Source organism: Streptomyces sp. NRRL WC-3618 (assembly GCF_001280005.1).
Lineage (GTDB): Bacteria > Actinomycetota > Actinomycetes > Streptomycetales > Streptomycetaceae > Streptomyces.
Window position 1 is genome coordinate 1 of the sequence record NZ_LGDW01000237.1, and the last position, 57671, is coordinate 57671.

The 57671-nt window shown below is 70.8% G+C and carries 47 protein-coding genes (1 of these 47 running past the window's edge); 22 read left to right on the plus strand and 25 right to left on the minus strand.

The window, feature by feature from the left end; translation table 11 throughout:
* Window positions 1–151: 151 nt before the first annotated feature.
* From ADL01_RS21065 to ADL01_RS21095, 7 genes are all read right to left on the minus strand, one after another.
* Complete coding sequence (locus ADL01_RS21065) at window positions 152–1564, minus strand: alkaline phosphatase family protein (protein ID WP_053743638.1); 1413 nt, start codon at window positions 1562–1564, stop codon at window positions 152–154.
* Between the two features lie 20 nt (window positions 1565–1584).
* Window positions 1585–2748 carry a metabolite traffic protein EboE gene (eboE, locus tag ADL01_RS21070; protein ID WP_053743584.1) on the minus strand — a complete coding sequence of 388 codons (1164 nt, stop codon included), beginning with the start codon at window positions 2746–2748 and terminating at the stop codon, window positions 1585–1587.
* A gap of 7 nt (window positions 2749–2755) precedes the next feature.
* Complete coding sequence (locus ADL01_RS21075; protein WP_053743585.1) at window positions 2756–3610, minus strand: TatD family hydrolase; 855 nt, start codon at window positions 3608–3610, stop codon at window positions 2756–2758.
* A gap of 1 nt (window position 3611) precedes the next feature.
* Window positions 3612–4250 carry an EboA domain-containing protein gene (locus ADL01_RS21080; RefSeq protein ID WP_053743586.1) on the minus strand — a complete coding sequence of 213 codons (639 nt, stop codon included), beginning with the start codon at window positions 4248–4250 and terminating at the stop codon, window positions 3612–3614.
* A gap of 118 nt (window positions 4251–4368) precedes the next feature.
* On the minus strand, window positions 4369–5217 hold the full coding sequence (locus ADL01_RS21085; RefSeq protein ID WP_053743587.1) for a sugar phosphate isomerase/epimerase family protein: 849 nt from the start codon (window positions 5215–5217) through the stop codon (window positions 4369–4371).
* Window positions 5218–5266: 49 nt separating this feature from the next.
* The gene (locus tag ADL01_RS21090; RefSeq protein WP_053743588.1) at window positions 5267–6196 is read right to left on the minus strand and encodes an SCO3242 family prenyltransferase; all 930 of its coding nucleotides are present in this window, start codon (window positions 6194–6196) and stop codon (window positions 5267–5269) included.
* 209 nt (window positions 6197–6405) lie between these two features.
* Window positions 6406–6819 carry a gamma-glutamylcyclotransferase family protein gene (locus ADL01_RS21095; RefSeq protein ID WP_053743589.1) on the minus strand — a complete coding sequence of 138 codons (414 nt, stop codon included), beginning with the start codon at window positions 6817–6819 and terminating at the stop codon, window positions 6406–6408.
* Between the two features lie 247 nt (window positions 6820–7066).
* Between ADL01_RS21095 and ADL01_RS21100 the strand changes: the two genes are divergently transcribed.
* Together ADL01_RS21100 and ADL01_RS21105 are read left to right on the plus strand one after the other, a co-directional pair.
* Window positions 7067–8689 (plus strand): M4 family metallopeptidase, encoded by a 1623-nt coding sequence (locus tag ADL01_RS21100; protein WP_053743590.1) that lies wholly within the window; start codon window positions 7067–7069, stop codon window positions 8687–8689.
* Window positions 8690–8932: 243 nt separating this feature from the next.
* Entirely contained in the window at window positions 8933–9730 is a 798-nt protein-coding gene (locus ADL01_RS21105) for an SAM-dependent methyltransferase (RefSeq protein WP_053743591.1), read from the plus strand.
* Window positions 9731–9802: 72 nt separating this feature from the next.
* Here ADL01_RS21105 and ADL01_RS21110 read toward each other — a convergent pair whose 3' ends face one another.
* The 3 genes from ADL01_RS21110 to ADL01_RS21120 form a co-directional block, all read right to left on the minus strand.
* A complete protein-coding gene (locus ADL01_RS21110) occupies window positions 9803–10129 on the minus strand; it encodes an antibiotic biosynthesis monooxygenase family protein (protein ID WP_053743639.1) in 327 nt (108 codons plus the stop codon).
* 128 nt (window positions 10130–10257) lie between these two features.
* Window positions 10258–10773, minus strand: a complete 516-nt coding sequence (locus ADL01_RS21115) for a hypothetical protein (protein ID WP_234354736.1) — start codon at window positions 10771–10773, stop codon at window positions 10258–10260.
* A gap of 253 nt (window positions 10774–11026) precedes the next feature.
* Window positions 11027–11674, minus strand: a complete 648-nt coding sequence (locus tag ADL01_RS21120; protein WP_078960667.1) for an NAD(P)H-dependent oxidoreductase — start codon at window positions 11672–11674, stop codon at window positions 11027–11029.
* Between the two features lie 287 nt (window positions 11675–11961).
* Between ADL01_RS21120 and ADL01_RS21125 the strand changes: the two genes are divergently transcribed.
* Window positions 11962–12528 (plus strand): hypothetical protein, encoded by a 567-nt coding sequence (locus tag ADL01_RS21125; protein ID WP_053743593.1) that lies wholly within the window; start codon window positions 11962–11964, stop codon window positions 12526–12528.
* Between the two features lie 174 nt (window positions 12529–12702).
* Window positions 12703–13392 (plus strand): class F sortase, encoded by a 690-nt coding sequence (locus ADL01_RS21130; RefSeq protein WP_078960668.1) that lies wholly within the window; start codon window positions 12703–12705, stop codon window positions 13390–13392.
* Here ADL01_RS21130 and ADL01_RS21135 read toward each other — a convergent pair.
* Window positions 13349–14134 carry a sulfite exporter TauE/SafE family protein gene (locus ADL01_RS21135; RefSeq protein ID WP_053743594.1) on the minus strand — a complete coding sequence of 262 codons (786 nt, stop codon included), beginning with the start codon at window positions 14132–14134 and terminating at the stop codon, window positions 13349–13351. The genes ADL01_RS21130 and ADL01_RS21135 overlap by 44 nt on opposite strands.
* 221 nt (window positions 14135–14355) lie before the next feature.
* On the opposite strand from ADL01_RS21135, the gene ADL01_RS21140 reads away from it, so the two are divergent.
* From ADL01_RS21140 to nirD, 3 genes are read left to right on the plus strand one after another with little or no spacing between them, the layout of a single operon-like run.
* A complete protein-coding gene (locus ADL01_RS21140) occupies window positions 14356–15642 on the plus strand; it encodes an NAD(P)/FAD-dependent oxidoreductase (RefSeq protein WP_053743595.1) in 1287 nt (428 codons plus the stop codon).
* Window positions 15639–18254 carry a nitrite reductase large subunit NirB gene (gene nirB, locus ADL01_RS21145; protein ID WP_053743596.1) on the plus strand — a complete coding sequence of 872 codons (2616 nt, stop codon included), beginning with the start codon at window positions 15639–15641 and terminating at the stop codon, window positions 18252–18254. Before ADL01_RS21140 ends, nirB begins: the two co-directional genes overlap by 4 nt.
* The gene (nirD, locus tag ADL01_RS21150; RefSeq protein WP_053743597.1) at window positions 18251–18622 is read left to right on the plus strand and encodes a nitrite reductase small subunit NirD; all 372 of its coding nucleotides are present in this window, start codon (window positions 18251–18253) and stop codon (window positions 18620–18622) included. Before nirB ends, nirD begins: the two co-directional genes overlap by 4 nt.
* Window positions 18623–18695: 73 nt before the next feature.
* On the opposite strand, the gene ADL01_RS21155 is transcribed toward nirD, so the two are convergent.
* Both ADL01_RS21155 and ADL01_RS21160 read right to left on the minus strand, forming a co-directional pair.
* Window positions 18696–19622, minus strand: coding sequence for an oxidoreductase (locus tag ADL01_RS21155; protein ID WP_053743598.1), 927 nt, complete (start codon window positions 19620–19622; stop codon window positions 18696–18698).
* Between the two features lie 136 nt (window positions 19623–19758).
* Window positions 19759–20589, minus strand: coding sequence for an SAM-dependent methyltransferase (locus tag ADL01_RS21160; protein ID WP_234354737.1), 831 nt, complete (start codon window positions 20587–20589; stop codon window positions 19759–19761).
* Between the two features lie 236 nt (window positions 20590–20825).
* Here ADL01_RS21160 and ADL01_RS21165 point away from each other — a divergent pair, with 236 nt between their 5' ends.
* Entirely contained in the window at window positions 20826–21413 is a 588-nt protein-coding gene (locus tag ADL01_RS21165; RefSeq protein ID WP_053743641.1) for a hypothetical protein, read from the plus strand.
* Window positions 21414–21449: 36 nt separating this feature from the next.
* On the opposite strand, the gene ADL01_RS21170 is transcribed toward ADL01_RS21165, so the two are convergent.
* The 4 genes from ADL01_RS21170 to ADL01_RS21185 form a co-directional block, all read right to left on the minus strand.
* Window positions 21450–22013 (minus strand): cysteine hydrolase family protein, encoded by a 564-nt coding sequence (locus ADL01_RS21170; RefSeq protein ID WP_053743599.1) that lies wholly within the window; start codon window positions 22011–22013, stop codon window positions 21450–21452.
* Window positions 22014–22042: 29 nt separating this feature from the next.
* Window positions 22043–22930 carry an SCO6745 family protein gene (locus ADL01_RS21175; protein WP_053743600.1) on the minus strand — a complete coding sequence of 296 codons (888 nt, stop codon included), beginning with the start codon at window positions 22928–22930 and terminating at the stop codon, window positions 22043–22045.
* 124 nt (window positions 22931–23054) lie between these two features.
* A complete protein-coding gene (locus tag ADL01_RS21180; protein ID WP_078960670.1) occupies window positions 23055–23510 on the minus strand; it encodes a hypothetical protein in 456 nt (151 codons plus the stop codon).
* Complete coding sequence (locus ADL01_RS21185) at window positions 23504–24097, minus strand: TIGR03086 family metal-binding protein (protein ID WP_053743601.1); 594 nt, start codon at window positions 24095–24097, stop codon at window positions 23504–23506. The genes ADL01_RS21180 and ADL01_RS21185 overlap by 7 nt, the downstream gene beginning before the upstream one ends.
* Before the next feature lie 123 nt (window positions 24098–24220).
* Here ADL01_RS21185 and ADL01_RS21190 point away from each other — a divergent pair, with 123 nt between their 5' ends.
* Complete coding sequence (locus tag ADL01_RS21190; protein WP_053743602.1) at window positions 24221–25675, plus strand: PLP-dependent aminotransferase family protein; 1455 nt, start codon at window positions 24221–24223, stop codon at window positions 25673–25675.
* 101 nt (window positions 25676–25776) lie between these two features.
* Here the strand turns inward: ADL01_RS21190 and ADL01_RS21195 are convergent, their stop codons facing one another.
* The 3 genes from ADL01_RS21195 to ADL01_RS21205 all read right to left on the minus strand — a co-directional run bounded on the left by ADL01_RS21195 (window position 25777) and on the right by ADL01_RS21205 (window position 33116).
* On the minus strand, window positions 25777–28167 hold the full coding sequence (locus tag ADL01_RS21195; protein ID WP_053743603.1) for a glycoside hydrolase family 44 protein: 2391 nt from the start codon (window positions 28165–28167) through the stop codon (window positions 25777–25779).
* Window positions 28168–28714: 547 nt separating this feature from the next.
* Window positions 28715–31462, minus strand: coding sequence for a pyruvate, phosphate dikinase (ppdK, locus tag ADL01_RS21200; RefSeq protein WP_053743604.1), 2748 nt, complete (start codon window positions 31460–31462; stop codon window positions 28715–28717).
* Between the two features lie 430 nt (window positions 31463–31892).
* Window positions 31893–33116, minus strand: a complete 1224-nt coding sequence (locus tag ADL01_RS21205) for an ROK family protein (RefSeq protein ID WP_053743605.1) — start codon at window positions 33114–33116, stop codon at window positions 31893–31895.
* Between the two features lie 119 nt (window positions 33117–33235).
* On the opposite strand from ADL01_RS21205, the gene ADL01_RS21210 reads away from it, so the two are divergent.
* From ADL01_RS21210 to ADL01_RS21220, 3 genes are all read left to right on the plus strand, one after another.
* A complete protein-coding gene (locus tag ADL01_RS21210; RefSeq protein ID WP_053743606.1) occupies window positions 33236–34720 on the plus strand; it encodes an amylo-alpha-1,6-glucosidase in 1485 nt (494 codons plus the stop codon).
* Window positions 34717–36654 carry a glycogen debranching N-terminal domain-containing protein gene (locus ADL01_RS21215; RefSeq protein WP_053743607.1) on the plus strand — a complete coding sequence of 646 codons (1938 nt, stop codon included), beginning with the start codon at window positions 34717–34719 and terminating at the stop codon, window positions 36652–36654. Before ADL01_RS21210 ends, ADL01_RS21215 begins: the two co-directional genes overlap by 4 nt.
* A 182-nt stretch (window positions 36655–36836) precedes the next feature.
* A complete protein-coding gene (locus ADL01_RS21220; RefSeq protein WP_053743608.1) occupies window positions 36837–39080 on the plus strand; it encodes a CDP-alcohol phosphatidyltransferase in 2244 nt (747 codons plus the stop codon).
* Window positions 39081–39202: 122 nt separating this feature from the next.
* On the opposite strand, the gene dusB is transcribed toward ADL01_RS21220, so the two are convergent.
* Window positions 39203–40357 carry a tRNA dihydrouridine synthase DusB gene (gene dusB, locus ADL01_RS21225; protein WP_053743609.1) on the minus strand — a complete coding sequence of 385 codons (1155 nt, stop codon included), beginning with the start codon at window positions 40355–40357 and terminating at the stop codon, window positions 39203–39205.
* A 65-nt stretch (window positions 40358–40422) separates the two neighbouring features.
* On the opposite strand from dusB, the gene ADL01_RS21230 reads away from it, so the two are divergent.
* Both ADL01_RS21230 and ADL01_RS46415 read left to right on the plus strand, forming a co-directional pair.
* Window positions 40423–41919 carry an MFS transporter gene (locus ADL01_RS21230; RefSeq protein ID WP_053743610.1) on the plus strand — a complete coding sequence of 499 codons (1497 nt, stop codon included), beginning with the start codon at window positions 40423–40425 and terminating at the stop codon, window positions 41917–41919.
* Window positions 41920–42034: 115 nt separating this feature from the next.
* A complete protein-coding gene (locus tag ADL01_RS46415; RefSeq protein ID WP_234354738.1) occupies window positions 42035–44515 on the plus strand; it encodes an ATP-binding protein in 2481 nt (826 codons plus the stop codon).
* Here ADL01_RS46415 and ADL01_RS21240 read toward each other — a convergent pair.
* A complete protein-coding gene (locus ADL01_RS21240; RefSeq protein WP_053743611.1) occupies window positions 44496–45356 on the minus strand; it encodes an MEDS domain-containing protein in 861 nt (286 codons plus the stop codon). The two genes, ADL01_RS46415 and ADL01_RS21240, sit on opposite strands and share 20 nt — an antisense overlap.
* 140 nt (window positions 45357–45496) lie before the next feature.
* Complete coding sequence (locus ADL01_RS21245) at window positions 45497–46405, minus strand: helix-turn-helix transcriptional regulator (RefSeq protein WP_053743612.1); 909 nt, start codon at window positions 46403–46405, stop codon at window positions 45497–45499.
* Between the two features lie 101 nt (window positions 46406–46506).
* Between ADL01_RS21245 and ADL01_RS21250 the strand changes: the two genes are divergently transcribed.
* Both ADL01_RS21250 and ADL01_RS21255 read left to right on the plus strand, forming a co-directional pair.
* Window positions 46507–47943 (plus strand): MFS transporter, encoded by a 1437-nt coding sequence (locus tag ADL01_RS21250; RefSeq protein WP_053743613.1) that lies wholly within the window; start codon window positions 46507–46509, stop codon window positions 47941–47943.
* 432 nt (window positions 47944–48375) lie between these two features.
* Entirely contained in the window at window positions 48376–48582 is a 207-nt protein-coding gene (locus ADL01_RS21255) for a hypothetical protein (protein WP_053743614.1), read from the plus strand.
* 129 nt (window positions 48583–48711) lie between these two features.
* Here ADL01_RS21255 and ADL01_RS21260 read toward each other — a convergent pair whose 3' ends face one another.
* Window positions 48712–50094 (minus strand): glycine--tRNA ligase, encoded by a 1383-nt coding sequence (locus tag ADL01_RS21260; RefSeq protein ID WP_053743615.1) that lies wholly within the window; start codon window positions 50092–50094, stop codon window positions 48712–48714.
* A gap of 208 nt (window positions 50095–50302) precedes the next feature.
* Here ADL01_RS21260 and ADL01_RS21265 point away from each other — a divergent pair, with 208 nt between their 5' ends.
* The 6 genes from ADL01_RS21265 to ADL01_RS21290 all read left to right on the plus strand — a co-directional run bounded on the left by ADL01_RS21265 (window position 50303) and on the right by ADL01_RS21290 (window position 57538).
* Entirely contained in the window at window positions 50303–51268 is a 966-nt protein-coding gene (locus ADL01_RS21265; RefSeq protein ID WP_053743616.1) for a metal ABC transporter substrate-binding protein, read from the plus strand.
* Window positions 51269–51339: 71 nt separating this feature from the next.
* On the plus strand, window positions 51340–52107 hold the full coding sequence (locus tag ADL01_RS21270; protein ID WP_053743617.1) for a metal ABC transporter ATP-binding protein: 768 nt from the start codon (window positions 51340–51342) through the stop codon (window positions 52105–52107).
* The gene (locus tag ADL01_RS21275) at window positions 52107–53009 is read left to right on the plus strand and encodes a metal ABC transporter permease (RefSeq protein ID WP_053743618.1); all 903 of its coding nucleotides are present in this window, start codon (window positions 52107–52109) and stop codon (window positions 53007–53009) included. The genes ADL01_RS21270 and ADL01_RS21275 overlap by 1 nt, the downstream gene beginning before the upstream one ends.
* A 58-nt stretch (window positions 53010–53067) precedes the next feature.
* A complete protein-coding gene (locus ADL01_RS21280) occupies window positions 53068–53487 on the plus strand; it encodes a Fur family transcriptional regulator (protein WP_053743619.1) in 420 nt (139 codons plus the stop codon).
* Window positions 53488–53592: 105 nt separating this feature from the next.
* The gene (locus ADL01_RS21285; protein WP_053743620.1) at window positions 53593–54840 is read left to right on the plus strand and encodes an MFS transporter; all 1248 of its coding nucleotides are present in this window, start codon (window positions 53593–53595) and stop codon (window positions 54838–54840) included.
* Between the two features lie 337 nt (window positions 54841–55177).
* A complete protein-coding gene (locus tag ADL01_RS21290; protein ID WP_053743644.1) occupies window positions 55178–57538 on the plus strand; it encodes a M4 family metallopeptidase in 2361 nt (786 codons plus the stop codon).
* 79 nt (window positions 57539–57617) lie between these two features.
* Here ADL01_RS21290 and ADL01_RS21295 read toward each other — a convergent pair whose 3' ends face one another.
* On the minus strand, window positions 57618–57671 hold the final stretch of the coding sequence (locus tag ADL01_RS21295; protein WP_053743621.1) for an isoprenyl transferase. Its footprint extends 795 nt past the window's final position; only the last 54 of its 849 coding nucleotides appear in the window; its start codon lies off the right edge, out of view; the stop codon is at window positions 57618–57620.

Consider the following 57671-nt stretch of genomic DNA (forward strand, 5'->3'; position numbering starts at 1 on the left):
GGGGGAAGCCGGGCGGTCCGTGTGGCCGGTGGGCTGGGGCAGGGGGCCGGGCGGCTGGTGTACGGCCCCGTGGTCACTCACGGGATCAGCGGTGTCCCTGCCGCGCGCGGGGCGTCCCGTGCGCGGCAGGCGGCTGTGGCGTGGTCGCGGGTCAGACGTGGTCCGGGGGTGGGGTCGTGGGGAGGCCGGCGAGTTTCAGGAGCAGGCCCTTGACGTCCGTGGCGGTGATGGCCTCGCTGCTGTGTTCCGGTGCGGAACACAGCAGTACGGGGCCGTGGGCCGGGTCGCTCGGGAGGCGGCCGTGGCTGCCGCGGACGGCCGAGGGGTCCAGCGGGACCGTCTGCAGGCGGTAGCGGAACCCGAGCTTCTTGCGGGCGACTTGACCGGCCGCGCGGAGTTTCACCATCGAGTCGGTGTCGTCCCACAGGAGTTCGGCGGGGTCGTAGCCGGGCTTGCGGTGGATTTCGACCTGGCGGGCGAAGTCGGGGGCCCGGTCGTCGTCGAGCCAGTAGTAGTACGTGAACCAGGCGTCGGCGTCCGCCACCACGACCAGCTCTCCCGAGCGCTCGTGGTCCAGCCCCTGCTCCGCCTTGCCGACGGGGCCCAACACCTGGTCCACACCGTCGAGTTCACCGAGGATCTTGGCGACTTCGCGTACGTCGTCCGGGTTCCGTACGTAGACGTGCGCCACCTGATGGTCGGCGACGGCGAAGGCGCGGGACGTCCACGGGTCGAGGTACTCCATGCCGTCCTGGGTGTACACCTCCAGCAACCCGGCCTGGCGCAGGGTCCGGTTGATGTCCACGGGGCGGGAGACCGGGGTGATGCCGTACTCGCTCAGCGCCACCACCGTGGCGCCGGCGTCGAGGAAGTGGGCGATCAACGGGCGCAAGGTGTCGTCGAGTTCGCGGGCCGCGCGGACGGACGCCTCTGACTCCGGGCCGGAGCGCTGGGGTTCGTAGTCCATCTGCGGGATGTAGACCAAGGTCAGATCGGGGTTGTGTTCGTCGAAGATCTGGCGGGCGGCGCCCAGGATCCACTGGGTGGAGGGCATGCCGGCGTTCGGGCCCCAATAGGTGAACAGGGGGAAAGGGCCCAGCCGTTCGGTGAGTTCGTCGTGCAGGGAGGGCGGCGAGGTGTAGAAGTCGGGTTCCTTGCGGCCGTCGGAGTAGTAGATCGGGCGCGGGGTCACCGTCCAGTCGACGTCGGCCCCCATGGCGTACCACCAGCAGATGTTGGCGACGGTGTAGCCGGGCGCGTGCTTTCGGGCCGTGTCCCAGATCTTCTCGCCGCCGACGAGTGCGTTGTGCTGCCGCCAGAGGAATACCTCACCGAGGTCGCGGAAGTACCAGCCGTTGGCCACCGCGCCGTGTGTGGAGGGGAGTTCGCCGGTGAGGAAGGTGGACTGGGCGGTGCAGGTGACGGCGGGGAGCGTGGTGCCCAGGCGGGCCTTGAACCCTCGGTCGCCGAGGGCGGCCACGGCGGGCATGTGGCGCAGGAGGGTGGGGGTGAGGCCGACGATGTCCAGGACGACGAGTCGGTTGGTGTTCGGTGTTTCGGTCATGAGTGGTTCCTCGATGCCGGTCATGAGTGGTCCTCTTTGAGGCCGAGGCCGGTCAACCGGTCGCGGGCCCAGGCGAGTTCGGCGGCGATACCGTCGGCGAGGTCGGCGGGTGGGCGGGGCAGGACGGACCAGGTGTAGGTCTCGACCTCGATGTGGTCACAGACGGCGCTCGGGCCGCCGAGAAGTCCGGCGAGGACGCTGGTGAGCTGGTCGGCGGTGGTCCGCAGGGGCGGTTCGGGCTGGGCGTGCAGCGGAGCGTGGAAGTGCGTGCGCCAGGGGCTGCCGGAGGCCGCCGGAAGCGCGTCGCCGTCCAGGGCGTCCGGCAGGTCGTCGACGCCGACCACTGTGCCCGCCTCGACCGTTCGGGTCTGGTGCAGGAACCGGCGTTCGGCCAGTTCACGCAGGGCGGCGCGGGCTCGCGGGTCGGTCGGGTCGGGGGCCTCGACCGCGCAGGACGCCTGCAGCTTGACGATGGGCAGCCCGGCGTCGGCGAGCCGCCCGAGGGCCTCTCCGGGTTCCTCGAACTGGACGGCGAGATGGCAGGCGTCCAGGCAGACGCCGAGGCGGTCGCGGTCCACGTCGGCGAACTCCCGTACCGCCTGAGTGGTGGTCTCCACGACGCACCCCGGTTCCGGCTCGAAGCCGACCCGGATGCGTCGGCCGGTGTCCGACTCCAACTCGCCGATTCCCGCCGCCAGTTGATCGAGGGCTCGGCGGGCCGTGTCTGCTCGCTCGGCCGGCCATGGGGTGCGCCAGCCGAGCGGGAGCGTGGAGACGCTGCCGCGTCGGACGTCGTCGGGGAGGAGGGCGGCGAGGACGCGGGCGCAGTCGAGGGTGTAGGCGAGGCGGGCCGGGTCGGCCCAGTCGGGAAGGTAGACGTCCTTCTTGACGACCTCGCGGTGGAAGCCCTCGTAGGGGAAGGCGTTGAGGGTGACGGTCTCCAGGCCCCGCGCCGCGAGTTCGGCCTTGAGGGTCGTCAACGCCCCTTTGTCCGCGGCGAGTTCGGTGACGGCGGTGCGGGCCAGCCAGAGGCCGATGCCGAGCCGGCCGACGCCGAGCCGTTTGCGTACGGGCTCGGCGTGCGCGGCGAGCTGGGCGATGACCCCCGCGAGGTCCTCGGCCTGGTGGACGTTGCTGCAGTACGCGAGGTGGACGGGGGTGCCGTCGGGGTGGCGGAAGCGCACAGGCTGGTCACTCTCCCCCGCGCCGGATGGAGTTGCCCTCGAACGACGAGGTCTCGTCGGACTTCGGCTCATCCAGGTCGAGGCGTCCGCTCTGGCCGTAGAAGGTGACCGGGTTGCGCCACAGGACGCGGTCGACGTCGTCGTCCGTGAAGCCGTCGGCGAGCATCGCGTCACCGGTCTTGCGGGTCTTCAGTGGGTCCGAACTACCCCAGTCCGCCGCCGAGTTGACGAGGACGCGGTCGAGGCCGTGCTCCCGGAGGATGCGGACCATGCGGTCCTCGCTCATCTTCGTCTTCGGGTAGACGGAGAAGCCGGCCCAGCAGCCGCTGTCGAGGACCATGCTGACCGTCAGCTCGTTCAGGTGGTCCAGGACGACGAGTTCGGGGGCGATGCCCGACTCCCGTACGACGTCCAGGGTCCGCCTGGTCCCGACGGCCTTGTCGCGGTGCGGGGTGTGGACGAGGGCGGGCAGGCCGTGTTCCACGGCGAGTTGGAGCTGCCGGGCCAGAACCTCGTCCTCCTCCTTGGTCATCGAGTCGTAGCCGATCTCACCGACGGCGACGACCCGGTCCTTGGCGAGGTAGCGGGACAGTTCCTCGAGGACGGGGAGGCAGCGCGGGTCGTTCGCCTCCTTCGGGTTGAGGGCGATCGTGCAGAAGTGCTGGATGCCGAACTGGGCTGCCCGGTAGGGCTCCCAGCCGAGCAGCGAGTCGAAGTAGTCGTAGAAGGTGTCGGGCGAGGTGCGCGGCTGCCCGAGCCAGAAGGCGGGCTCGACGACTGCCCGTACCCCGGCCGCGTACATCGCCTCGTAGTCGTCGGTGGTGCGGGAGGTCATGTGGATGTGAGGGTCGAAGATGCGCATGTCACTCGGCTCCGGGGGTGGTGGTGAAGGGGCGCACACGGTTCACGAGAGGGGCGATGTCCTCGGGGACGGGGCGTCCGGCGGCCGTCCGCTCGCGGGCGAAGTCGCTGAGCATGCGGACGAGTTCGGCGTCCGCCCGGTCGTCGAGTCCGGCGACGTGGGCGAGCGGGATCTCGCAGAAGACGCATTTCAGAACGGCCTGGCGGTATTCGTCCGCCGGGAGGTGGGCCGCCGCGTACGGGCCGAGGGCGGCCTCGATCAGGGTGATGTCGTTGCCGCGCAGGGTCTGTCGTACGAGGTCCAGGAACCGGCCGGTCCCGCCCAGGTCGATCTGGGGCAACGCCCGCAGCACGGCCCGCTGTTCGGCGGGGTCGCCGTAGCGGTGCAGCGCTGACACCTCGTCGACGAGGGGCTGGTCGCGCAGGGGCAGCGCGGCCAGGAGCAGGGCGCGGGCGGCCTCGTCGACGGTCCGGCCGTCGGGCAGCGGGGCGCGACCGCAGTGGCGGCGCACGGCGGGGAAGAGGGTGCGGATGGTGGCGGGGTCAGCGGCGATCTTTGCCAGCGCGGTGTCGAGCCAGGCGCGGGCTTCGGGGGTGAGGGGAAGGGGAGTGGGAAGGGTGGCACGGTCGGAAGGCGGCATAGGGGTTCCCTGAGGGGAGGTGGGAGAAGAAAAGGGAGCCGGGAGAGCGGGAATTGCCGGCAAAAACGGGTCGCGAAATACTCGCGAGCACATGACGGGATGTGGGGGAAATTACGGGTCAGGAGGAGAGCAGGCTCCGCGCCTCGGCTCTGCGCAGGAATTCCAGGGAGCTGCGGGCGATGTCGGGGGCGTCCAGGGCGCCGCCCTGGATCTCGACGGACACCAGGCCTCGATGTCCGAGGTCGGTCAGTGCCGCGAGCACCGGTGGGAAGTCGATCTCCCCCGCGCCGAACTCCAGATGCCGGTGGACACCGCGGACCATGTCCTCGATCTGGACGTTCAGGAGGTGCGGCGCGGCCAGGGCAACGCAGTCGAGCAGTGACGGCGCCTCCACGCAGTGGGCGTGTCCGATGTCCAGGGTGACACCCAACAGCTCGTGGCCGCCGAGGAGTTCGCGCAGCCTCAGACACTTCGCGACGGTGTCGACGAACATGTGCGGCTCGGGTTCGAAGGCCAGCGCGACCCCGTACGCCTCCGCCGTCTCCAGCGCCGCCCCGATGCCCGCGGCCAGCCGCCGCCAGGCCTCCGCCTCCGGCACGTCGTCCGGAGCCGGTCCGCTGCACCACTGGACGGTGGGAGAACCGAGTTCGGCGGCGACGCGTACGGCGCGCCGCAGCAGGTCGACTCGGTGTTCCGGTTCGCCGCTCATCAGCGTCGGCTGGTGCTTGCGCCAGGGGTCGAGGAAGTAGGGCGCCCCGGTCTCGACCGTGACGGTCAGCCCGAGTCGTGCCAACTGCTCGCTCACGCGGGCGACTTGGCGGGGCAGGTCGTCGGCGAAGGGGTCGAGGTGGTTGTGGTCGAGGGTGAGGGCGACGCCGTCGTAGCCCAGGTCGGCGAGGATGCCGAGGACGTCGGAGAGGCGGTGGTGGGAGAACCCGTTGGTGCCGTAGCCGAACCTCAGGCCCATGGCCCGCCACCCTTCGTCACACAGCTCTTGACCTGATGAGTGGCATGGGTCATGTCGGGGACACCCGCCTCGCGAGGCGCTGGCCCACCGGGTGCAGAGCACCCAGGAGCGCGGCGGCGCCGGGCGCTCCCGCACGCGCCGTGAGCGCCGCCTGGAGGGGGACCATGGCGAGGATGCCCGCCCCCACCGCACGCCGTACGGAACTCGCGCGTGGATCGCGTACGGCACGCATCTGGGCCCGGCCGTACGTCCCCAGGTAGGCGATAACTCCGGCTGAGGCGACGGCAGTTCGGGCGACGGCGTCGCGGGGCAGGGGACGTCTGGACGACAGCCCGGCGGGGAGCAGGGTGGGCAGCACCGTCGACAGCGCCGTGGCCGACGACACGGCCAGCGTCGTGGCGGGCAGCCGCGCGGGCGCGCCGGAGATCTCGTGGCGGCTGAGGGCGGTGAGCGTATAGGTGTGCACCCCGACGAGGAGGGCGGGCGCCGCACCGCGAGAGAGCGCGCCGGCCCCGCCGCCCCCTCCGGGCCCGTGCCACGGGGGGTTGCCGCCGCCCGCGACCGCACCCGCCAGCACGTCGAGCGCACGCGCGCCCGCCATCGCCGCCGGACCGGCCGGAGTCGACTTCAACTTCAGGTCGTACGCCCATATGAGCGCCGTCAGCGGCAGGGCCACACCGAGTCCGCGCCGGCCGCCCGACAGCGCGGCGAGGCCCAGGCCGACGCCGGTCAGACCGGTGGCGACGGCCAGCGCGGTCCGGCGCGGTATCCGGCCGGAGGGCACGGGACGGGCGGGTCTCTCGACCGAGTCGATGGCGGCGTCGGCGTAGTCGTTGAGGGCCATGCCGGCCCAGTAGAGGCAGACTGAGGAAGCCATCGCACCGGCGGTCCGGGGGCCGAGGGGTCGGCCCGCCGCAGTCGCGCCCGCCAGGATGTCACCGGGGACACTGAGCGCGGCGGGGGCTCGGACAAGGCTCACCAGGTCGGAAAACGCGGGTAATTGAACCCTGGTGCCGCATAAAGGCCGTCGGGAACCGGTGGGGGGAGCTGCTTTCCGGTCACTCATGGCCCAATCATCACCAGATTCATTTGAAAGCTAACGCTTTACAGGATGTTGCCTCTGTGAGGAACATGACAACGTCATCGTGTTGACACCGCACAGGAAATTCACAGGATCCACACCGGCAGTCAGCGGCGCGCGCGCCAGTCCCCGCCGTCGATGAGCCCGCCGTGCGCCCGCAGTCGGGCGGCGACGGCAGGCCCGGCGATGTACACCCAGGCGAGTACGGCGGTCCCGTCGGCATCGAGGGTCACCTGACGCGCCACCCGCTCATACCGGCCGCGCGGGTCGCCCGGGACGCACTCCTCCAACTCGTCGAGTGCGGGGAGCAGTTCGTCGTACACCTCCGGCAGCGCGGTGACCAGCTCGCCGTGCACGACCCCGTCGGGTTCCACTACGGCGTACGGGTATCCGGGCCCGTCGTACAGCACTGCGTCCGCGAGCCGCGCCGGCTCCTCGGACCGGATTCGGCCACGCAGATACCGGTCGTGGTTGATCTCGCCGGGGCGGAGGGTGCCGTAGACGAAGAACGGGAGTCTCACTGTGGGTCTCTCATTCATGAGGTGGCCAGTGGGGGCCAGGGCAGGGGCGGGCTGGGGGGCAGGCCGACGGGTCGGGCTTCGCGGGATGACTGGTGTCGATGACTCACGCTGATGACTCGTGTCGATGGGGAAACGATTCTCGCCACAAGTCGAGGTGAACATGCCTGCGCTATGGACACGCCATGTCATGAACCCGTAAACCTGAGCGACCTGAGCGATCCTTGCCGTCTTCACCCCAAGGAGACCGATGACTTCTCGTCTTGCCGCGGCCGGCGTAGCAGCAACCACCGCCGCCCTGCTGGCCGCCGCGCTCTCCCCCACCGCCGACGCGGCCGACCGGCCGACCAGGGCCACGGCGGTCAAGAACGCCGTCACGGCACTCGTGGACCAGGCCGCTCACCTGGGCCTGACCTCGGCACAGGGCACCACAGTTCGGGACGTCGTCATCGACAAGGACGGCAGCCAGCACGTCCGTTACGACCGCACGTACCGCCAACTCCCGGTACTGGGCGGCGACTTCGTCGTTCACCTGGCACCGAACGGCACCTACCGCAGCGCGAGCCGCGCCACGACCCGCTTGATATCCCTGTCCACGATCAGCCCGTCGGTGTCCGCCCCGAAGGCCGCCGACCTGGCGGCGTCGGCGCTGCGCGCAGCGAACGTCGGCGAGGCGCTGAAGAAGGTAACTACCAAGCCCCTGCTGGTGGTTGACGCCCTGCACGGCGCCCCGAAGCTCGCCTGGCAGACGAACACGGCGGCGCTGGACTCGGTCGGCAACCCGGTCGCCCGTACCGTGGTGACCGACGCCCGGACCGGCGCCCAGATCGACGCCTGGGACAGCATCGAGACGGCGACGGGCGACGGCAAGTCCCTTTACGGCGGCACGGTTCCGTTGCAGACGACGGCGTCCGGATCGGCGTACCAGCTGAAGGACCCGACGCGCGGCAACACGTATACGGGCGACGCCGAGAACGGCACCGACCTGTGCGTCTTCGGCATCTGCATCGTCCGCGCCCCCGCCACGCTCTTCACGGACACCGACAACCACTGGGGCACGGGCGCGACGGCGGACCGGGCCTCGGCGGCGGTGGACGCGCAGTACGGCACCGACGAGACCTGGGACTACTACAAGGACACGTTCGGGCGCAACGGGATCAAGGGCAACGGGGTCGGCTCGTACAACCGCGTGCACTACGGCAAGAACTACAACAACGCGTTCTGGGACGACACTTGCTTCTGCATGACGTACGGCGACGGTGACGGGTCGATCTTCGGCCCGCTGGTCTCGCTGGACGTGGCCGGGCACGAGATGACGCACGGTGTGACGTCGTCGACGGCCAAACTGGCGTACACGGGCGAGTCGGGCGGCCTCAACGAGGCGACGTCGGACATCTTCGGGACGCTGGTGGAGTTCAACGCCGCCAACTCCGCCGACCCCGGGGACTACTTGATCGGCGAGAAGGTCGTCAGGTCGGGCTTCGGCAAGACGGCGCTCCGCTACATGGACCAGCCGTCGAAGGACACCAAGTCGGCCAACTGCTGGAGTTCGGCCGTGGGGAACCTCGACGTCCACTACTCCTCGGGCGTCGCGAACCACTTCGCGTACCTGCTGGCGGAGGGCAGCGGCGCCAAGACACTGAACGGCGTCAGCTACAGCTCCCCCACGTGCAACGGCTCCACGGTCACCGGCATCGGCCGGGCCAAGCTCGGCGCGGTCTGGTACAAGGCGCTGACCACGTACATGACGTCGTCGACGAACTACGCGGGCGCGCGCACGGCCACGCTGAACGCGGCGCGTGACCTGTACGGGGCGAGCAGCACGGAGTACGCGGCTGTGGCGGCCGCGTGGAGTGCGGTGTCGGTGGGCTGAGCAAGTGGGCTCAGCGAAGGGCCGAGAGAGCTGAGCCGGAGAGCCGAGCTGGAGGGCCGAGCCGGAGGGCTGAGCCGGGAAGTTGATCAGAAGGTGTGCGGTTGGTGGCCATCCCGGGAAGTTCGCGGGGTGGCCACCGGTTTGTCTGCTGACTGCGCATAGCGGGACACGTATCGTTGGCCTTGGGCGTTAAGTTGAACCTTGCACAAACGCGTCCGCTGCGACCGAGGAGACGATGCCAGCATGTCCGAGCCCGCACAGAGAATCGATACCTCGGTACCGCACTCGGCCCGCATCTGGAACTACTGGCTGGGCGGCAAGGACAACTACCCCGTGGACGAGGCCGCCGGCGACGCCTACACGGCCGTCTTCCCCGGCATCGTCACGATCGCGCGCAGCAGCCGCGCGTTCCTGGGCCGTACGATCCGCCACCTGGCCGGAGAGGCGGGCATCCGCCAGTTCCTGGACGTCGGCACGGGCCTGCCGACGGTGGACAACACCCACGAGGTGGCCCAGTCGGTCGCCCCCGACGCGCGCATCGTGTACGTGGACCACGACCCGCTGGTCCTGACCCACGCCCGAGCGCTCCTGACGTCGACCCCCGAGGGCGCGACGGACTACGTCGACGCCGAGCTGTACGACACGGACCGCATCCTGGCGGCGGCGGCGAAGACGCTGGACCTCACCCGCCCGACGGCCCTGATCCTGAGCGGCATCCTGGGCCATGTGGCGGACCACGACACGGCGCGCGGCATCGTCCGCGACCTGCTGGCGGGCCTCCCGTCGGGCAGCTACCTCTCCCTGAACGAGGGCTCCCGGGGCACGGACCCCGCCTACGAGCAGGCGCAGGACGCCTACAACGAGACGGGCGCGGTGCCGTATTTCCTGCGGCCGGTGGACCAGATCGAGGCGTACTTCGAGGGGCTCGAACTGGTGACGCCCGGGGTGGTCTCGGTACCGCTGTGGAGGCCGGAGCCGAGCGCGTCCGGGGTGGCGGCGCCGGCCATCGGTCAGCACGGGGGGCTGGGGCGGAAGCCCTGACCCGACCGTCCGTCACGGCGCGCCGAGTACGGCAACCGCGGCTCGGCGCGCCGGAGTTTCGGAGGTACGGGCTCAGTCCTGCTTCGGGGCGGTCTGCTGGACCACTTCGAAGGACCAGAGCGTCGACGCGGAGGCAGCGGGCTTGGGCCGCTCCCCGCCGGGGGACGCGGGACGGTGCGCGGACTGCATCGGGCCCGCCATCCAGGCCTGGAAGTCCTCCTCACTGCGCCACCGCGTGTACACCAGGTAGGTGTCGGTGCCCTCGACAGGCCGAAGCAGCTCGAACCACTCGAATCCGTCCGACCCCTCAACAGCACCGGCCCGCGCCGCGAACCGCTTCTCCAACGTCTCGCGCTGCTCTTCGGGGACCGTGAGGACGTTGATCTTTACGATGCTCATGAGGGCCATCTTGCCGCAGGGGGTTGTCCGGGGCGCGTGAAGGAGGGGGCGCGTTCGGTGAGGGCGCGTTCGACGCGGAAGGGACGGTCACGCGAAGACAGAACCGGCGTCATCGGCGACCGCCCGCGTCAATCGTCCTCGCACGCCCTCGCCCTGAACTCCGCCACCGAAACGGTCTCTGCAGATTCGTAGCCCTGATAGCGGACCGTTCCCGGTGCCAGCCGGTCCCGGTCCGTCAGGGTGAAGGAGACGTTGCCCGACGACCACGAGCTGTCCTTCGTCCAGCCGTACAGGTCGTAACTGGTCTTGGCTGTAAGCGGTTTGAGAGGTGTGGTCGCCGTCCAGCCGGCGGTCGGGGCGTCCAGGGTCCAGGTGGTGAGGCCTGCCTTCAGGGGGCGGGCTGCTGTCCATGAACCGACCGTCACCTCCTTGTCGACGTCATCGCTGTCCACGTAGAGAGTCGCGCCGTCGATGTGATGTCCGCAGACCATCATGACGCCGACCAGATGACCGTCGTCGGTCACCGAGATGCCCGCGACGGCGTCAATGGGAACCGTGCACCCAGAGGTTGCGGCCAGGGCCGCGCAGACAGCGAAGGCGGCGGCGGATCGTCTGAGTTTGGGCGACGAAGTGGTTGACGGCACGGTGTCCCCCTGATGTACCCCTGACCTGGGGGCACGCAGCCGTACCCCCTCCACACCGGATGGTAGGGACGATCCGCGTCGAGTCGCGGTGCCGCCGCCCACCCGTTGCGCGCTCGTTGTGGCCCTGTGGCCGGAGTTGGCGCCTGACGTGGGGGCAGGTGCCGTTCGTAGCCTCGGTGATGGTGGACAGCTCGGGGCGGGCCCCGGAATCCCGGGGCCCGCCGATGCGTGCGCTTCGCACGGCGAACGGCCACTACCCCCCGTACGGCCGCGCCGCCCGCCCCTCCCTCAACGTCCGTCCCCACCACACCACTTGGTCCAGCATCGTCTTCGCCGCCGCGTCCGGTCCCGACGGGTCCCTCAGTTGTCCCTCGTCGTCGAAGGACGCGCCCGCGTTGTGGAAGGACACCGTGTCCCGGACCGTCGTCGCGTGGAGTTCCGCGAAGACCTGGCGGAGATGTTCGACCGCGCGAAGACCTCCGGAGAGGCCGCCGTACGAGACGAAGGCGACCGGTTTGGCCTGCCACTCCGTGTAGTGCCAGTCGATGAGGTTCTTGAGGGCGGCCGGGTAGGAGTGGTTGTACTCGGGGGTCAGGACGATGAACGCGTCGGCGGCCGACAGTTTCGGGGTGATCGCCGACAGTTCTGCCCTCGTGGCCGCGTCGGCCGCGAACGTCGTCGGGAGCGCCGTTTCCGCGACGTCCACGACCTCCGCCACGAGGTCGTCGCGGGCCCCCAGCCGGTTCAGGATCCAGGCGGCCACGACCGGGCCGAAGCGGCCTTCCCGGTTACTGCCGACGACGACAGTGACACGTACAGGTTCGAGAGATTTGAACGGTTCGACAGGTTCAACGGGTTCAACGGGTTCAACGGGTTCAACGGGTTCAGTCAGTGTCTGCATGCGCTACAGCCTCGTACCTCAAGTTTTCTTGAGGTCAAGCCGTCTGTCCGCACCCCCTCCGGGTCACCCGTTCACACCCCCCGCCCGCGCCCATCCGGTTCTCTTTCACGACACTTCCCCAGTACGGCGATGACCTGCCGAAACGCCGACGCGCGCACCGTTTCCGGCCGTCCCGGGCCAGCCGAACACCCTATTTCTGACGGCCCTTCAGGAAGCGCGTCCGCGCCACTGCCACTTACCTCGGAAGCAGACCACCCCGTTCGCGAGCTCTCGGAGGAGCCAGGCCGATGCGACGCACCGCCTCCCGTCTGCTGACCGGTACAGCGCTCGCCGTCGCCCTCGTGGGACCGGCGACGGTCGTCGCCGCGCCCGCGTACGGCGCTACCGGCGGCATCGGCAGCGGTGGCGCCCTGGAGGTGTACCCGAAGACCGTCACCCCCGGTACTCAGGTCACCGTCAACACGACGGCCTGCGGAGCGGGCGGTACCGCCGCCGGTGATGCCAGCGCGGTGGGCGCCGGGGCCTTCGTTCTCGCGCCCGGTACGCACAAGGAGGTCGCCGTCGGGCAGTTCCGGGTGCCGCCGGGCGCGCAGCCGGGGACGTACGAGATCGTCGCCCGGTGTGACCGGCAGGGGGGCGGACGGGAGGTCAGTGGGGATCTTGTCGTCACGCTCACCTCCACCCGTATGCCCATGGCCGTTCCCGTACAGCCCAGGGGGAGTGTGAAGACGGGGGTCGGTGGCGCGCTCGGTCCCGACCCCGTGCAGACCGCGGCCGGCGTGGCGGCTCTCGCCGTCGCCGCCGCGGGCGGTACCTGGCTCCTGCATCGCCGGGCGAGAGGCGACAGGATCTGACGGACACCCTCCGCCGTCCGTCTGCGGTACCGCGTGTCCCCCTCCCTCCGGGTCCGAGGCCCCTCGCGGCCCGGAGGGGGGCCAGGGCAGCAGAACATCAGGGAGAAATAGGGGACCAGGGCACAGCCACGGGCGCAGGGATGTGCCCCGGCACGGGCATCCGGGAGGGTCACAGTGCGTCGATTCACCAACCTCGTCATAGCCGTCGTCACCGTCGTCGCCCTCTGCTCAGGCGCCTGGCTGGTGCGCGGCGGCCGTGAGACACACGCCCCGCCGCAGCCGTCCGCCGCTCAGGCCCGTACGCGGCCCGCCGACCCCCGGCCGGCCGTACCGGAGTCCCCCGCGCTCCCGCCCTCCCCGCCCCTCCGGATCCGCATCCCCGCCATCGGTGTGAACGCCCCGCTGATGGGCCTCGGCCTCACCGCCACCGGCAGCCTGGAGGTACCGCCCGCCGAGCGCGAGGACCTCGCCGGCTGGTACGAGGCCGGCACGGTACCCGGGGAGACGGGCACCGCGATCGTCGCCGGGCACGTCGACAACGCCGACGGTCCCTCGGTCTTCTACCGCCTCGGCGCCGTGGAGAAGGGCGGCGCGATCGAGGTCGAGCGCGTCGACGGAAGCACCGCTCGCTTCACCGTCGACGCCGTCGAGGTCTACGCCAAGGACCACTTCCCGGACGAGAAGGTGTACGGCGCCGCGTCCCGCCCCGAGCTGCGGGTCATCACCTGCGGCGGCCCCTACTCACCCCGTACGGGATACACCGGCAACGTCGTCGTCTTCGCCCACCTCACCGGCGGCACCCCGCGCCCGCCGAGCGCCGCTACGCCAGCCACTGCTGGTACGCCAGATTCGCCACCAGCGTGAACACCACCACCAGCAGCACCACCCGCACGAACCCGCTCCCCTTCTTCAGCGCCGTATGCGCCCCCACCATCCCGCCGACCAGGTTGAACGCGGCCAGCAGCGCGCCCAGTTGCCAGTACACCGTGCCCTGCCAGGCGAAGATCGCGAGGGCGCCCGCGTTGGTGCAGCAGTTGACGATCTTGGCGGTGGCCGACGCGGTCACCAGGTCGAGGTGGAGCAGCGCGGTGAGCGCGAGGACGAGGAACGTGCCCGTGCCGGGGCCGATGAGACCGTCGTAGAAGCCGATGCCGAGGCCGGCGAGTCCGATCGCGGCGAGGACGCGGCGCGCGGAGACCGGGGTGGTCGCCGGGGCCGTACCGAAGGCGGGCCGGAAGATCACGAAGGCGCCGACGCCGAGCAGGACGACCATGATGACCGGCTTCAGGGTGTCCGTGCTCATGCCGGCCGCGACGAACGCCCCGGCCGTCGATCCGGCGACCGCCGCCAGTCCGATGCGTACCGCGAGGCGTACGTCCACCGGCGCCTTGCGTGCGTACGTCACGGCCGCGCCCGTGGTGCCGACGATCGCCATGGCCTTGTTGGTGCCGAGCGCGTACTGCGCCGCCGACGACGTGTCCGGCAGCCCCAGCAGCAGTACGGGCATCATCAGCAGGCCGCCGCCGCCCACGACGGCGTCGATCCAGCCGGCCGCGAGCGCGGCGAGACAGAGGGCGGCGACCAGGGGCAGCGATATGTCAGGCATGATCGCGAGCTTAGGTCGCGTCTCTGACGGCCAGGACAGCGGATGGTTTTCGGCCGTAGCGGTGGAGGCCCTGTCTGCCGTATGGTTCCCGCACCTCACAGCCGCCTTTCGCGCGCCCGCCGAACCCTCACACCCCTCCCCCGCCCCCGCTGAGGGAAGCGTGTCCCCCGGGAAACAGACGTGATGCTGCCGGGTAACACCGGCAACGCACGCTGCGGTACATGACCTCGAATGCGCGTGTGGTGGTGATCGGCGCCGGGCTCGCGGGCGTACGGCTCGCCCGGCGGCTCGGCGAGCTCGGCCTGTCCGCCTCGGACGTCGTGCTCGTCGGCGAGGAGGAGCACCGCCCGTACAACAGGGTGCTGCTCGCCGAGGTCCTCGCCGGGCGGTACGCCCCCGAGGTGATCGCCCTGCCGACGCCGGACCGGCTGGTCCGGGCCCGCGCCGAGCACGTCGACCGGGCCGAGCGGATCGTGCACTGCTCCGACGGGTCGTCGATCGCGTACGAAACGCTGGTGCTGGCGACGGGCTCCAACCCCGTACTCCCGCCCCTGCGCGGGCTGTTCACCCCGGACCACGAACTCCCGGAAGGCGTCCACGCGTTCCGCACGATGGACGACTGCCTCGGTCTGTCCGAGGCCGTACGTCCGGGGGTGCGGGCCGTCGTCATCGGCGGCGGGCTCCTCGGTGTCTCCGCCGCCCGCGCCCTCGCCGTACGCGGCGCGCAGGTCGTCCTCGCCCAGCAGGCCGAGCGCCTGATGGAACGTCAGCTCGACCCTGGCGCCTCGGAGTTGGTGCTGCGGCACCTCGAGGAGCTGGACGTCGAGGTGCACACCGAGTGCCGGGTGCGCAACGTGCGCTGTGTGGGCGGCAGGGTCCGCTCGGTCGAACTGGCCGACCACTACGCCCTCGACGCCGACCTCGTCGTCCTGGCCTGCGGTGTCCACCCCCGGGTGGGGCTCGCGCGCGACGCGGGGCTCGCCGTGCACAAGGGCATCCTCGTCGACGACGAACTGCGCACCTCCGACCCGCACATCCGGGCCCTCGGGGACTGCGCCCAGCACCAGGGAACGATCTACGGTCTGGCCACCCCGGCCCTCGAACAGGCCGAAGTACTGGCTGAGTTGATCGCGGGCGAGGCAGGCGCGTCGAGCGTTTCGAGTGAGGCCGGCGCTTCGGGTGGCACCGCCGCCCGGTACACCGGCACCCGTGCCCTCACCCGGCTCACCCTCACCGACTTCACCGCCGACACCGGCAACCCCTTCGATCTCGCCGCGTTCGGCGAGCCGACCCCCCGCCCCGGCGACGACGTCATCCAGCTCGCCGACGCCACCCGGGGCACGTACCGCAAGGTCGTCGTCCGTGACGACCGGCTGGTAGGCGGGGTGCTCGTCGGCGAACTCGGCACCGTCGGCGCCCTCGCGCGCGCCTGGGAGGGAGCAGAGCCGCTCCCCACCGACGGCGGCCCCTTGCTCCACCTGCTCACCAACGATGGAGGCTCCTCATGACCGCCACTGATGGGGCCACCCCCACAATCGTCCTCGTCGGCCACGGCATGGTCGGCCAGCGCTTCCTCGAAGCGCTCGCCGAGCGCGGCCTGACCGCCGCCCACCGGGTGGTCGTACTGTGCGAGGAACCGCGTCCGGCGTACGACCGCGTGGCGCTGACCTCGTACTTCTCGGGCAAGACGCCCGAGGACCTCTCGATGACCGACCTGGCGTTCATCGAGAAGGAGGGCATCGAGCTGCACATCGGTGACCCCGCCGAGACCATCGACCGCGAGGCGAAGCGGGTGACCGCCCGCTCGGGTCTGGTCGTCGACTACGACATCCTGGTCCTGGCCACCGGCTCCTACCCCTTCGTACCGCCGGTCCCGGGCAAGGACGCCAAGGGCTGCTTCGTCTACCGCACCATCGACGACCTCCTCGCCATCGAGGAGTACGCCAGTACCCGTACGACGGGTGCCGTGGTCGGCGGTGGTCTGCTCGGACTCGAGGCGGCCGGCGCGCTGAAGGGCCTCGGACTCACCTCCCACATCGTCGAGTTCGCGCCGCGGCTGATGCCGGTGCAGGTCGACGACGGCGGCGGCGCGGCGCTGCTGCGCACCATCGAGGACATGGGCCTGTCCGTCCACACGGGCGTGGGCACGCAGGAGATCGTCGTCGGCGAGGACGGCGCGGTCACCGGGATGAAGCTGTCCGACGGCAGCGAACTCGCCACCGACCTGGTGGTGTTCAGCGCCGGTGTCCGGCCGAGGGACCAACTCGCCCGGGACTGCGGCCTGTCCGTCGGTGAGCGCGGCGGCATCACGGTCGACGAGCAGTGCCGTACGGTCAGCGACCCGCATGTCTTCGCGATCGGCGAGTGCGCGCTCGCCGCCGACGGCCGGGTGTACGGCCTGGTCGCCCCCGGTTACGAGCAGGCCGAGACGGCCGCCGCGACCATCGCCGCCGACGAGGCGGAGCAGTTGTCGTTCACGGGCGCCGACCTCTCCACCAAGCTGAAGCTGCTCGGTGTCGACGTGGCGTCGTTCGGCGACGCGCACGGCACCGCCGAGGACTGCCTCGACGTCGTCTACTCCGACTCCCGCTCGGGTATCTACAAGAAGCTCGTCATCGGCCGCGACGGCACGCTGCTCGGCGGCATCCTCGTCGGCGACGCGGAGGCCTACGGCACGCTGCGCGCGTTCACCGGTACGGTTCCGCCGGTCTCCCCCGAGTCCCTGGTGCTCCCGGCCGGCGCGGGCGGCCCGGTCCAGCTCGGCCCGACGGCGCTGCCGGACACCGCGATCATCTGCTCCTGCAACAACGTCACCAAGGGCACGATCCGGGGCGCGGTCACCGAGCACAGCTGCACATCCGTGCCCGAGGTGAAGAAGTGCACCAAGGCCGGTACGACGTGCGGGAGTTGCGTCAAGGTCCTCGGCCAGCTCGTCACCGCCGAGCTGGAGGCGAGCGGTGTCGTCGTCGACAAGGGCCTGTGCGGCTGCTTCGCGCAGACCCGCGAGGAGCTGTACGAGATCGTCCTCGCCCTGCGTATCAACACCTACCAGGACCTGCTGGACCGTTACGGCCGCGACCACGCCAGGGGCGGTGACGGCTGCGACGTCTGCAAGCCGGCCGTCGCCTCGATCATCGCCTCCCTCGCCCCGACCATCGGTGCGAGCGGCTACGTCCTCGACGGCGAGCAGGCGGCGCTGCAGGAGACCAACGACCACTTCCTCGCCAACCTCCAGAAGAACGGCTCGTACTCCGTCGTCCCGCGCATCCCCGGCGGTGAGATCACCCCTGAGGGTCTGATCGTCATCGGGGAGATCGCCCGCGACTTCGGCCTCTACACGAAGATCACCGGCGGTCAGCGGATCGACATGTTCGGCGCGCGCGTCGAGCAACTCCCGCTGATCTGGACGCGGTTGGTGGACGCCGGCTTCGAGTCGGGCCACGCCTACGGCAAGTCGCTGCGCACGGTGAAGTCCTGTGTCGGCCAGACCTGGTGCCGTTACGGCGTCCAGGACTCCGTCCGGATGGCGATCGACCTGGAGCTGCGCTACCGGGGGCTCAGGTCGCCGCACAAGCTCAAGTCTGCGGTGTCGGGCTGCGCCCGCGAGTGCGCCGAGGCCCAGTCCAAGGACTTCGGCATCATCGCCACCTCGGGCGGCTGGAACCTGTACGTCGGCGGCAACGGCGGCGCGACCCCGCGCCACGCGGACCTGCTGGCCCAGGATCTGAACGACGCCGAACTGATCAGGCTGATCGACCGGTTCCTGATGTTCTACATCCGCACCGCCGACCGTCTTGAGCGCACGTCGACCTGGCTGGAGCGGCTCCCCGGCGGCCTGGACCACGTACGGGACGTGGTCGTGGAGGACTCCCTCGGCATCTGCGAGGAGCTGGAGTCGCTGATGACCGCGCATGTCGCCCACTACCGCGACGAGTGGGCCGACACCATCAACGACCCCGAGAAGCTCGCCCGGTTCGTGTCCTTCGTGAACGCGCCGGACACCCCGGACCCGGTCGTCGGCTTCGTCCCCGAGCGCGACCAGATCAAGCCCGACCTGCCGCTGCTGTCCATCGGCCTGCGCCCCGCCGACGACGTCCTGGAAGGAAGTGCCCAGCGATGACCCTGGCACCCGAGACGACCGACCTGAAGATCCAACTCCGCCTCGACAACAGCGCCGACGGCGACGACAGCTGGTTCACGGTCTGCGACCTGAGCCTCCTGCTGCCGGGCCGTGGAGTGGCGGCCCTGCTGCCCGACGGCCGGCAGGCCGCCGTCTTCCGCGACCGCGCGGGCGCCCTGTACGCCATCGACAACCGTGACCCGTTCGGCGGCGCGGCGGTCCTCTCCCGCGGCCTGACCGGCACCCACCAGGGCCGCCCGTATGTCGCCTCGCCGCTCCTGAAGCAGCGCTTCGACCTGGAGACGGGCCGCTGCCTGGACGACGAGACGGTGGCGGTGACGGCGTACGAGGTGCGTACCGCCGCCTGACCCACCTGACCACCCGACTGATGCTGCTTGTGAGCGGCGCCCCGGCCTCAACCTGCCGGGGCGCCGCTCACGTTCATGACTTCAGGCCCTCGTACGTCACCCCGGTGAGCTGCTCGGAGGCGGCCCAAAGGCGTTCCCCCGCGCGGTCGTCGAGGGTCCAGGAAGCGCGCCACGACGTGGCGGGCGAGCCGCGCCAGCCCAGGATCCGGGGGCCGATGAACGCGTCGGGCCGTACGTCCGGTGCGGCGGCCGCGTACAGGGTGGGCAGGGCGCCCGCCTCGGCGGACTGGGCGAAGAAGCGGTTGCCGATCTCCATCATCCGCTCGGCGCCCTTGCGGCCCTGCATCTTCGGCGCGGCGGTCTGGAGGTTGGTGGCGGCGTACCCGGGGTGCGCGGCGGCGGCCACGACACCGGAGCCGGTCGCGGCCAGCCTGCGCGCCAGCTCGTGCGTGAAGAGCAGGTTGGCCGTCTTGGAACGTCCGTACGCGGTCCAACGCCGGTAGTTCCGTTGACTGTTGAGGTCGTGAATGTCGATGTTGCCGAGGAGGTGAGCACCGCTGGAGAGGTTCACGATCCGGGCGCCGGGCGTACCGAGCAGCCTCGGGAAGAGCAGCCCGGTGAGCGCGAAGTGCCCGAGGTGGTTGACCCCGAACTGCGTCTCGAACCCGTCCGCCGTCGTCCCGTACGGCATCGCCATCACGCCCGCGTTGTTGACGAGGAGATCGAGGCGCTCGTACGGGAGCTCGTCCACGAACTCCCGTACGGAGCCCAGGTCTCCGAGGTCCAGCGGCCAGAACTCGGCGATGGCGTCCGGCACTTCGGCAAGCAGCCGCCCCACCGCCTCGTTCCCGCGCACCTCGCTCCGGCAGGCGAGCACCACCCGCGCCCCCTTGCGCGCCAACTCCCGTGCGGTGACGTACCCGAGACCGCTGTTGGCGCCGGTGACGACGGCGATCCGGCCGTTCTGGTCGGGGATGTCCTGCGCGTTCCAGCCCGGCATGTTCGGATGACCTCCATGAGCGACGGGTCCGGCGGTTCTGGCGTCCCGGGCATGTGTCCGGATCCGGATCCCGATTCGCGTACAGACTGCGCCGGATCGGCTCCCATGGCCAGTTCTACGCCCTGTGACGCGCGTGTCAGGGCTTGCGGCCCACTCCGCAGTAGGCGTCGACGGCCGAGGCGGGACCTGCCGGGCCCCGGAGGTCGGGGCGCCACAGGGGAACCTGGACGACGCCGGGTTCCACCAGGTCGAGGCCGTCGAAGAACGCGGCGATCTCCTCGACGCTCCGCACGTAGTACGGGACGGCGCCGCTCGCGTTGTACGCGTCCGACGCGGCGATCATGCCCTCACTGGTCGCGGTGCTGTCGCTGATCACCAGATGGCTGCCCGACGGCAGGCCCGCCATGAGCCGGCCGACCAGGTCGCACGCCTGTTTGTGGTCGGCGACATGGCCGAGCGTGTTGAGGATCATCAGGGCGACCGGCCGGGAGAGGTCCAGGGTGTCGGCGGCGGCTTCGAGGATGGCCTCGGGGTCGTACAGGTCTGCGTTCAGATAGACGGTCCGGCCCTCGGGGGTGCTGCCGAGCAGGGCGTCCGCGTGGGCCAGCACGATCGGGTCGTTGTCGACGTACACGATTCTGGCGTCCGGGGCGGCGCGCTGCGCGACCTCGTGGGTGTTGTCGGCGGTCGGCAGGCCGGTGCCGACGTCCAGGAACTGGCGTACGCCCTGCTCGTCGGCGAGGTGGCGGACGGCGCGTCCTAAGAAGTGCCGGCTCGTGACCGCGACGTCGACGAGCCCGGGGAAGATCTCCTTGATCTGGTCCCCGATCTCCCGGTCGACCTCGTAGTTGTCCTTGCCGCCGACGAAGTAGTTCCAGAAGCGGGCCGAGTGGGGCTTGGAGGTGTCGATGTGCGCCCGGGGCCGTGCGCCGGTGCCGACCGAGGGGGTGGGGTCGTCGTTCAACACGACAGAGTCTCCTGTAGTTCTTGTGGTTTCTGCGGTTCCTGTGGTTTCTGCGGTTCCTGTGGTGATCATTGGGCACCAACGTAGGTCAACTCGCCACCTCCGCAGAGGAGTTGGCGAGATCCACCGGCGGACAGCAGAGGATTCCGGCCATCGCGGACGTCACGGGGACACCCCCTGCGCGTACATGACAATTCCATCCCGCCGTCAATGTCAGTGGTGCGCAGTACGTTGTGGGCATGGGCGTGTACCTGGTCGATGTCGATGCGGAGGAGTGGTTCGGTGAGGGCGAGGAGGGGTGGTCGGAGATCGCGGCGGGCCTGAACGCGGAGCTGGTACGACGCGGTCTGCCCCGGTACGAATCGGTACCCGAGGCGGCGGGCTTCGTACGCGGCTCAGGACAGTCCTTCGAGGAGAAACTCGTCCCGCCGATGGACGGCCTCGTGGCGCTGTGCGAGGCACACCTCTCGGCGGCGGAGACGGCGACGCTCCTGGACTGGACGGTACTGGTGCCGGTGTCCCTGGACGAGGAGATCGAGCTGCCGGTCGAGTCCTCGTACTCCGACGAGACCGTGATCGCGGGTGCGCCTGAGGTCCTGGCAATCGCCCAGAAACTGGCGACGGCGGTCGCGCTGCCGCCCGAGGTCCCGGAGATGTGCGACAACCTGGATCTGACGAACTGGTTCCTGGACGGCGCGGCGGAGAAGCTTGCGGCGACGCGGCCGGGGCCGTGGGGCGCGGATCTGGACGCGTCCTTCTATGTCGCCCTGTACCTGCGCGCGGCACAGCACTCGCTGAGACGGGGGTGCCCGGTCACCTATTGCTAGAGGGTTCGTCTCCCGATTCCGGAGGTGGGCCTTCCGCTATTGCGGTGCGACGGCTTTGAGCCAGTCCTCGACGGCGAGGACATCCGCCCACTGCGGGAACAGCTTCTCGGTGAGCATCCGGTGCACCTCGGGGTCGGTGTCCAGGCAGGCATCCGCCAGGACGGTGAGGCCGAAGTCCAGGTCGATGGCGTGCCACAGGGTGGACAGCACCACAGCGCTGGTGGCGATGCCGGTGAGAACGAGGCTGTCGATGTCTCGCGCCCTGAGTACCAGGTCGAGGTCGCTGCCCGAGAACGCGCTCCCCCGCCTCTTGGTCACCACGATCTCCCCCTGGCGGGGCGCGACCTCATGATGGATCTCGGCGCCAGGGGTGCCCTGGATGAGCAGGCCGGCCCGCACGAGGTTCGCCATCGTCCGGTTACGAGGGCTGACTTCCGGATCGCCCGGCCGTAACCCCATCACCACGTAGATCACGGGGATGCCGGCGGCCCGGGCACCGTCGATCGCCCCGCGCAAGCGCGGCAGATATCCGGAACCGTCGTCGGCGATCGCCACGACGTCCCGTTGGACGTCCATCACCAGAAGTGCGGTGTTCGCCATGCCTGCCGTCCCTCGCCCTCTTCTCTCACTCAAGCGCTCTCTGCGCTGAGGCGGTCGACCACCCACGGCACGAGCTCCTTGGCCACCGCAAGGCTGAACGGCCCCGCCAGTGAACGCAGTTCGGCGCAGGCGGCGGGACCGAGTGTGACGTAAGGGAGGGCGGCCAGTTGGTCGGTGGTGCGCTCGAACTCCGCCCTGCGCCGCTTACCGTCCTCGGTCAGGGCCAGGTCGGGCCCCTCGTCGAGCCATCCACGCTCACGCAGGTTCAGCACGGCCTGCTCCCACTGCTCCGGCGTCCATCCCCGCGAGTCGCGCAGCACCTTCGCGTCGACGTCGCCCGTGGCGGCGTGCGTGACGAGAGCCTCGATCCCGCTCAGTCCGGCAGTCAGCAGTGCCGCCACGTGGCCGTCGCCACGGAACTCCCGCAACAGGGTCTGCGCGTGCCAGAGCACGAGGTGGGGTGCGTCCGGCCACGGCAGTGCGGCGTGCGCGGCGAAGAGGGGGCGGCCTTGTGGATGGTGCACGGTCGCTTCGGCGGCGGTACGGGCCAATTCCGCCGCGCGGGCCATGGCCGGTGAGGAGATGTCCGCGCCCAGGATGCGGCGGAGCGAGGCGTCCATCCCGGCGAGCCGGGCGGCGGTGAACTGCTGCGGCGTGGCGGCCTCCCATGCCGCGGGTATGGCTCGGCGCACCAGTTCGGGATTGAAGTTGTAGAACGTGGCGATGACCAGATCCGCCGGCGCGGCGCCGATCGCGGCGGAGCGGGACGCGAAGTATCCCGTCCTGGCGTCCACGCCCAACTCCGCGTACTGGCTTGCGGCTTCGGGCGAGAAGTAGACACCCCCGTGGTAGGGCTCGAGGGTCCTCCAGGTCTGGCGCGCGAAGGCCAGGCTGTCGGGGTCTGTGTTCTGCTTCATGGGGGGTTCGCCGTCTCGTGGGGGGGGGGGAAGTGCTGCTGTTCATCGAGCACACGACGGCGCGTGGGTGGTACACCCAATCGTACCGTCTGGTCGGTACGTTATCGGAGAGCGGCTCCGGCGACTACCGTCTTTCACGGCGATCGTCCGACATCAGCCATGCCTCCGCGTCCCGCCGGATCCGCGCCGCGTCGAAGGTCTCGTATTCCCGGATCACCGACCGGATCGTGCCTCGCTCCCGGTACTCGTCCATGATGGCGACATGCTCCGGCAGGCGTACGAACTCCGCCAGAGCGCGTCGCGCGGTCCACACCGAGACCGATCCGCAGCGGCGGGCCCAGGGCGCGACCCACAACCACATGCCGACCGCTCCCTCGAGACGCGGCCAGTGGCGCCGTAGCGCGAGACCGTGACGCGTGATGCCGGGCAGGTCTCGGTACGCGTCGCTGGTGAAGTCGGTGACGCTGACGATCAGCGGGCCGCTCCGGCGACCGCTCGTGCCGCTGTCGGTACCCTTCGCCGCGACTCGCTCACTGAGGGAGTCCCCGGCCGGGCCCTGGCACCAGCGGCTCCTCAGCATGGCCTCGGCGTCCAGGACGGGTCACGGCCGAGCAGCGCGAGCAACCGTTCGCCTGGCGGGGCGTCGTCGGGGACGGCGATCCGTCGGCGGAACGCGGCGCCGGCCCCGCGGCCCTCGTCCGGGACAAGGGCGGCGACGCGCAGCGCGGCGGTGGTGAGTTCGTCGGTGGGCTCCCACGGGGCGCCGATCGTCACCGCGACGTCCCAGGCGTGCGCCACGTAGTCGAGCAGGTGGAAGCCGATCGCTGTGCGTCCGGGGACGGCGAAGCCCTCGCCGACCTCCGGCAGCGCGAACCGCCGCTCCAGCACGTCGTCCTCCGCGAACGCCGCGGTGACCTCGCTCACTGACGTCTCGTACGCTCCGGCCGGGTCATCGCCCACGTCGCCGTCGCGCCAAACGACCCACGGCTCACCCGCACCGCGGGCGGAGGCGGCGAATCCCTCGTTCTGGCTGACCAGATGGCGAACCAGGCCGTACAGGGTCCAGTCCGCGCAGGGCGTCGCCAACCTCAGGTGATCGGGCTTCACCTGGGAGACCAACTCCCCGGCCAGCAACAGCGCTTGGCGGTCCAGTCGTCGTATGTCCATGGCCCGAGCGTAAAATCGCACGCGGTACAGGTCCAGAGCCAATAAGTTGCCGAACGGTTGGGCCAATTACCGGGCCGAAAGCCGACAACAGCCGGGCGGCCGGGCCGACATCGGAGAGCCGGGATGGACGTACACGTCAGGCTCGACGGGCAGCGCGACCTGTCCGGCCAGATCTACCGCCAGTTGCGCACCGCGATCCACGACGGGCTGCTGCGGCCCGGCGATCCGCTGCCCCCGACCCGGGAGTTGGGCCGCCGCCTCGATGTGGCCCGCAACACCGTCGGCGTCGCCTACGAACGGCTCGTCGCCGAGGGCTACGCGGAAGGCAGGGTCGGTTCCGGCACCTTTGTGTGTACGACGGGCCTGCCCACGCCCGGGGCCACGACCGCCACCGACACCACCGGCTCCGGGCTGCGTCCGCGCGCCCTGTGGGCGGGCTTGTCCCCCTGGGCGGACCCGGAGACCACGGGAGCGACCACGGCGGCCCACGACTTCCGGGTCGGCCTGCCGGACGCCCGGCTCTTCCCGTACAGCGCCTGGCGTCCCCTGATCGCCCGGGAACTGCGCCTCTCGGCGACCGCGGCGGCCGGATACGGCGATCCGGCCGGCCACGCCGGGCTGCGGGCCGCCCTCGCCCGGCACATCGGACTCTCGCGCGGCGTGCGGACCGGGCCGGACGACGTGCTGGTGACCAACGGCACGCAACAGGCCCTGGACCTCATCGGGCGGGTGCTGCTCGAACCGGGCGACCGGGTGGCCGTCGAAGAGCCCGGTTACCCACCGGCCCGGCTGCCGTTCCTGGCGCAGGGCGCCGAGGTCACGGGCGTACCGGTGGACGCCGAGGGCCTGCTGGTGGACGCCATCCCGCCGGACACCCGCGCCGTGTACGTCACCCCCGCCCACCAGTTCCCGCTCGGCATGCCGATGTCCCTGCGGCGCAGAACGGCGCTGCTGCGGTGGGCGCGGCGGCACGGCGCGGCGGTGATCGAGGACGACTACGACAGCGAATTCCGGTTCGGCGGGCGGCCGGTCGAGACGCTGCAGAGTCTGGACCGGGACGGATACGTCATCTACGTGGGGTCGCTCTCCAAGGTGATGCTGCCCTCCCTGCGCGTCGGCTTCCTGGTGGCGCCCGCCCCGCTGCGCGCGGCACTGCGCACCGCCAAGTACACCGCCGACTGGCACACAGCGGTCCCCACCCAGGCGGCGCTCGCCCGCTTCGTCGACGACGGGTTGCTCGCCCGGCACATCCGCCGGATGCAGCACGTGTACGCGACCCGGTACCAGACCGTCACCCGCGCGCTCACGGACCACTTCGGGGGACTGGCCGAGCTGGTGCCGTCCGCGGCGGGCCTGCACGTGACCACCTTCACCCGAGGCCGGCTCGCCGACCCCAAGGCCCTCGCGGACCGGGCCGGCCGGGTCCGGGCATCCGGCGTGGCGGTCCACACCCTGGCGGAGGTCGCCGCGAACCGCTCCGCACGCCCGGGCTTCGTCTTCGGCTTCGGGTCGATCGGCGCCCCGGACATCGAGGGGGGCCTGCACCGCGTACTCGGCGCGCCTGAGGACAAGGACTAGTGAGGGCGGAAGGGAGCGTCACTTCGACCGTCCGCCGTGCCCTGGCAGCGGTGCCGCCGCCAGGGCACGGCGTGAACCGGGCGATGTCCGCCCGGCCCCCGTCAGTGGGGTGCGTTGCGTGGCGGTGCGTGGCCGACGGCCGGGGTGGGGGCCGCTGCTGCCGCGGTGCCCGCGATGGTGCACGTGGTGCCGTTGAGGGTGAAGGTGCCGGGTGTGGTGTTGGCGCCGGAGTAGGCGCCGTTGAAGCCGATCGTGGTCGAATCCCCGGTGGGCAGGGACGCGTTCCAGCCGGCGTCCTTGACGGTGACCGCTGCGCCGGTCTGCGTCCAGGTGCCGTTCCAGCCCTGGGTGACCTTCTGGTTGCCGGCGAAAGTGAATCCGAGGTTCCAGCCGTTGACCGGGGCCGCCTGGTTGGTGATCTGCACGCTCGCGGTGAAGCCGGTGCCCCAGTCGCTGCTGACCTGGTAGGCGACGGTGCAGCCGCTCGTCGTGGCCGGGCCGGTGGTGACCCGTAGCGGAGCCGACGGAGGTGAGCTGCGGCCGACGGTGTCGGTGGCCACGACGCGGAACGTGTAGGCGGTGGCCGGGGTCAGGCCGGTCACGGTGACGGTGGTCGCCGACGCGGGGACGGTGGCCAGCGGCGCCGTGGTGGCCGGGTCGCCGGCGTACACGCGGTAGTCCGCCAGAGGGGAGGTCCCGGGTGTGGCGGCCGGCCAGGTCAGGGTCGTGCGGTCGGGGCCGGTCGCGGAGGCGGTGGGCGTGCCGGGTGCCGAGGGCGGGGTGCCCTGGGCCGAGCCTGCGGGGATGACGTACTCGGTGATGGAGTACGCCGGGAAGGTCGCGGTGAAGGTGCCGCCGCTCAGCGGCTGGTCCGCCGGGTGCTGGATCGCTGCGGGGTCGGCCTGGCCGTAGCGGTAGACCTGCGCGGCCGCCGGGAGCGCGGCGTTGCCGGTCACGGAGACGGGGGCGGTCAGGTCGCCGGTGGTCTTGTTGATCACCATGACCGTGGTGGCGTGGTCGCCGCTGCGCTCGGCGGCGTACACCGACAGCTTGTCCTGGTCGGCGCTCGCGGCCTTGACGGAGGTGTCGCCGAAGGTGCCGCCCCGGCCGTCGTAGTTCAGGAACATGCGGAAGGCGTACGCGCCGGGGTCGGTCGCTTTCGGCGGTGACCACAGGGTGGCCAGGTCCAGGCCCTCACGTCCGAAGATCCCCAGCACGTCGGCCTCGGCCAGGCCGCCGTCGATGTGGTCCAGGGCGCCCCAGTTGTACTCCGTGATGGCCAGTTTCGTACCCGGGTAGTTCTGGTCGACGAGAGAGCGCATGCGGGGGATGAACTGGATCGGCTGGTTGATCCAGCTCTCGTCGACATAGGAGGGATCCCACAACTGCCGGGTGGAGCGCAGCCGCAGGGCCTGTGTCGCCGCGTCGTCCGCGCTGCCGGAGACACCGGACTGCTGCGGGTAGATGTGCTCGTCGAAGTAGTCCAGGATCCGGCGCCCGTGCGCCTGCTCGTACGCCTTCATCTGCTTCAGGTACCACGGGGCGAACTGCGCGCCGCCGTGCGTGGCGGCCTCCGGCGGGTTCGACCAGCAGCTGCCGCCCTGCTCGCCGCACACCTGCTGGTCCCGGCCGGAGTAGATCAGCGAGTTGAAGCCCCAGCCGACCGGGCCGAGGGTCCGCGCGGCCGGGTCGGCGTCCTTGACGGCCGCGGCGGTGGCGTAGGTGCTGTCGCGCAGCTCGTCGTAGCCCGGCCCGGCCGGGTGGACGTCGCGATGCGTGCCGAACCACAGGTCGGGTTCGTTGTCCAGGTTGTAGTAGCGCACCCCGCCGCTGTCCGCGTTGCCGTAGGTGCTCTTCAGGTGCTGCACCCAGCCCTTGACGAAGTCCGGGCCGGCGGGCGTGCTGGTCTCGGCCGGATCGTTGCCCGTGATCTGGGTGCCGTCGGGCTTCTTGCCGTTGCCGCAGTCGGGCCGCCACTGCGCGTCGGTGTCCTGCTGGGGACCGTACTTGGCGACGCTGAACGCGCAGCCGTCGTCGCGGCCGGCCGCCGTCCAGCCGATCATCGGCACCGTCATCAGCGTGTCGGTGCCGGTCCTGCGGTTCTGGTCGACGAACCTGTCGGCCTGCGATCCGGCGGGCAGGGACGCGGTGTCGTTGTTGTAGTGCAGGTTCTCGAAGTACCAGTCGGACCCGGAGTTGTAGGCGTCGAGCTTGTAGTTGTACCGGCTGGTGGCGTTGCCGCCCCAGCGGGCCGTCGGCAGCCGCAGTTCCTTGGCCAGCGCCTCGTCGGGGAAGTTCAGGCCGTAGATGTGGGGGTCGATGGCGTGCCGTCCGCTGGTGGCGTCCACGGTGATCGCCGGGCCGGGGGTGGCGTCGGCCGCCCGCACCGATCTCCCGGGCCCGGTATCTGTACCGGCGGCCTGCGCCGCCCCGGCGCCGGCCAGCAACACCGCGAATGCCGCCAGGGCGGCCGCTCTGCGTGTCGTACGCATGGTCTCCTTCTCAGCGGCCGGCAGCGCGGGCGGTACGGCGGCCCGCAACGCCCCGAAGGCGTGCGACCGGCACGTACCGCGAGCAGCGCCGCGGCCTTGCGTGGGGGACGGAAACGACCGCGCTGCGGGAACCCCGCTCTCACCGGCCGGTGGGCGGGCGAGGCAGGACGCCGGGGCCGGCGATGGCATCGCCCGGCCGACGGCGCGCCCCCTCAACTCACCGCATTGTGGGGTGAGTCGACGAGTGGGAGCGCTCCCACTCGGGAGTGTGGAGCGCCCGGACGGGAGTGTCAACACGCGCGCACGAGGGTCCGTACGGGCGGGCACCGGACCCTGCGGCGGGGGGCGCGAACGAGCCGTCCCCCCGCGTGGCGCGTGACCTCGCCGCCCACCCCGTCTGCCCGAGCGCGGCGAAAAGGCGGCACCCCCCGCACAGGGGTGCCGCCTCTTCTCGTGCACCGGAGTCACCATCAGGTCGCTGAGGGTCGGGGTGACCGACGACGCTTCCGGAGATCAACAGGCCTACGGGCTACCGATGTTCACGCGGTCACCGGTGGTCGCTCCCCGTCGAGGACGAGGCCGCCCGCCCCGCCTCCAGCCGTGCCACCGGGATGCGGAACGGTGAGCAGCTGACGTAGTCCAGGCCCACCTCGTGGAAGAAGTGCACCGACTCCGGGTCGCCGCCGTGTTCGCCGCAGACGCCGAGTTTGAGGTCGGGGCGGGTGGCGCGGCCGGCTTCCACGGCCAGTTTCACCAGGGAGCCGACGCCGTCCCTGTCGATCGTCTCGAACGGGGAGACGCCGAAGATGCCCTTCTCCAGGTACGCCGTGAAGAACGAGGCCTCCACGTCGTCGCGGCTGAAGCCCCACACCGTCTGGGTGAGGTCGTTCGTGCCGAAGCTGAAGAACTCCGCCGCCTCCGCGATCTGACCGGCCGTGAGGGCGGCGCGCGGCAGTTCGATCATCGTGCCGATCGACAGCTTGAGGGACACGCCGGTCGCCGCCTCGACCTCCGCGATGACCTGGTCGGCCTCCTCGCGGACGATCTCCAGCTCCTGGACCGTGCCGACGAGCGGGATCATGATCTCGGCGCGCGGGTCGCACTTGGCGTTCTTGCGCTCCGCCGCCGCCTCCGCGATGGCACGGACCTGCATCGTGAACAGACCGGGGATGACCAGACCGAGGCGTACGCCGCGCAGGCCCAGCATCGGGTTCTGCTCGTGGAGGCGGTGTACGGCCTGGAGCAGCCGCAGATCGTTCTCGTGCGGTTCCTGGCGGGACTCGGCGAGGGCGACGCGGACCGACAGTTCGGTGATGTCGGGCAGGAACTCGTGCAGCGGCGGGTCGAGGAGACGGACCGTCACCGGGAGGCCGTCCATCGCCGAGAACAGCTCGACGAAGTCCTGCCGTTGGAGGGGGAGCAGCTCCCGCAGGGACTCCTCGCGCTCGGTCTCCGTGTCGGCCAGGATCAGCCGTTCGACCAGGCCACGGCGGTCGCCGAGGAACATGTGTTCCGTACGGCACAGCCCGATGCCCTGGGCGCCGAAGCGGCGTGCGCGCAGCGCGTCCTCGGCGTTGTCCGCGTTGGCGCGGACCCGCAGGCGGCGCTTGCGGTCGGCGAAGGCCATGATCCGGTGGACCGCCTCCACCAGTTCGTCGGCGTCGTTGGCGCCCGCGTGCATCCGGCCCTCGAAGTACTCCACGACGGGGGACGGCACGACCGGGACCTCGCCCAGGTACACCTTGCCGCTCGAACCGTCGATGGAGATCAGGTCGCCCTCCTCGACCACACGTCCGCCCGGCACCGTCATCCGGCGCCGCTTGGTGTCGACCTCGAGCTCCTCCGCGCCGCACACACACGTCTTGCCCATGCCGCGCGCCACGACGGCGGCGTGGGACGTCTTGCCGCCGCGTGAGGTCAGGATGCCCTCGGCGGCGATCATGCCGTCGAGGTCGTCGGGGTTGGTCTCCCGGCGGACCAGGATGACCTTCTCCCCCGAACGCGACCACTTCACGGCGGTGTACGAGTCGAAGACCGCCTTGCCGACCGCCGCGCCCGGCGAGGCGGCGATGCCCCGGCCGACCGGGGCGACCTTCGCGTCCTCGTCGAACTTCGGGAACATCAGCTGGGCGAGCTGGGCTCCGGTGACGCGCTGGAGGGCCTCCGCCTCGTCGATGAGGCCCTGGTCGACGAGTTGCGTGGCGATCCGGAAGGCCGCGCCCGCCGTGCGCTTGCCGACGCGTGTCTGGAGCATCCACAACTGGCCGCGTTCGATGGTGAACTCGATGTCGCAGAGATCCTTGTAGTGGTTCTCCAGGGTCTCCATGATCTGCATCAGCTGGTCGTACGACTTCTTGTCGATCTGCTCCAGCTCGGCGAGCGGGACCGTGTTGCGGATGCCCGCGACGACGTCCTCGCCCTGCGCGTTCTGCAGGTAGTCGCCGTACACGCCCTGGTGGCCGCTGGCGGGGTCGCGGGTGAACGCGACGCCGGTGCCCGAGTCGGGGCCGAGGTTGCCGAAGACCATCGAGCAGACGTTGACGGCCGTGCCGAGGTCGCCGGGGATGCGTTCCTGGCGGCGGTAGAGCTTCGCGCGGTCGGTGTTCCAGGAGTCGAACACCGCGTGGATCGCGAGGTCCATCTGCTCGCGCGGGTCCTGCGGGAAGTCGCGGCCCGCCTCGGTCTTGACGATCTTCTTGAACTTGGTGACCAGCTTCTTGAGGTCGGCGGCCTCCAGCTCCGTGTCGACCGTGACCTTCTTGGCCGTCTTCGCCGCGTCCAGCGCGTCCTCGAACAACTCGCCCTCGACGCCGAGGACCGTCTTGCCGAACATCTGGATGAGGCGGCGGTACGAGTCCCACGCGAAGCGCTCGTCGCCGGCCTGCCGGGCGAGACCCTGGACCGACTTGTCGGACAGGCCGATGTTCAGCACCGTGTCCATCATGCCGGGCATCGAGAACTTCGCCCCGGAGCGGACGGACACGAGGAGCGGGTCGTCGGCCTGGCCGAGCTTCTTGCCCATCGACGCTTCGAGGGCGGTGAGGTGGGCGCTCACCTCGTCACGCAGTGCCGCCGGCTCCTCGCCGCTGTCGAGGTACGTCTTGCATGCCTCGGTGGTGATCGTGAAGCCCGGAGGCACCGGAAGGCCCAGGTTGGTCATCTCGGCGAGGTTGGCGCCCTTGCCGCCGAGAAGGTCCTTGAGGTCCTTGTTGCCCTCGGTGAAGTCGTAAACGAACTTCACGCCCTCAACGCTGTTGCCCGGCTGAACTACGTGGGGATCTTTGTTTTCCGACACGGGTCCCAACTCCTTGAGGACGCGGTGGCTGCCCTGACGGCCAGGAACATACCCAGATCGAAGGCGTCTGGGTACGTCCACTTGCGCGTCATGCGCCTGTAACCATCCATCCGCCAGCAGATCCAAAGTCAAGGCTTGGCAAGCAGCAGGAGCGGCGTGTTTTCACTTCTTGAAAGCAGTCATGGCCCCATAGGGCATTTTCTCGCTCAGATGAGCAGTCTGCAACACGTCTGAGTTCCATCGATGAACGATCAAAGGGTGGCACCGAGTGCCACCCTTTGAGAAGTGCAGCCGTCCACGATCCGCTCATCTGAGCGCATACCTTATCAAGGGTGGCGAGAATCACGCGACATAAGGCACCCGGATTTCACCATGCGGACACCGACCCGAAGGGGAAACACGCCTGTCACAGGCCCCGCGCGCCGCCCACTCAGACCCCGAGCGCCGCCAACCGCTCCTCGGCCCGCTCCGGCGCGTACAGGTACTCGACCACCATCGCCCCGGCCCCCACGAGCCCCGCCCGCTCCCCCAGCCTCGACGTCACCACGTCCAGATGAGCGGTCGAGCGCGGCAGCGCCCGCTGGTACAGCAGCTCCCGTACGCCGGTGAGGAACGGCGTGCCCGCCAGGTCCCCCGCGATCATCAGGACGCCCGGGTTGAGCAGCGTCACCACCGTCGCCAGGACGTCCCCCACGGTGCGGCCCGCCTCCCGCGCGAGTGCGAGCGCCCCCGGGTGCCCGGCGGCGAGCAGGTCCCGTACGTCCGAGCCCGACGCCGCGGGCACCCCGGTCTCGGCGAGCCGACGGGCGACGGCGCCGCCGCTCGCGACGGCGGCCAGACACCCGTACGCCCCGCACCGGCACAGCGCCTCGGCGCCCTGTGGGACGCGGATGTGCCCGATGTCCCCGGCGCCGCCGTCGACGCCCCGGAACACGGAACCGCCGACCACCACCCCCGCGCCGATGCCCGTCGAGACCTTGACCAGCACGAAGGCCGAGCAGTCGGGATATCCGGTGCGCTGCTCGCCGTACGCCATGAGGTTCGCGTCGTTGTCCACCAGCACCGGGACCCGCACCCCGGCGAGTTCGCCCGTGTGTTCGGCGAAGGCGCGGGCCAGGCGGGTCCTTATGTCGTAGCCGTCCCAGCCGGGCAGGAGCGGCGGCTGCATCACGCGGCCGGTGTCCGTGTCGACCGGGCCCGGGACCGCGAGGCCGATGCCGCAGACCTCGGACGGGCGGTGGCCGGCCTTCGTCAGGAGTTCCGTGAACCAGCGGCCGAGTTCGCCGAGTACCGCGTCGGGGCCGTCGTCGACGGCCAGCGTGCCCGAATGTTCGGCCAGAAGTTCACCCGTGAGGGTGAGAAGAGCGGCGCGGGCATGACGGGTGTCGAGGTCGGCGGCGAGGACGACGGCGTGCGCGTCGTCGAACTCCAGGGTGATCGACGGGCGACCACCGAGCGGCGAGTCGACCGGCCCCGAGGCGCCCTCGCGCAGCCAGCCCGCGCGGAACAGCCGGTCCAGCCGGTGACCGACCGTCGCCCGTGAGAGACCCGTCACCTGTTGCAGGGCACCCCGGGTCGTCGCTCGTCCGCTGCGTACCAGTTCGAGCAGATCGCCGGCGCTCGCCTGAGCGCGACCACTCGTACGGCTACTCATGCGCACCCCCTTGTGTTTCTCAAGCTTGCATTACATATTGAGTTATGCGTGTTAAATAGACGTAACTCTACGGTGGCTCGACCGAACCGGTCGGGCCGAACGTCTTCGGGGAGCCCCGAGTGGATCGCACTGCCCAGCTGACCTCCCGCGCCCGCCCCGCGGCGCACTCCGCCGTATACGAAGCGGACGTCACGACACATTCGCAGCACGCCCCGCCGTCGCTGCACGTCAGGGCCGCCGAGGTGCTGGAGGCCAACTGGACCGGCGCCTCGACGGTGCCCTCGCGCGGTCTGTATCCGCACCAGTGGTCCTGGGACTCCGCGTTCATCGCGATCGGCCTGCGCCATCTGTCGCCCCTGCGCGCGCAGACGGAGCTGGAGACGCTGCTGTCGGCCCAGTGGGGCGACGGACGCATCCCGCACATCGTCTTCAACCCCTCCGTCCCGCTCGACGCGTACTTCCCGAGCCCCGACTTCTGGCGCTCCTCGACCGCGGGGCGCGCTGCGGGCGCCCCGCGCACCGTACAGACGTCCGGCATCGTGCAGCCACCGGTGCACGCGCTGGCCGTCTGGCTGGTGCACCAGGCCGACCCCGGCCTGTCCCGGGCGCGCGGCTTCCTCTCCCGCGCCTACCCCCGGCTCGCCGCCTGGCACCGTTATCTGCTGCACCGGCGCGACCTGGGCGGGGGCGGCCTCGCGTCGGTCGTGCACCCCTGGGAACAGGGTATGGACAACAGCCCCTGCTGGGACGCCCCGCTCAGCCGCGTCACCCCGGCCCCGGCCCGCTCCTTCCGCCGCGCCGACCTCGACCACGGAGCCGCCGAGGACCGGCCGACGGACCTGGACTACGGGCGGTACGTGCGGCTGGCGAGCGAGTACCGGGACTCCGGGTATGAGGACGGCGTCGGCGAGTTCGCCGTCGAGGACCCGTCCTTCAACGCGCTGCTGATCGCCTCGGAGCACGCGCTGGCCCGGATCGCCCGTGAGCTGGGCGCGACGGGGACGGCCCGGCACGCGCGCGCGGAACGCCTGACGGGGGCGCTGGTGGAGCGGCTGTGGGACCCGGCGGAGGGGATGTTCTTCTGCCGCGACGTGGTGGGGGGCGCCCTCGTCCCCGAGCGCGGTGTGTCCGGGCTCGTCCCGCTCATCCTGCCGACGCTGCCCCGGGACATCGCCGCCGCCCTCGTCCGCACGGCGCGCGGGCCGCACTTCGGGGTCGGCGGCGCCGCCCGCCTGGTGCCGTCGTACGACCTGCTCGGCGAGGCCTTCGACCCGCACCGCTACTGGCGTGGGCCGGCCTGGTTCAACACGGGGTGGCTGGTGGAGCGCGGGCTGCGCCAGCACGGCGAGCGGGCGCACGCCGACGCGCTGCGCACGGCGCTGCTGGAGACCGCCGCCACCTCCGACTTCGCGGAGTACGTGGACCCATACACCGGCGAGGCCTGCGGGGCGCTCGGTTTCGGCTGGACCGCCGCGCTCACCCTCGACCTGCTCCACCAACCGCAGCAGCCCTGCGGCGACATCACCACGGTGTTCGGCATGGGCGACATGAGTGACATGAGTGACATGGGCGAGTTGAGCGACAAGGGAGGCGAACGGGCATGACGGACCGGCATCATCTGCTCGTGCACGGCGGGACGTTCGCGGTCGTCGGGGACGGCGGGGACATCAGTGGGGTACGCGGCGGCAGCCAGCCCGACGGGTTATTCGTGCGCGACGCACGGCACTTGAGCCGTTGGCAGCTCACCGTCGACGGCGCCGTGCCCGAGACGCTCAGCCCGGTCGCGGACGGGGACACCGCGCGCTGTGTCCTCGTACCGCGCGGGGGCCGTCAGGAGCCGCCCGCCTACACCCTCTTCCGTGAACAGGCCGTCGCGGACGGCGCGTTCGTCGAGACGCTGCGCGTGACCAGCAACCGGCCGGTGCCGACGACGGTCCGGATCGCGGTCACCGCCGACGCCGACTTCACCGACCAGTTCGAGCTGCGCTCCGACCACCGTACGTACGTCAAGTCCGGCGCCGTCCGGGGGCGCGAAGTCCTCGACGACGGCGTCGAGTTCAGCTACCGGCGCGGTGAGTGGCTGTCCTGTACGACGGTCACCGCCGAGCCCGCCCCGGACGGCGTCGAGGAGACCGGCACCGGCGCCCGGCGCCTCGTCTGGACCCTGGAGCTGGAGCCGCAGGGTTTCGCCGAGCTGGCGTTGCGGGTCGCGGCCCGCCCGCACGGGGCGACCGCACAGCCGCCGGTACCCGCCTCGCCCGCCGCCGTCAGCGACCGGCTAAGCGCCCTGGAAGAGGAGTTCGTCGAAGGCGTCGCCTTCCCCACCGCCTGGCCGGAGCTGGCGGCGGCCTGTGCGCGCGGCCTGGCCGACCTGGCGTCCTTGCAGGTCCCCGCGACCGGACCGGACGGCGAGGAACTGCGCGTACCGGCCGCCGGCGCGCCCTGGTTCCTCACCCTCCTCGGCCGTGACGCGCTCCTCACCTCCCTCTTCGCCCTCCCCTACCGCCCCCAGCTCGCCGCCGCCACCCTCCCGGCGCTCGCCGCGACCCAGGCGACGGAGGTCGGACCGGGCTCCGTGGCACAGCCGGGCAAGATCGTGCACGAGGTACGGCACGGCGAGCTGGCCCACTTCGGGCAGGTGCCGTACGGGCGGTACTACGGCTCGGTCGACGCGACCCCGCTGTTCCTGGTGCTCCTCGGGGCGTACGTCGAGCAGACCGGCGACACGGCCCTGGCCCGGCGCCTCGAAACCAACGCCCGAGCGGCGATCGGCTGGATGCTGGACCACAGCGGGCTGACGTCGCGCGGTTATCTGGTCTACCGGGCCGACCAGGGCGGTCTGGCCAACCAGAACTGGAAGGACTCCCCCGGCGCCATCTGCTGGGCCGACGGCACCCGCGCGAGCGGCCCGGTGATGGCGGCGGGGGCCCAGGGCTACGCGTACGACGCGCTGCGCCGTACCGCCCAGCTCGCCCGCACGGTATGGGACGACGAGGTGTACGCCGCCCTCCTCGAACAGGCGGCGGCCGACCTCCGGGACCGTTTCCAGCGGGACTTCTGGATGCCGGAGCACTCCTTCCCGGCCCTCGCGCTCGACGGCGAGGGCAACCAGGTCGACGGGCTGGCCTCCGACGCGGGCCATCTGCTGTGGTCGGGGCTGCTCGACAAGGAGTACGGCGAGCTGGTCGGCCGGCGCCTGGTCGAACCGGACTTCTTCTCCGGCTGGGGGGTGCGGACGCTGGCGTCGGGCCAGTCCGCCTACCATCCCCTCTCCTACCACCGGGGCTCGGTCTGGCCGCACGACAACGCCCTGATCACGCTCGGCCTGGCCCGGTACGGCCTGCACGACGAGGCCCGTACGGTCGCGGGCGCCCTCGTCGACGCGGCGACCGCCACCGGCCACCGCCTGCCCGAGGTCCTCGCCGGTTACGGCCGCGACACCCACGCCGAACCGGTGCCCTACCCGCACGCGTGCGTACGGGAGTCCCGGTCGGCGGCGGCCCCGTTGGCGCTGCTCACAGCGGTCGGGGGCGCCTGACCAGGCGTACGGCGACGCGTGTGACCGGTCGCTTGGTGTGGCGTTTGCCCGGTGTTTGCCGGGTGCTTGGGCGCGGAGGCTGAACGCAGGCCGAGGGCCCGCCGTACGGGATGATGGCGGACCTCGGCTCCCGAGCCGGGCCCCCGCCACTCCCGCACGGGCTACACGGAAGGACCTTCGGGGTGCCTCTGTTCACGCGCACGACCCCATCGACGGACGCCCCCACGGACGCCCCCGCCGAGGCACCTTCAGCGGAGACGCCATCCCCGGAGGCGGATGAGAAGGCGGACATAGCCGAAACGGGCGGCGCGACCGAGACGGCAGACACAGCCGAGACCAGCAGCGCGGCCGACGCAGCGGACACAGCCGAAACGGGCAGCGCGACCGAGACGGCAGACACGGCCGAGACCAGCAGCGCGGCCGACGCAGCGGACACAGCCGAAACGGGCAGCTCGACCGAGACGGCGGACACAGCCGAAGCGGGCGGCGCGACCGAGACGGCAGACACGGCCCAGACCAGCAGCGCGGCCGACGCAGCGGACACGCCGTCCCCGGACACGAACGAGACGGCCGACGCGGGCAGCACGGCCGACGCAGCCGACACGTCAGCCGAGGCGCCATCGCGGGACACGGCCGACGCGGCCGAACCGGACAGCACCGCCGACGCGGCCGACAGCCCCACGGAGACCCAGGCGGTCGCAGAAGCGACCGAGACCGCCGAGGCCACCGACACTGCCGAGACCCCCGACGCCCCCGACGCCGAGAATCCAACCAAGCCCGACTGGCGTACCCGGCGTCCCATCGCCGCCCGCAATCTCGGCTGGGCGGCGACCGCCCTCTCCGTGCTCGTCGTTCTCGTCGCCCTGCAGCTGCCGGCCACCGTCGACCAGCTCCGGCTCTCGGCGTTTCTGCGGCTTCCGGCGGAGGCGATCGTCGCGGCTGTCGTGCTGCTCGCGATGCCGCGCCGGCCGCGTGTGATCACGGCGGCGTGCATGGGTGTCTTCCTCGGTGCGCTGACCGTGGTGAACCTGCTGGACATGGGGTACGTCGAGTTCCTGGGCCGGCACTTCAACGTCATGGTCGACTGGGTGCTGCTGAGCGACGCGCAGTCGTACCTCACCGACTCGATAGGCACGCTGGGTTCGCTCGCCACCACCCTCGGTGTGATCGTGCTCGTGCTGCTCCTGCTCGTCGGGACGGGCCTCGCGACCGTGCGGCTCAGCAACCTGCTCGCCCGCCACAACGCCGGTGCCACCAAGGCCTCGCTCATCGCCGGCACCGTATGGATCACCTGTATGTCCCTGGGGCTGACGAACTTCGGCGGGGCGCCGCTGGCCTCGAACCACGCCACCGCGATCGTCGAGGCGCATGTGCAGCGGGTGGGCGACACCATCCGCGACGAGGCGGTGTTCAGGAAGCTGGCGAAGAACGACCCGTTCGCGAAGACGCCCCCCGGCCAGCTGGTGCCGGACCTGCGCGGCAAGGACGTCATCTTCACGTTCATCGAGAGCTACGGCCGCAGCGCGATCGAGGACCCGATCATGTCGCCCGGCGTCGACCGGACGCTCGCCGACCAGACCCAGGCTCTGACCACCGCCGGGTTCGCCGCGAAGAGCGGCTGGCTGACCTCGGCGACGTACGGCGGCAGCAGCTGGCTCGGTCACTCCACCTTCCTGTCGGGCCTGTGGATCAGCACCCAGCAGCGCTACCGCACCCTCGTCGACAGCGACCGCCTCACCCTCCCCGAGGTGTTCCGGCGCACCGGCGACTACCGGGTCGTCGGCGTGATGCCGGGCGTCCAGAAGAGCTGGCCGGAGGCGAAGTTCTACGGCCTGGAGAAGAACTACGCGGCGAAGGACCTCGGCTACAAGGGCCCGAAGTTCAGCTGGTCGACCATGCCGGACCAGTACACGCTGGACGCCTACCAGCGCCTGGAGCACGGCAGGAAGCAGGCCAAGCCGCTGATGTCGGAGATCATCCTGACCTCGAGCCACCAGCCCTGGGCGCCCCTCCCGAAGACGGTCCCGCAGGACCGGCTCGGCGACGGCTCGGTGTTCAACGCGATCCAGAAGGCGGGCAAGGACCCGAAGGACGTCCTCTACGACGCCACCAAGGCGAAGGAGGAGTACGGCAAGTCGATCCAGTACTCGGTCACCAGCCTCATCAACTGGCTCACCAAGTACGGCACCGACGACACCGTCCTCGTCTTCCTCGGCGACCACCAGCCGATGGCGCGGGTCAGCGGCAGCGAGGCCAGCCGCGACGTACCGGTGTCGATCGTGGCCAAGGACCCGAAGATGCTGGCCAAGGTCTCCGACTGGAACTGGACGGACGGCCTGCGCCCCGCCCACGACGCACCGGTCTGGAAGATGAGCGCGTTCCGAGACAAGTTCCTGACGGCCTACGGCTCGACTCCGCACCCGTAAACGGCAGTACATGCCCTATGTGTGTGGGGGGCGGAGCCCCCCACACAGGGGCGCGGGGCTGTGTCGATATGCGGCTCCGCCGCGTGCGCGCGACCAGCCACAACGGACCAGCAGCCGAAACCTCACCCCCCGGACGTGTCCAGCTCCGCGTCCTCACTCACGCCCGCACAGTCGTACGGATCCTGCAGCCAGCCCTCCGGCAGCACCACCCGGTTGTTGCCGGACGTACGACCACGCGGCCCGTCCGCGCCCAGGGGCCAGGCCTGGTCGAGGTCCAGCTCGTCGAGTCCGGAGCGGAGGTCGGCCAGCGAGGAGGTGATCGCGAGTCGCTTGCGCATGTCGGAGCCGACGGCGAAGCCCTTCAGGTACCAGGCGACATGCTTGCGGAAGTCGATGACCCCGCGCGCCTCGTCGCCGATCCACTCACCGAGGAGCGTGGCGTGCCGGACCATGACGTCGGCGACCTCGCGCAGGGACGGCCGCGCGATGGCGTCCGTACGCCCCTCGAAGGCGGCCACCAGGTCCGCGAACAGCCATGGCCGGCCGAGGCAGCCGCGCCCGACCACCACTCCGTCGCACCCGGTCTCGCGGACCATCCGCAGCGCGTCCTCGGCCGACCAGATGTCGCCGTTGCCGAGTACGGGGATCTCCGGTACGTGCTCCTTGAGGCGGGCGATCGCGTCCCAGTCCGCCGTGCCGCCGTAGTGCTGGGCGGCGGTGCGGCCGTGCAGCGCGATGGCCGTCACGCCCTCCTCCACCGCGATACGGCCGGCGTCGAGGTAGGTGATGTGGTCGTCGTTGATGCCCTTGCGCATCTTCATCGTGACGGGGAGATCCCCGGCCCCGGACACCGCCTCGCGCAGGATCGCGCGCAGCAGGTTGCGCTTGTACGGGAGGGCCGAGCCGCCGCCCTTCCTCGTCACCTTCGGGACGGGGCACCCGAAGTTGAGGTCGATGTGGTCGGCGAGCCCCTCCTCCGCGATCATGCGGACGGCCTTGCCGACGGTCGCGGGGTCGACGCCGTACAGCTGGATCGAGCGCGGCTGCTCGGTCGCGTCGAAGCGGATCAGCTGCATGGTCTTGTCGTTGCGCTCGACCAGCGCCCGGGTCGTGATCATCTCGCTGACGAACAGGCCCTTGCCACCGCTGAACTCCCTGCACAGGGTGCGGAAGGGCGCGTTGGTGATACCCGCCATGGGGGCGAGGACGACGGGTGGCTGCACGGCGTGCGGGCCGATCCGGAGGAGGCTTGCGGGAGCGGTGACGGGCGTGGACATTGGGCCATTCTCGCCCACCGGACGGAGTACAGCCAAAGTCATTAGTTAGGCATACTATGGAGCGCATGTCCGAGCTGAGTCCCCGCCGCCGCATGCTCGTGCTGGCGATCTGCTGTATGAGCCTGCTGCTGGTGAGCCTCGACGTCACCGTGCTCAACGTCGCGCTGCCCGCCATGCAGAAGGATCTCGGCGCGAGTGTGGCCGGGATGCAGTGGTCGCTCGACGCGTACACGCTGGTGCTGGCCTCGCTGCTGATGCTGGCGGGCTCGACCGCCGACCGGATCGGCCGCCGCCGTGTCTTCCAGGCCGGGCTGGTGCTGTTCACGCTCGGCTCGGTGCTCTGCTCGCTCGCGCCCAACCTCGACTCGCTCATCGCGTTCCGCATGATCCAGGCGGTCGGCGGCTCGATGCTCAACCCGGTCGCCATGTCGATCATCACCAACACCTTCACCGACCCGCGTGAGCGGGCCCGCGCGATCGGGGTGTGGGGCGGGGTGGTCGGTATCTCCATGGCCGCCGGCCCGATCATCGGCGGGCTGCTCGTGGACTCCGTCGGCTGGCGCTCGATCTTCTGGATCAACGTGCCGGTGGGCCTCGCCGCGCTCCTGCTGACCCTGCGGTACGTCCCCGAGTCCCGGGCGGCGAAGGCCCGCCGCCCGGACCCGGTCGGCCAGGTGCTGGTGATCGCGCTGCTCGGCTCACTGACGTACGCGATCATCGAGGCGCCCAGCTCGTCGCTCACGCACACGCTCGCCTTCGGGGCGATCGCCCTGGCCGCGTTGCTCGGGCTGCTGTACTACGAGCCCCGGCGCGCCGAACCCCTCATCGACCTGCGGTTCTTCCGGTCGGTGCCGTTCAGTGGGGCGACCGTGATCGCGGTCAGCGCGTTCGCGGCGCTGAGCGGGTTCCTGTTCCTGTCGACGCTGTACCTGCAGAACGTGCGCGGGCTCTCCGCGCTGCACGCGGGTCTGTGGATGCTGCCGATGGCGGTGATGTGCTTCGTGTGCGCGCCGATCTCGGGGCGGCTGGTGGGCAGCCGGGGGCCGCGGTTCTCGCTGCTCATGGCCGGGGTCTGGATGACGGCGAGCGGGGTCCTGTTCGCCGGGTTCGACGCGGAGTCGTCGAACGTGACGCTGGTCGTCGGGTATTTCCTGTTCGGCCTCGGCTTCGGCTTCGTCAACGCGCCCATCACCAACACGGCCGTCTCGGGCATGCCCCGCTCGCAGGCCGGGGTGGCCGCCGCGGTCGCCTCCACCAGCCGCCAGACCGGCGGCACGCTGGGGGTCGCGGTGATCGGCGCGGTGCTGGCGTCGGGCATCGGGGCGGACCCGTACAAGGAGGTGTTCGTGGCGGCGGCGCGGCCCGGGTGGTGGATCATCGCGGGCTGCGGTCTGGCCGTCCTGGTGCTGGGTGCCGTGACCACCGGCGGCTGGGCCCGGCGGACGGCGGAACGGGCGGCCGGGCGCATGGAGGACGGGGAGGACGGCGGCGGGAGCGATGCGCAGGGCAGGGGCGGGGAGAAGGGCGTGCGGGGGACGGCGGAGGCGCGCACCACGAGGTGAGCCGTTGCTGTAACCCATTGCCGACGATCGCCGTTGGAGATCACGCAAGGACACCAGCAACTCGTCGAACTCGAAGAGGGCGTGGCCGATCGTGGGGGCAGCCGGGTCGCGGCGGATGGTCGGGTTTCCCGTGCCGGGAACGAGTTTCGTGGGCCGGCGTCATGAACTCGCCCAGGCCAGGCGCCTGTTGGCGGCTACCCGGTTACTGACGCTCACCGGTCCCTGCGGGGTCGGCAAGACCCGCCTGGCGGGGCGGGTGGCGGAGGGGGCTGTACGGGGTTTCCCGGACGGGGCCTGGCTGGTGCCGCTGGCCGCCGTGCGGGACGGCACGCTGGTGCCGCACGCGGTGGCGGACGCCCTCGGGATCCGGGACGAGGCGGGTGGGGCGCCGCTGGACACGGTGGTCGCGCATCTGCGCGAGAGGCGGCTGCTGCTGGTCCTGGACAACTGCGAGCACGTGACGGACGCGTGCGCGTCGCTGGTGGCCGCGGTGCTCGGGGCAAGCTCGGGTGTCCGCGTACTGACCACCAGCCGCCACCGCCTCGGCCTCCCCGAGGAGCAGCTGCTCACGGTGACCCCGCTGGCCACCCCGGCCCCCGGGGACGCTTGCTCCGGGGCGGAGTTCCCCGCGCTGCGCCTGTTCGCCGACCGGGCGGCGGCCGTGGTGCCCGGCTTCGAGATCACCGACGGCAACCGGGCGGCGGTGGCCCGCCTCTGCCACCGCCTGGACGGCCTCCCGCTGGCCATCGAACTGGCGGCCGTACGGATGCACGCCCTGGGCGTGCAGGAGCTGGACGAACGTCTGGGCGACCGCCTGGGCGCCCACTACCGCCTCCTGACCTGCGGCAGCCCGGCGGCCCCACCCCGCCACCGGACGCTCCGTACGGCCGTGGACTGGAGCCACGACCTGTGCACCCCGACAGAACAACTCGCCTGGGCCCGCCTGTCGGTCTTCCCGGGCAGCTTCGACCTGGGGGGCGCGGAGGCGGTGTGCGGCGACACCTTCGAGGGGCGGTCCGGGGAGGAGGGTGAGGAGGCCGAGGCCCGCGTCCGAGGTGAGCCGCACCCGGCGGAAGCGGATCCCGCCGCCGGGCGTACGGGGACGACGGCCCAGGCGGACACCGACTGCTCGCACGGGGAGCCCGACCCGGCGATGACGGCACGGGCGAGCGGGGCGCCGGTCCGGGCCGGGGGTCCGGCCGATGCCGGAGCCCGAGCCGACGGGGCCGGTGCCGTCTCCGGCTCCCTCCGGACCGCCGTGCTGGACGCCGTGATCGGGCTCGTGGAGAAGTCCGTGCTGGTCAGGGAGGGGGGCGGGGCCGGAAGCCTGCGTGGAGGCCAGGCCGGAAGCGGCGGTGGCACCCGGTATCGGATGCTCGCTCTGCTGCGTGAGTACGGGATGGAGAAGCTGGAGGCGCTCGGTGCGGACGGGGACTGTCGGCGGCGGTTGTGCGCGCACTTCGTGCGGGTCGCGGAGGAGCATGAGCGGAGTTGGTTCGGGCCGGACCAGCCGGGCACGCTGGCCGGGCTGCGCGCCGAGCACGACAATCTGCGCGCGGCGCTCGACTTCTGCCTCACCACCCCCGGCGAGTCCCCGCGCGGGCTGCGCCTGGTCGGCAGCCTGTGGTTCTACTGGATCGCGCGCGGCGCCTGGGCGGAACTGCGGCACTGGTGGCAGCGGCTGGTGCTGCGCGAGGGCCGGCGCCCGGCGCCCGAGCTGACCCGGGCGCACTGGGCCGCCGCCCTGATCCCGCTGGTCCGCAGCCGTACGAACGCCGTGCTCCTGGCCGGCGCCCCGCACCCCCCGACCCTGGCCCCGCACGAGACACCGGACGTCCGCCCCCTGGCCGAGGTCCTGGGCGGCGACCGGGACGACGAGGGCCGGCTGCTCGCCTTCCACATCCTCAGCCGTGTCGAACTGGCGACCACCCTCACCTTCCACGGCCGTCCCGAGCGCGCCGTGCCGCTGTGCCTGGAGGCCCTCACCGTGTGCGAGGCGCACGGCGAGCAGTGGGTGCGCTCGTACGTCCTGGGCGCGCTCGCCACCGCGCGCTGGGCCCTGGGCGAGCACGAGGCCGCCGCCGAGAGTGCCCGGCGCTGTCTGCGGCTGCCCTACGTGACGGGCGAGCCGCACGCCGTCGGCGGCACCCTGGAGATACTGGCCGTCGTCACCGCCGCCCGGGGCGACGCCGAGCGGGCGGCCGTGCTGCGGGGCGCCGCGCACCGCATCTGGTACGACCTCGGGCACGACCCTCTGGCCGCGCAACGTCAGGCCCACGGGCCGCCCGGCGACACCGCGTACGGCGACGCCCACCGCCGGGGTTACGAACTGTCGGTCCCGGAAGCCCTCGCCTACGCGCTGGGCGAGCCGCTCAGTCCCCGCCGCACCGCACCGCCGCTCCCCGACACCGGGCTCACCCGCCGCGAGCTGGAGGTGGCCGCGCTGATCGCGTCGGGTATGACGAACCGGCAGATCGCGGAACGGCTGGTGATCTCCCGGCGTACGGCCGAGGGGCATGCCGAGCGCATCCTCGCCAAGCTGGGTTTCGCCGCCCGGAGTCAGGTCGCGGCCTGGTTCAGCGGCCTGTCCCGGTGACCGTTCCTGGTTCCGTGTCCTCGATGCGGAGCCTCAACTGCCGTACGCCGTCCGAGCCGAGGTCCCGGAAAACCGCTTCGAGGATCGGTCCGCAGCGGATCTCGAGGGTCTCGCCCTCGGGCAACTCCCGGGCGAAGCAGACGAGTTGCCAGGCCGCGTGGACCTCCATGTAGCACAGGTCGGTCAGGTCGAGTGAGTACCGCAGCGGGGAGGAGTCGTCGGCGGGGGTCACTTCGAGCGCGTCGAGATGGGTCAGCACCTGGAGCGGGTGGACCGTCCGCATCGCGGCCACCAGGTGGTCGGCGTACTGGTGGCGGCTGTACCAGCACATCGCGGTGAGGCGCGGATCCACGAACAGCGGTTCCATGAAGGCTTCGTAGTCGAGCAGTTGGGCGTCGCTGACCCCGGCCCGCCGCCCCCAGGCCATGTCGGCCCCGACCCGCAGCCCGGTCCGCCCCTCCGCCCGCGCCCGCTCCAACTCGTCGGAATAGAGCCGGAATTGACGCTCCCTGGAGAAACTGCCGTCAGGGACGTACACGGCGGTGTTGCGTACGATCTCCAACTGGCCGCTCCGGCATGCGGCTTCAGCCTGTCCGGTGCCGGCGTCGAGACGGGCGAGGGCGTCGTCGTCGCCCACGTCGGCCGGGTCGAGGACGACCATCCCCTTCTCCCCGCAGGTCAGGCCGGTGCGGGTGTAGGCGGTCAGCACCCGCCAGTGCGCCTGGGCGTCGGGCACGTCCAGGCAGGCGTGGTCGCCGGGGCGCAGCGCCCCCACGGGCACGCTTCGGGCGGTCGCGGGCGCGGCCTCGTGCGGCGGACCGTGGTGTGTGTGGCCGGTCATCGAGGGCGCCTCCCCAGGTGTCGCTGATCAACTCCTGGGGAGGGTAGGGAAACCCGGCTCCCGGACCCGCCCGCCACCCCCAACGCCCCCCACCAAGACCGGAACTGACCACCCACGACCGTCCGTCCGACCCGAGTCGATCAGGTGCTGCCGCTTCTCGACCACTCTCCGGTGACGGCCATCATGTGCAGCTTCTCCAGGCGCTCGCGCGACTCCTCGTCCTGCGGGACCAGCGTCACCAGGCGGGTGCCCAGTTCCGGGGCGAGCCAGAGGTCCGTGTGGGTGAGGGTGAGCACGCCGACGTACGGATTGCGGAACTGCTTGGTCTTGCCACGGGCGCTGACCACCTCGTACCGGGCCCAGATCGCACAGAACTCCGGGGACTGCGCGCACAGCCGCTTCAGCATCAACTTCCAGGCGGGGTCGCCGAGATGGGCGGCCTGCTGGACCCGGAGCTTGGCCGCCATCACGCGCATCGTCTCCTCGAGCAGGACGATCGACGAGCGCCACTCCTCGTTCGTGAAGACGAGGAGCGCGAGATTGCGGTCCTCGGGCGGTACGGCGTCCAGGTCGCCCATGAGACGGCTGTACGTCCTGTTGTACGCCTGGATGTCGTACCGGCTGTTCTGGATACAGGCCGGGATGGGGTCGAGGGCGCGCAGGAGTTCGCGGATGGCGGGGGTGATCGTCGGGCAGCTCGCGGCGGGGCTGGGGTCGACGGCTCCGGCCAGCTGGAAGAGGTGGGCGCGTTCGCTGGGGTCGAGGAGGAGGGTGCGGGCGATGGCGTCGAGCACCTGCTCGGAGACCTGGATCGCGCGCGCCTGTTCGAGCCACGTGTACCAGGTGACGCCCACCGCGGAGAGCTGGGCGACCTCCTCGCGGCGCAGGCCCGGCGTACGGCGGCGCCGGCCGCGCGGCAGCCCGACCTGCTCGGGGGAGATGCGCTCGCGGCGGCTGCGCAGGAAGACGGCGAGTTCATGGCGCCGGATCTCCGAGCCGCGCCCGGCCGCAGCGGTGGTTGTCGTAGTGGTCGTAGTGGTGGTGGTCACGATCCCACTCTCCCTCCTACCGGACCCTGTTTCCAGGTACTTCCACTACCAGGATAAAGAGACTCTGGTACCCCCTTCAGGGGCGGCGGAAGCTGGTCGACGTGACCAACACAAGCACTCCGCCCACCGCCACCGTCCGCTCCCCCGCCGCCGGGCCACCCGTACTCGGCGGGCCCGGCCTGTTCACCGTGCTGCTCGGGGCGGCGCTCCCTCTCATCGACTTCTTCATCGTCAACGTCGCCCTGCCCACCATCGGCCGGGACCTGACGGCGAGCGAGGCCGTCCTCGAACTGGTGATCGCCGGGTACGGGGTCTCGTACGCCGTCCTGCTCGTCCTGGGCGGGCGGCTCGGCGACCTCTTCGGCCGGCGCCGGCTCTTCCTGGCCGGTCTGGCGGCCTTCGGTGTCACGTCGCTGGCCTGCGGTCTCGCGCCGACCGCCTGGACCCTGGTGGCGGCCCGGGTCGCGCAGGGCGCGGCCTCGGCGGCGATGCTGCCGCAGGTGCTCGCGACGATCCAGTCCGCGACGGCGGGCCCGCGCCGGGCGAGGGCGATGGGCCTGTACGGCGCGACGGCGGGCCTGTCGATGGTGGCGGGCCAGATCCTGGGCGGGGTACTGGTGGCCGCCGACATCGCGGGCACGGGCTGGCGCTCGGTGTTCCTGGTGAACGTACCCGTGGTGCTGCTCGGCCTGGTCCTCGCGGCCCGGACGGTTCCGGAGACCCGCTCGCAGCACCCCGAACCGGTGGACGTCCCCGGCACACTCCTCCTCGCGGTCTCGCTGATCACCCTGCTCGCGCCGCTCACCGAGGGCCGGGCGGCGGGCTGGCCGCTGTGGACGTGGCTGTCGCTGGCCGCGTTCCCGTTCGCGGCGGCGGCGTTCTGGGCGGTCGAGCGCGGCGCGGACCGCAGGGGCCGCACTCCCCTCGTACCGCCGACCCTCTTCGCGCTGACGTCTCTGCGGCGGGGCCTGGTGATGGTCATCCCGTTCTCGATCGGCTTCAGCGGGTTCATGTTCGTGATCGCGGTGGCACTGCAACGGGGTGCGGAACTGGGGCCGGTACAGGCGGGGTTGACGCTGGCGCCGATGGCGGTGGCGTTCTTCTGCGTCTCCCTCGCCGGGCCGCGCCTGGTGGCCCGCCACGGCACCCGGGTCGTCACGGCCGGCGGCGTGATCCAGGGGGTGGGCGTGACGCTCATCGCCCTCACGGTGTGGCGTTCCTGGCCCGGCCTGGGTCTGGTGGAGCTGCTGCCGGGAACGGCGGTCGCGGGCGTGGGCCAGGCCCTCCAACTGCCCGTCCTCTTCCGCGTGATCCTCTCGGAGATCGAGCCGGCGCGGGCGGGTGTGGGCAGCGGTGTCATGATCACCGCTCAGCAGTCGGCGCTGGCTCTGGGGGTGGCGACCCTGGGCACGCTGTTCCTGTCGCTGGCGCCGGGAATGGGGATGCGGGAGGCGTTGGTGACGACGTTGGGGGTGCAGGTGGGGGGTGTTGCGTTGACGACGCTGCTCAGTTTGCGGTTGCCGCGCGTGATCAGGTGAGCGGTGGCCTCCGGCCGGGGGTGCGCGGGCGGGTGCGGGTGCGTTGTGGGTTTTCGCGCAGTTCCCCGCGCCCCTGAAACGCCCCAGAGCTCGGGGCGGACGGATCGCTTGCGGGTGCGGGTGCGTTGTGGCTTGTCGCGCCGTTCCCCGCGCCCCTGCCGGGAGCGCCCCAGCGCTCGGGGCCTGGCGAATCGCTTGCGGGTGCCGGTGCGTTGTGGCTTGTCGCGCCGTTCCCCGCGGCCCTGCCGGGAGCGCCCCTGCGGGGCTTCTCCCGGCACTTGGGGTGCCGGTAAGAGCGCTGTCATCAGCGTTCTTACCGGAAAACCCCACTTGGGACGGACGCAGCCGCAACTCTTCACACAGTCGCCCCCTGTTGATGTTGCTCTTGCTGCACACTCCTTGCTGCACGCATCCCCTGGGCGCGGAGAGGTCATGTTGCAGATCAACACCAGCAAGGTGAGCCGCTGGGACCAGCACGGTCGCGAGCACGTGGTCCATGTCCAGCGCACCGGCGCGCACCGCGTCATGAGCTGCGACACCTGCGGTTGGCGCAAGAAGGTGCAGTTCCTGCCCTGGCTGAAGGCGGAGGAACACCTCGCCGAGGAACACCAGGCAACGGTGGACCCCAGTGCGGGATGAGAAAACCCCGGTTCCGTCACGGAACCAGGGCATTCCCGGGCTACTGTCGCGCCCCGTCAGGGGCGCGGGGAACCGCGCGACCAGCCCCCACCGGCCCGCAGTGAACGAACCGCGTGTCCAGCGGAGCGCCTAGCAGCCGACGAGCCGCTGCGCCAGGTACCCCTCGATCTGGTCCAGCGACACGCGCTCCTGCTTCATCGTGTCCCGCTCACGCACCGTCACCGCGTTGTCGTCCAGCGTGTCGAAGTCGACCGTCACGCAGAACGGCGTACCGATCTCGTCCTGGCGCCGGTAGCGGCGGCCGATCGCGCCCGCGTCGTCGAACTCGATGTTCCAGTTCTGACGCAGGGCCGTCGCCAGCCCCTTGGCCTTCGGGGACAGCTCGGGGTTGCGGGACAGCGGCAGGACGGCGACCTTGACCGGCGCCAGGCGCGGGTCGAGACGCAGCACCGTGCGCTTCTCCATCTTGCCCTTGGCGTTGGGCGCCTCGTCCTCGATGTACGCGTCGAGGAGGAACGCCAGCATCGCGCGGCCGACACCGGCGGCGGGCTCGATGACGTACGGCGTCCAGCGCTCGCCGGCCTCCTGGTCGAAGAAGGAGAGGTCCTGGCCGGAGGCCTTGGCGTGGGCGGAGAGGTCGTAGTCGGTACGGTTGGCGACGCCCTCCAGCTCACCCCACTCGTTGCCGCCGAACTGGAAGCGGTACTCGATGTCGGCGGTGCGCTTGGAGTAGTGGGAGAGCTTCTCCGCCGGGTGGTCGTACCAGCGCATGTTCTCCTCGCGGAGACCGAGGCCGGTGTACCAGTTCCAGCGCTCCGCCATCCAGTACTCCTGCCACTTCTCGTCCTCGCCCGGCTTGACGAAGAACTCCATCTCCATCTGCTCGAACTCACGGGTACGGAAGATGAAGTTGCCGGGCGTGATCTCGTTGCGGAACGACTTGCCCATCTGGGCGATGCCGAACGGCGGCTTGCGGCGCGAAGTCGTCTGCACCTGGGCGAAGTTGGTGAAGATGCCCTGGGCGGTCTCGGGGCGCAGGTAGGCGACCGAACCGGAGTCCTGGGTCGGGCCGAGGTGCGTCTGCAACAGACCGGAGAACTGCTTGGGCTCGGTGAACTGGCCCTTGTTGCCGCAGTTGGGGCAGTTGATGTCGGCAAGGCCATTGGCGGGCGTACGGCCGTGCTTGGCCTCGTACGCCTCCTCCAGGTGGTCGGCGCGGTAGCGCTTGTGACAGGAGGTGCACTCGGTGAGCGGGTCGGAGAAGGTCGCGACGTGGCCGGAGGCCACCCAGACCTCGGACGCCAGGATCACGGACGAGTCGATACCGACGACGTCCTCGCGCGACGTCACCATGTAGCGCCACCACTGACGCTTGAGGTTCTCCTTGAGCTCGACACCCAGCGGCCCGTAGTCCCAGGCGGCACGCTGACCGCCGTAGATCTCACTGCACGGGAATACGAAGCCACGGCGCTTGCTCAGGCTGACGATGGTGTCGATCTTGTCGGCGGCCACGGTGCTCTCTTCATTACGACGATTACGACGACGGGCGATGAAGCGGACGCGTTCCGGACGGGCGGACGCGGACGCGCTTCAGAGCGAATGACTCAGGTTACCGGCGGGGCATACCCCCCAATCAAATCGGTTCCGCTAGTGGACCGCGCACCTGCCCCAAAAGCCCGCTTGTTGACAATCGTTTCCAGAATCATTGAAAATGACTGTCATGAACGTACGACGACTCATATCGGGCACCGCGGTCGCGGCGGCCACCGCGCTCGGCCTCGGCACCCTGTCCGCCTGCTCCTCGGATTCGAGCGCCGCCGACGGGAGCAGCGGCAAGCTCGACGTCGTGGCGTCGTTCTATCCGATGCAGTACCTCGCGGAGCAGATAGGCGGCGGCCATGTCTCCGTCTCCACGCTGACCGAGCCCGGCCAGGAGCCGCACGACCTCGAGATCAGCGCCAAGCAGACCGTCGACCTGCAGAAGGCCGACGCGGTCCTGTACCTCAAGGGCCTCCAGCCCGCCGTCGACAAGGCGGTGGCGCAGTCCGAGGCGAAGACGAAGATCGACGCGGCGACCCTCACCACCTTCGAGAAGCACTCCGGCACCGGGCACAGCCACGAGGGCGAGGAAGCGCCCTCCGGGGAATCCGACGAGGAGTCCTCTGGCCTCGACCCGCACGTCTGGCTCGACCCGGTGAGGTACGCCGAGATCGCCGACGGTGTGAGCGCCGCCTTCCAGAAGGCCGATCCGGCCAACGCGGCGGAATACAAGAAGAACGCGGGGGCGTTGACCGCGAAGCTGAACTCGCTCAACACCTCGTTCGAGGACGGCCTGAAGAACACCGCGACCAAGGTCTTCTTCACCAACCACGCGGCCTTCGGCTACCTCGCCGAGCGCTACGGCCTGACCCAGGAGGCCATCACCGGTGTCGACCCGGAGAGCGAGCCGAGCGCCGCGCGGATGAAGCAGCTCCAGCAGGAGGCGAAGGCGGACGGAGTGACCACCGTCTTCTACGAGACACTGGTCTCCGACAAGACCGCCAAGACCCTCGCCGAGGACGCGCACCTCAGGACGGACGTCCTCGACCCGCTCGAGGGCATCACCAAGAAGTCCCGGGGCACCGACTACCTCACGGTCATGGAAGCCAACCTCAAGGCGCTGCGGACGGCTCTGGGCGCCAAGTGAGCGGTGACCAGCGGTAGATGAGCCGTGGCTGAGCGGCAACAGACTTAATGATCGTTACGGAGGATGCAGGCATGGGCGAGCCCGTCATTTCGCTGCGCGGCGTACGTGCCGAGCTGGGCTCGCGCCCGGTCCTGCGGGGCATCGACCTCGCCGTGGGCCGCGGTGAGGTCGTCGCGCTGCTCGGCGCCAACGGCTCGGGCAAGTCGACCGCGATCCGTACGGTCATCGGCCAGGTACCGGTCAGCGCGGGCGAGATCGAGCTGTTCGGCGTCCCCCGGCGCCGCTTCAACGACTGGCGGCGCGTGGGCTACGTACCGCAGCGCACGACCGCGGCCGGTGGCGTACCGGCGACGATCACCGAGATCGTCGCGTCGGGCCGCCTTTCCCGCGCCCGCTTCGGCGTGCTGCGCAAGGCCGACCACGAGGCCGTACGGCGGGCCATCGGCCTCGTGGGTCTCGCGGACCGCGCGAAGGACTCGGTGAACGCGCTGTCGGGCGGCCAGCACCAGCGCGTACTGATCGCCCGTGCCCTCGCCGCCGAACCCGAGCTGCTGATCATGGACGAGCCGATGGCGGGCGTCGACCTGGCGAGCCAGGAGGTGCTGGCGCGGACCCTGCGGGAGCAGGTCGCGGCCGGCGTGACGGTCCTGCTCGTGCTGCACGAACTCGGGCCGCTGGAACCGCTGATCGACCGGGCGGTGGTGCTCCGCGACGGATGCGTCACGCACGACGGGCCGCCCCCGCAGGCGGTCGGACAGCATGCCCTGCCCGGCCACGACCACGTACACCCGCACGCGGCCCACGACGCCGAACCGATCCGGACGGGACTGCTGAGCTGATGGACATCCTCGACTACGCCTTCATGCAGCGGGCCCTGCTGGCCGCCGTGCTCGTCGGCATCACGGCCCCCGCGATCGGCATCTACCTGGTCCAGCGGCGCCAGGCGCTGATGGGCGACGGTATCGGCCATGTCGCGATGACCGGGGTCGGCCTCGGCTTCCTGCTGAACACCTCACCGGTGTGGATGGCGACGGGCGTCTCCGTCGTCGGCGCGGTGATGATGGAACTCATCCGCTGGTACGGGAAGACGCGCGGCGACATCGCCCTCGCGATGCTCTTCTACGGCGGTATGGCCGGCGGCGTGATGTTCATCAACCTCGCGCCGACGGGCTCGAACGCCAACCTGACCTCGTATCTCTTCGGCTCGCTCTCGACGGTGAGCGAATCCGACGTGACGGCGATCTGCCTGCTCGCGGCCTTCGTGGTGCTGGTGACCGTCGGTCTGCGCCGGCAGCTCTTCGCGGTCAGCCAGGACGAGGAGTTCGCCCGGGTGACGGGCCTGCCGGTCCGGGCCCTCAACCTGCTCACGGCGGTCACGGCGGCGGTCACGGTGACCGTCGCGATGCGCGTCGTGGGGTTGCTGCTGGTCAGCGCCCTGATGGTGGTGCCCGTCGCCGCCGCCCAGCAGCTCAGCCGGAGCTTCACGGCGACGTTCGCCATCGCGGTGGCGATCGGGGTGTCCGTGACCATCGGCGGAACGGCGACCTCGTACTACCAGGACGTGCCGCCCGGTGCGACGATCGTGCTGCTGACCATCGGCGCGTTCATCGCCCTGACCGCGCTGGCGACGCCACTGGCCCGTCGCCGGGCCCGTGCCGCGTCCGCCGCGCAGACGGTCGGGGACCCCGCGGAGTGTGTGATTCCGGCCAGCAGAGAGGCCGCCGGCAAGGCGGGCGTCTGACCGTGCCCGGTCCGGGCTGGCACAATGGCCCGGCAAGCGCAGACGTGAGGAGACAACGGTGACGACGGCCGGCCCGCCCGTCAAGGGACGATCCACCCGCCAGCGCGCCGCTGTAGCGGCGGCGCTGGACCAGGTCGACGAGTTCCGCAGTGCCCAGGAACTCCACGACATGCTCAAGCACAAGGGCGACTCGGTGGGGCTGACCACCGTCTACCGCACGTTGCAGTCCCTGGCGGACGCGGGTGAGGTGGATGTCCTGCGGACGTCGGACGGGGAGTCGGTGTACCGGCGCTGTTCGACCGGTGACCATCACCATCACCTTGTGTGCCGGGTGTGCGGCAAGGCCGTGGAGGTGGAGGGGCCTGCCGTGGAGACGTGGGCGGAGGCTATCGCCTCGGAGCACGGGTTTGTGAACGTGGCTCATACGGTGGAGATCTTCGGTACCTGTGCGGAGTGCTCTGCGGTTGGGCGGGAGTAGGGTCCGCTCGGTTCGTTGTTGGCTGCGGGTGCGTTGTGGCTTGTCGCGCAGTTCCCCGCGCCCCTGAGGGGGCGCGCTGTTGCACCCGTCCGATAGCTTCTCGCCGTGGGTCATGTCGGGGAAACAGAAGATCGGCTGAGCGGTGCCTCCCTCGGGACGCCGTTTCGGTGGTTGTGGGGGGCCTATGCCTCCAGTCTTGCCGGGACCTGGCTGGCGTTTGACTCGTTTCCGTTGATCGCTGTGCTCGTGCTGCATGTGGGGCCTGCCCAGGTGTCGTTGCTGGCCGCTGCCGGGCTGGCTGTGGGGGCCGTGGTGGCGGTGCCGCTCGGGCCGTGGGTGGAGTTCCGGCGTAAGCGGCCGGTGATGGTCGCGATGGATCTCGTGCGGTGCGGGGCGCTGCTCAGCGTTCCCGCCGCCTACGCGCTCGGCGCGCTCTCCTTCGGGCAGCTCGTGGTGGTGGCGATCGTGGTCGCCGCCGCCGACATCACCTTCACCTCGGCCAGCGGGTCGTATCTCAAGCAGTTGCTCCCGCCCTCTCAACTCCTGGTCGCCAACGGGCGGTTCGAGTCCACGATGTGGACGGCGAGCGTGCTCGGGCCACCGCTGGGCGGGGCTGCCGTCGGGCTGCTGGGACCGGTGACCACGGTGGTCGCGAACGCGGTGAGCTTTCTGCTGTCGGCGGCCGGAATCCGGGCGATCGGCGGACACCGCGAGGCTCTTCCCGTACGGGCCGAGGCGCCGGTCGGCGGGGTGCGTGCGCGCGCCGGTGACCTGGTCGGCGGGTGGCGGTTCATCCTGGGCGATCCGGTGCTGCGGCCCCTGTTCCTCAACACCGTGCTGGTCAGCGGGCTGATCATGGCGACGGCTCCGCTGGTCGCCGTCCTCATGCTCGGGCGCTTCGGGTTCGCGCCCTGGCAGTACGCCCTCGCGTTCGCGGTGCCCTGCGTCGGCGGTCTCGTCGGTTCGCGGCTGTCCCGGCCGCTGGTGGCGCGGTACGGGCAGCGCAGGATCATGCGCACCGTGGGGACGCTGCGGGTGTGCTGGCCGATCGGGATGGTGTTCCTGCACGGCGGCACGACGGGGCTGGTCCTCGTGATGGTCGTGCAGTTCGGGCTGATCTTGAGTATGGGGGTGTTCAACCCGGTGTACGCCACCTACCGGCTCCAGCACACTCCGGCGGACCGGGTCGCCCGTACGCTCTCCGCCTGGTCGGTGTCCAGCAAGCTGACCGTCGCGGCGCTGACCGCGCTGTGGGGGCTGCTGGCGGCGCTCACCACGCCCCTGACCGCCGTCGGGGCCGCGGGCGTCCTGATCCTCGCGACTCCGCTCCTGCTGCCCCGCGACGGGGACTGAGAACTACCGAGAAGTACGGACGACGAGTGCTGATGCTTACTGGCGAGTAAGGGATAACCCTCGACCTCCCCGGTTTTGGCTGACATGCACTCCTCAGGCTGGCACTCTTCGGGCAGCCACCCCCCACGTCTCATGCACATCCCGCACGGCTCAGCTCATCCCGGGCAGCACACCCGTGTCCGCCCGGTTCTGTTTCCGGCCAGTGAAGTCACGGCCGTCGCAGGAGGAGTCACGAGTGAGACGAAAGTCCAGCACGTCCGAAGGATCCAGCACCTCCCACAGATCCGGCACCCCCCTCAGATCCGCCCGTTCCCGCAGGGCCACCGCCGCCGGCGCCCTGCTCGCCAGTGCGACCCTGCTGGCCGTCGGCGTGCAGACGGTTCCGGCCGCCGCCAAGCCCGCGCCCCCGGCCCCCAGCCCGCTGCGCGCCGGCGCCGTCCAGATGAAGCTCACCCCGGCCCAGCGCACGGCGCTGATCAGGAGCGCGGCGCAGCGCACCACGCGGACCGCCGGCACCCTGGGTCTCGGGGCCCAGGAGAAGCTGGTCGTCAAGGACGTCAGCAAGGACGCCGACGGCACCCTCCACACCCGCTACGAGCGCACGTACGCCGGTCTGCCCGTCCTCGGCGGCGACCTCGTCGTGCACACACCGCCCGCGTCCAGGGCGTCTGCCACGGTGAGCAGCACCTTCAACACGCGGCGGGCGATATCGGTCGCGTCCACCACCCCCACGTTCGCCAAGTCGGCGGCCGAGTCGAAGGCGCTCGGCGCGGCCAGGGCGCTGCACGCGGAGAGGGCCACCACCGACAGCGCGCCCCGCAAGGTGATCTGGGCCGGGAACGGTACGCCGAAGCTGGCCTGGGAGACGGTGATCGGCGGTCTCCAGGACGACGGCACGCCCAGCAGGCTGCACGTCGTCACGGATGCCCAGACCGGTGCCGAGCTCTACCGGTTCCAGGACATCAAGACCGGCACCGGCAACAGCCAGTACAGCGGCACGGTCACCATCGGGACCACGCTGTCCGGTTTGACGTACCAGCTGAACGACACCGCACGCGGCACCCACAAGACGTACAGCCTGAACAACGGCACCTCGGGCACCGGCACCCTGATGACGGACGCCGACGACACCTGGGGCACCGGCGCCGGGTCCAACACGCAGACCGCCGGGGTCGACGCGCAATACGGCGCCCAGGTGACGTGGGACTTCTACAAGAACACGTTCGGGCGCAGCGGCATCAAGAACAACGGGGTGGCCGCCTACTCGCGCGTGCACTACAGCACGGCGTACGTGAACGCGTTCTGGGACGACGACTGCTTCTGCATGACGTACGGCGACGGCACGAGCAGCACCCACGCGCTCACCTCGCTGGACGTGGCCGGGCACGAGATGACGCACGGCGTCACGTCCAACACGGCGGGCCTCAACTACTCGGACGAGTCAGGCGGGTTGAACGAGGCGACCTCCGACATCTTCGGTACCGGGGTCGAGTTCTACGCGAACAACCCCACCGACGTCGGTGACTACCTCATCGGCGAGAAGATCAATATCAACGGCGACGGCACGCCGCTGCGTTACATGGACAAGCCGAGCAAGGACGGCTCGTCCAAGGACAGTTGGTACTCCGGCCTCGGGTCGCTCGACGTGCACTACTCCTCCGGCCCGGCGAACCACATGTTCTACCTGCTGAGCGAGGGCAGCGGCGCCAAGACCATCAACGGCGTCAGCTACAACAGCCCGACCTCCGACGGTGTCGCCGTCGCGGGCATCGGCCGGGCCGCCGCGCTGCAGATCTGGTACAAGGCGCTGACGACGTACATGACGTCCAGCACCACGTACGCCCAGGCCCGTACCGCCGCGCTGAACGCCGCCGCGGCACTCTACGGCAGCAACTCCACCCAGTACGCGGGGGTGGGCAACGCCTTCGCGGGCATCAACGTCGGCCCCCACATCACCGTCCCGTCCACGGGCGTGTCGGTCACCAACCCCGGCAGCCAGTCGTCGACGGTCGGTACGGCGGTGAGCCTGGCGGTCGCGGCCTCCAGCACCAACGGCGGCTCGCTGACCTACGCGGCGACCGGTCTGCCGACGGGCCTCGCGATCAGCGGCTCGACGGGAGTCATCACCGGCACCCCGACCACCGCGGGCACCTACAGCTCCACGGTCACGGTGACCGACAGCACGGGCGCCACCGGTACGGCGTCCTTCACCTGGACGGTCAGCGCGAGCGGCGGCGGCTCCTGCACCTCGGCGCAACTGCTGGGCAACCCGAGCTTCGAGTCGGGCAACGCGACCTGGACGGCCTCCAGCGGCGTCATCACCAACACCGGTAGCCAGGCGGCCCGTTCCGGCTCCTACAAGGCCTGGCTGGACGGCTACGGCTCCACGCACTCCGACTCGCTGTCCCAGTCGGTGACGATTCCGAGCGGCTGCACGGGCGCGAAGCTCACGTTCTACATCCACATCGACACGGCGGAGACCTCCACCAGCACGCAGTACGACAAGCTGACGGTCACGGCCGGTTCGACCACCCTGGCCACCTACTCCAACCTGAACGCGGCAAGCGGCTACGTCGCGAAGTCGCTGAGCCTGTCGGCCTACGCCGGCACAACGGTCGCCCTGAAGTTCACGGGCACCGAGGACTCGTCGCTCCAGACGAGCTTCGTGATCGACGACACGGCGGTCACGACCAACTGAGCCACCCCCCACGGGTAACGACAGCGGCACCCGGCGCCGAACGCGCCGGGTGCCGCTGCCCTGGGTCGCCCGGAAGCCGTCAGGCTTCCGGGTTGCCCTTCATGTCCCGCTGCATTTCCAGGAGTTGCTCATT

Coding starts and splice junctions, on each gene's coding strand:
- ADL01_RS21205 (WP_053743605.1), bottom strand. CDS start 33,116: ATGAGTAGCCGTACGAGTGGTCGCGCTCAGGCGAGCGCCGGCGATCTG.
- ADL01_RS21215 (WP_053743607.1), top strand. CDS start 34,717: ATGACGGACCGGCATCATCTGCTCGTGCACGGCGGGACGTTCGCGGTC.
- ADL01_RS21065 (WP_053743638.1), bottom strand. CDS start 1,564: ATGACCGAAACACCGAACACCAACCGACTCGTCGTCCTGGACATCGTC.
- ADL01_RS21155 (WP_053743598.1), bottom strand. CDS start 19,622: ATGCCGGGCTGGAACGCGCAGGACATCCCCGACCAGAACGGCCGGATC.
- ADL01_RS21080 (WP_053743586.1), bottom strand. CDS start 4,250: ATGCCGCCTTCCGACCGTGCCACCCTTCCCACTCCCCTTCCCCTCACC.
- ADL01_RS46415 (WP_234354738.1), top strand. CDS start 42,035: ATGGTCGGGTTTCCCGTGCCGGGAACGAGTTTCGTGGGCCGGCGTCAT.
- nirD (WP_053743597.1), top strand. CDS start 18,251: ATGACCCTGGCACCCGAGACGACCGACCTGAAGATCCAACTCCGCCTC.
- ADL01_RS21240 (WP_053743611.1), bottom strand. CDS start 45,356: ATGACCGGCCACACACACCACGGTCCGCCGCACGAGGCCGCGCCCGCG.
- ADL01_RS21195 (WP_053743603.1), bottom strand. CDS start 28,167: ATGCGTACGACACGCAGAGCGGCCGCCCTGGCGGCATTCGCGGTGTTG.
- ADL01_RS21180 (WP_078960670.1), bottom strand. CDS start 23,510: ATGCTGAGGAGCCGCTGGTGCCAGGGCCCGGCCGGGGACTCCCTCAGT.
- ADL01_RS21175 (WP_053743600.1), bottom strand. CDS start 22,930: ATGAAGCAGAACACAGACCCCGACAGCCTGGCCTTCGCGCGCCAGACC.
- ADL01_RS21100 (WP_053743590.1), top strand. CDS start 7,067: ATGACTTCTCGTCTTGCCGCGGCCGGCGTAGCAGCAACCACCGCCGCC.
- ADL01_RS21120 (WP_078960667.1), bottom strand. CDS start 11,674: ATGCAGACACTGACTGAACCCGTTGAACCCGTTGAACCCGTTGAACCC.
- ADL01_RS21275 (WP_053743618.1), top strand. CDS start 52,107: ATGGACATCCTCGACTACGCCTTCATGCAGCGGGCCCTGCTGGCCGCC.
- ADL01_RS21110 (WP_053743639.1), bottom strand. CDS start 10,129: ATGAGCATCGTAAAGATCAACGTCCTCACGGTCCCCGAAGAGCAGCGC.
- ADL01_RS21085 (WP_053743587.1), bottom strand. CDS start 5,217: ATGGGCCTGAGGTTCGGCTACGGCACCAACGGGTTCTCCCACCACCGC.
- nirB (WP_053743596.1), top strand. CDS start 15,639: ATGACCGCCACTGATGGGGCCACCCCCACAATCGTCCTCGTCGGCCAC.
- ADL01_RS21185 (WP_053743601.1), bottom strand. CDS start 24,097: ATGGACATACGACGACTGGACCGCCAAGCGCTGTTGCTGGCCGGGGAG.
- ADL01_RS21105 (WP_053743591.1), top strand. CDS start 8,933: ATGTCCGAGCCCGCACAGAGAATCGATACCTCGGTACCGCACTCGGCC.
- ADL01_RS21075 (WP_053743585.1), bottom strand. CDS start 3,610: ATGCGCATCTTCGACCCTCACATCCACATGACCTCCCGCACCACCGAC.
- dusB (WP_053743609.1), bottom strand. CDS start 40,357: ATGTCCACGCCCGTCACCGCTCCCGCAAGCCTCCTCCGGATCGGCCCG.
- ADL01_RS21265 (WP_053743616.1), top strand. CDS start 50,303: ATGAACGTACGACGACTCATATCGGGCACCGCGGTCGCGGCGGCCACC.
- ADL01_RS21230 (WP_053743610.1), top strand. CDS start 40,423: ATGTCCGAGCTGAGTCCCCGCCGCCGCATGCTCGTGCTGGCGATCTGC.
- ADL01_RS21125 (WP_053743593.1), top strand. CDS start 11,962: ATGCGACGCACCGCCTCCCGTCTGCTGACCGGTACAGCGCTCGCCGTC.
- ADL01_RS21135 (WP_053743594.1), bottom strand. CDS start 14,134: ATGCCTGACATATCGCTGCCCCTGGTCGCCGCCCTCTGTCTCGCCGCG.
- ADL01_RS21190 (WP_053743602.1), top strand. CDS start 24,221: ATGGACGTACACGTCAGGCTCGACGGGCAGCGCGACCTGTCCGGCCAG.
- ADL01_RS21255 (WP_053743614.1), top strand. CDS start 48,376: ATGTTGCAGATCAACACCAGCAAGGTGAGCCGCTGGGACCAGCACGGT.
- ADL01_RS21270 (WP_053743617.1), top strand. CDS start 51,340: ATGGGCGAGCCCGTCATTTCGCTGCGCGGCGTACGTGCCGAGCTGGGC.
- ADL01_RS21170 (WP_053743599.1), bottom strand. CDS start 22,013: ATGGCGAACACCGCACTTCTGGTGATGGACGTCCAACGGGACGTCGTG.
- ADL01_RS21140 (WP_053743595.1), top strand. CDS start 14,356: ATGACCTCGAATGCGCGTGTGGTGGTGATCGGCGCCGGGCTCGCGGGC.
- ADL01_RS21165 (WP_053743641.1), top strand. CDS start 20,826: ATGGGCGTGTACCTGGTCGATGTCGATGCGGAGGAGTGGTTCGGTGAG.